Genomic DNA, 57,671 nt, shown 5'->3' with positions numbered 1-57,671 from the left:
GTCTTGCCTCCCAAGGACCGCTATTCCTACAACAGCTATCATGTCTTGGCCGGCAGTGGCACTGCATGTGGCGCATTCTACGGAGTGACGGACTCAGGTCGGCGAGTCTTTGTCGCTATTCCAGAGTTTGGAATGGCCGTGCCTGACTGGGTTTGAGTTTAGCCACCATGGGGCTTCGTCGGGAAACGCCTACTCGCTCTCTAACAAAGGCTCTGCCAGCTTGGTTACCGATGCGAGATCAAGGATGAAGAACTGGCTGTCTCCTTCGACTTGGCCGTAATAGAATGGACTGCTTCCCGATTGCCCCGCACCAGCGAGTCGGAGACGTTTTCTTTCGACCGGGGCATTCGACTCGTCTGGTCTTTGGAAGAATGCGGTGAGAGTGAAAACCGGATTCTGCAGTGCTCGAGCGGCGGGCTCATGATCTGGACCCAGCCAGCGAGTAACCTTGAGTCCTTCGAGAGTTTCCAGGTAACGGTTAGCCCGGTTTTCGTTCAACAGAGCGGTCGCTTCTTCGTTCCCAAGGCGGGCCGACCACGTTTGTGTGAGGTCACTGTAATTAAGGACAAGCGGTTGCAGACCCTCGCGCTCGATCTGAAGAATTTTTAAGTCTACCAAGTTGAAATTCCAAATCGTTGCATCTCTCCACAGGTAGGGACGGGATGCAATTTTGTAGAAGCTGCTAGACTCCACCTCCATGACGGTATGGGACTCATTGCGCCGAAAGTAATAGTGTGGGACGCCATCCGCGGCAATTTTCTCGCCGAAGAAAATGGTTTCTGCGGTGCCATCAAAGAGCTCCATCGAAAGACTCAAGATTGGTGTGTCGAGTCCGTAGAGAGAGAGGTCGTCGACAGAATCGGAGACGGATGCGAGCGCCTTCTCTTCCGTTAGAGCCTTTTTCACCGTAAAAAAGGTGAGCTCATTGGCCGGGCTCACCTTCCCGGCATATCGTCGTTGGGCCCGCCATTCGCCGGTGATGGGACTTTTACCAATTTCAATTTCCAGAGGTCCCGTCAGCTCAGGGGTCTCGATCTTCAGCTTTCTCAACTGGCGGAGGTCCAAGCCCGACAAGCTGGCCCCGCGTAGACGTTCAATCGTCAATGGTAGTTCGTCGACTCCGATGAGCTGTTCGGTGGTGGAGCGGGGAATCTGGAACTCGATGCTCTTGCGCCAGTCGTCCAGCCGTCCGAGGTAGTAGGAATATTCTTCCTTGCTAGGTTCTGTTAGAGAAAGGGTGACAGGGACCTCGTGCACACTGCCGTCGAGGGAGAAGAAGCGCAGTCCGAGCTGCAAGGAGGGCTCTCCGCTGGGAGGGGCGGGTTTGTTGCTGGCGGTCTTGGCGGTGAGCTTGTAGAGGCCTCCTACCAACTCGGCGACGGCTTCGGAGTCCGCATCCAGCTTGAAAGGCTTCACGATCTTCCAAGCGGCCGCCGGATTGCTGCGAGCGAGGACCAAGTTGCCGTTGGGGCGGGCGATGGTGACTTCGGCGAGCAGTTCGGGGGGGAAGAAGAAAGGGCGCAAGTCACGGTGGGGTCCGAAACCGTTCACCAGGATGTCGTCGAGATAGGGAGAGGAGCACAAGTAGATGGACTCGCTGCCACGTGGGAGGAGATAGACCGAAGGCCAGTTCTGCGGCGCGGTGTATTGGTCCGGGGCGGGAATGTGTCGCTGCCAGGCCCCTTTCTTTCCAAAGGAGAAATCGGCGATCGATTTGCCGCTGTCATCCTTCAGCTGGATATGGGCGCGCGCTGGGGACAGTCCCATCGCTTTCTTATTGTCCTCATTGGCGGGGAAGCTGTCGAGAATGGTCAAGTCGGCAGAAAAGGCGAGGAGGGCCTCCAAGACTCGATAGTCGGCGCGGTCCGGGGAAGCACCACCCTTGAGTAGCCATTGCCCCTGTCGCTCTTCATAGCCTTGGGGCTTGCCACCCGCTTCGATGATGATTCCGCGAATTTCATTCGGCTGGAATTCGAAAAGGCGACTGCCTTTTTCAGCCGGAGGATCGCCAAAAAGCGAAGAGAGATCCTTCTGGGTAAGATGCAAAAAAGCCATCGCTCCACTGGCGAGAGCCAGCAAGGCGAGGGCTGTGGTGAAAATCTTGGATCGCATCAGCGGAAAGGTTGCTCCGAAGCGGTCTAGGGAGCAACCGCATTTTGCGATGGTTTTGGCTTACTCCGCGAGTTTGATGACCAACTGGCCATTGCTGACCGAGATGTCTTCCACGCCGGCAAGCGAACCGCCGTCAGAGGAAATGACGTTGCCCAAGAGGTTCTGTCCTTTCAATTCGCCCAGCCAGGCATTCGGGAGGGAGATTCCCCAGATGGTCAGGTCATCGAGGATGAGGGCCGGAGCACCGGTTTCGCTCTTCACGACGAAGCGCGCTTTGCCCTTCAGCTTTTTACCCGCCATGATGGGAAAGTCCTCGGGAATATCCGCGCTGAGGCGGGCGTGCACGGCATCACGGGCCAGCTCCAGCTTCAGCTGGTCACCCATGTTGGTGTTTTCGTGGAGCAGTCCGTTGAGCTCGCGCTCGGTGAGGATAATCTCCTTTCCTCCGGGGACATATTCCGGATCGGACGGCTCTTGTTCGACCGCTGCCAGCTTCTGTTCGACGGCCGCCTTTTCTGGGGCGGTCAGGATCGTGGCTTGGATGGGACGGTTGGCCCACCAGATGGCCGCGCCAGCAACTGCAACGCCCAAGCCGAGCACGGCCAGAATGATGATGGGCGCGCGCCAGCGACGGGTGCGGGGGAGTTTGTTCGGGGAATCACTCATAATGGTTTCTAATCTTGTTACCTACTATAGCGGCACAAGGAGAGAGTTTATTCGCCCGAAGGGTGAGAAAGAAAGCCTGGATTTGTAATCGCAGGCATCCCAAGGGCCGCCTGAGCAGCCCTTGGGGAATGCGAAAAGGGAATTACTTTTTCAGCGCTTCCAAGATTTGCTCGGGAGTCGCGCGATTGCGGTATTCCGCATCGAGGAAGGCGTAGCTGATCTTTCCGTCGGGTTGAATGATGTAGGTTGCACTCAACGGAAGGGTGGTGTCGTCATACTCGTCACCGTTGTATTTCTTCAGGTCGGCAAAGTCACGCATGGCATCCTCAACCCACTTGGTCATGGTGAAGACGAGGCCGAACTTCTTGGCGACTTCGCTGTTGAGGTCGGTCAAGACTTCGAACTGCAGTTCATACTTCTCGGAGGTCGGCAAGGACTTGTCGGGCAGCTCGGGAGTGAGCGCGACAAACTGGGCTCCGGCCGCCTTGAACTTGTCGAGGTTCTCTTGATAGCTTCGCAGGGCGATATTGCAGTAGGGGCACCAGGATCCGCGATACCAGGTGAGAATGACGGGACCATCTTTCAGAAGGGTGGAAAGAGTGACCTCTTCGCCCGTCGCATTCTTCAATGTGAAGTCGGGGGCGGTGTCTCCGACGTTCAGGGCTTTTTCCAGCACTCCGGATTCTTGCACCGCTTTGATGCCTTTGTCGTATTCCGAGATCTTTTCAGCGGGAGCTTTTTCCTCGAAAGCAGCTTTCTGTTTATCCAATTCAACTTGGAGGTTTTCCGCGAAGACGCTCAAGGAGGTGAGGGCGAGGGCCGCAAGGAGTGGAGTGGTTTTGCTAGGGGAGTATTTCATCTTTGTGGGATCTGTGTGGGTTCAACGACAATGTTGAGTTGGTGAGAAGAACGACCGTGAATTCTATTCCCTCAACCCGCCAAGTTTCTGGAGTTTTTTGGGAAGAAAACTACTTCGCCGCTTTCCATTCACCACCCAGCGCCTGAATCAGATTCACAGCAGCCAATTGGCGAGTCAGCTCGGTCTGGGTGAGGAGGCGTTCTTGTTCGAGAGTCTGGCGTTCGGTTTCGGTGACTTCGAAGAGGGAGTCGAGTCCGCCTTCATATCGCACCCGAACCAAACGGGCGGTGCGCTCGGATGCTTCCGTCGCTTTGCGTTGGGAAGCCAAAGCTTGGTCCTGGGAACGGACTCCCAGCAAAGCGTTTTCAGTATCGCGAATCGCGCTCAGCATTGTCTGGCGATAGGTCGCGAGGGCTTCGCGAAAGAGGGCTTCGGCTTGTTCCCTGTCCGCCTTGACCCGGCCACCCTGGATGATGGGGGTGAAGAGTCCCGCCCCAGCCGAGTAGAAGACTGATTTGGGATTGAAAATATCGGCCGCCTGCAAGGAGCGCGCTCCGCCTACCCCTGTTAGAGTTAGGCTGGGGAGGTAGGTCGCAATGGCGACCCCGACTCCTTCATTGCTCGCGGCGAGGCGACGTTCAGCCGCGACGATGTCAGGACGACGGCGCAAAAGATCGGAGGGAACTCCGCTGGGGACCTGCGGGATGTGAGGAGTGCTGACCTTGGGCGCGATGGCGAAGGTGGAAGCAGCTTCGCCGGTGAGCGCGGCAAGTGAGTTCTCTAACTCGCCACGACGCTGGGCCAAGCGAGCAACCTCGGCCCGAGTGCTCTGGTATTCGGTTTCTGCCCGGGCAAAATCCAACCCGCTGGCGGTGCCGGCCTTTCTCCGTGAACCAGTGAGGTCGAGTCGCTGCTTCCGCAAATCTGAGGTTTGATCGAGGAGGGCGATCTCGCGGTCGAGGGAGCGAAGGGTCAAATAGTTGCGCGCCACCTCGCCCTTGAGCGATAGAAGGGCGGCGGCGTAGTCGGCTTCGGTCGCGGACAAGTTCGCTTCGGCCTGTGCCACTCCACGACGCACTCGACCCCAGAGGTCCACCTCGTAGGCTAGGGTCAACTGGGCGTCGTAATCGCGGTAGGCTCCGCCGGAGCTCGGAAGTCTTGTATTGCGACTATCCAGGTTTTGGTTGCCCGCGAGATCCGCTACCAAAGTCGGAGTTTGATCGGCACGGGAAAGACCTAACAGTGCCCGTGACTGGTCGATGCGCGCCAAGGCTGCCGACAAGTCCTGGTTGTTCTTTTCGGCAGCTCGCAGGAGTCGGTTGAGCTCGCCATCGCGAAAGGCGGTATAAGGATCGCCGGTGGAGGGGGCTGCAGGCCAATTGGCGTTTTTGAAAGCATCCGGCAGGTTGTCGCTGGGCTTTTGATAATTGGGGCCAACATTGGTGCAGGCCGAGAAGGTGAGGCCCGCGCAAGTGATCAGAAGGGTCGGAAGAGTGCGTTGGTTCATAGGTTGTTAGGCGTTGGCGGTGTGGGAAGTGACTTTCTTGGTCAGGTTCAAGACGATACTCAGAACGGCTGGAACGAGAAACATAGTAAAGATCGTCGAGACCGCAAGGCCTCCGACCACCACGGCACCAAGTCCGCGATAGAGCTCCGAACCGCTACCGGGAAGCACCACCAGGGGCAGCATTCCGCCCACGGAAGTGAGGGTCGCCATCAGGATGGGCCGCACGCGGGAGCGAACGGACTCCCGAATCGCTTCGTCTGGAATCATGTTCGGATCTTCCTTCATGAAGTTCAAAGTCTGGTGAACGATGAGGATGGCATTGTTCACCACGATTCCGGCCAAGATGATGAAGCCGAGCATGGTCAAGACGTCGAGTTGCTGAACCGGCATGTAGGGGTCGGAGAGTGACCACTTGTGGACCAGGAAGAGGCCAAGGAAGCCCCCGAAGGTTGCCAAGGGAACCGAAAGCAAAATCACCAGCGGGTAGGACCAGCTTTGGAAAAGAATCACCAGCAAAAGATAAATCACGAAGAGGGCTAACACGACGCTGGAGGTAAGGGTCTTGAAGAAAGTTCCGTCTCCGACCAGAGCAGTAGTGATTTCCGCCAAAGGTCCGGCTGAGCCGGCAATCTCGACCGTGACGCCGGGAGCGACTTGGCCTGATTTTTTCAGCTCTTGAACCAGTTCATCCACTTGGGCGATGGCTGTTTCCAAGGCCAATCCTGCGGGGGGAGTGACCTCCAGGGTAACCGCCCGCAAACGGTCCACGTGACGAATCTGATCGGGACCCTGCACCCGCTTAATCGCGGAAAGGGAGCGGAGATCGGTCACCGCACCAGTGGCGGTGGCGACTGGAGTGTCGAGCAAACTCTCGAAAGGACGCTCGGAGAAGGTGCCCTGGTTGATGAGCTTGATGTCCTTGAGTTCGCCGTTTTGTTCGTAGTCGCGGAAAAGGAGGATGCCTTCCCCGGCAGCCTGGGTCGCGAGACCCAAGTCGGTGCGCGTCAGGCCGTTTTCGCGCAAGCGCTCATCATCTGGCACGATGCGAACTTCTTCGACTGGGAGGGCGAAATTGGGTGGTGAGGATTGGATACTATAGGGGCCAAACTTACCAACCAACGCACCCAAGAAGGTCCCCGCCGTGCTGCTGATGGATTCGAGGTCATTGCCTTGAATGTCGATCTTGATGGCAGAACCGGTGGTTCCGGCAATACGGAAGAGAGGAGCTTGGAAGGCGAAGCCACGGGTGTCGGGGATGCCGCTGATGGCTTCTTGCAGGAGGTATTTGGAGTCTACCGCGCGCTTCTTATCCCCGGAGCGAACGACCTGGAACATCCGTCCTTCGAAGGAGACGAGGAAGTAGTGTTCAATCTTGGGCGGCAAGACGGTCGGCGGGCGAACAGGGTCCGGGGGGAAGACCGGGACCTCGGTGCGATTGTCGACACCGTCGGAGAACTCTCCGCGCCGGACGGACTCGATTTGGAACTTGTCGGGGGTCGCTTCCCAATAGGGTCGGACCTTGTCCTCGATGCGGGTTCCGATATCGGAAAGCTGCTCCAAGTTGTAGGTCGGCGGCGGGAAAAGAAGACTCAGCACCAACTCCCGGTTACCTGTGGGCAGGTAGTCGCGGGGTGGCAGGAGCTTGACCGTCCCAAAGAGAGTCAGGGCAGTGAAGCCCACCACTACGAAAACGCGGGTGAGCCAGTTGGCGTTAATCTTCCCGATGATATTGGCCACCATGTTGGGCATGTGGTTGAAGAGCCACATCAGGGGCGCGAAGGGGAGTCCCAGGATTTTGAAGAACGGATTGTCGAAGGCTTTGTCAAAGGCGCTCTTTTCCTCGTTGTTCGACTTCTCCCGCAGGAAGCGGGCCGCTGCTGTCGGAATCACGGTCAGAGAGACGATGAGCGAAAGTCCCACTGCGGCCATGATGGCGAGCGCGATGTCGCGGAAGAGTTGCCCTGCGGTTTCCTGAATCATCAGGATGGGGGCGAAGACGATCAAGGTCGTCATGGTGGAGGCCAGCACCGCGCCGGCCACTTCCTGCGTGCCTTCCAAGGCTGCTTGGCGCACCTTCTTGCCCATCTCCAGGTGGCGATAGATGTTCTCAATCACCACAATGGCGTTGTCCACGACCATCCCAATGGCAAAGGCCAGACCGGCGAGGGAAATGATGTTGATGGAGCGTCCTAACAACACAAGAACGACCAGGGAAGAAACGATGGAAACCGGAATTGCAATCGCAATGATTCCCACCGTCCGAATGGAGCGCAGGAAGAAGAGAAGGGTGATGGTGGCAAGAATTCCTCCCACCAGAATGTTGGATTTCACCAAGGCAATGGCGTCCTCAACGTAGGTGGTGGAGTCGTAGGTCTGCACGATCTCCAAGGTGCCGTTGAGACCCAGTTCGCGGGCTTCTTGTTCCAACAGGCCGCCGGGTTCGTTGAGCAAATCAAACTCTGCTTTCAACAAGCCCATGGTCTCCAAAAGGTTGGCGCCGCGTTGCAACTGGAAGTTGAAGAACGGCATCCGCTGGCCCCGTGCCCGCACCCAGGAGGTGGGCTCCTTGTAGGCCATTTCGACCGTAGCAATGTCGGCCACGGTGACTTGACCTTCCGGAGTGCGCAGGATGACGGTCTCTTTGATGGAATCGAGATCTTCGAAGCGTCCCGTGGACCGTAGTCGCAGGTCGCGCTTGCCATCCACGATGCGCCCTCCCGAGAAGTTGGCGTTGGCGCTCTGAATCGCGGACCGCAATTGGGAGTAGGTGATGCCGCGTTGGGCGAGGGCTTCGGGATCGACCCGGATGTGAAGCTCCGACTGCACCGCTCCACGCATCCCGACTTGGGAGATGCCTTCGATGCGCTCCAAGCGAGGCTTGATGCGTCTTTCCATCAGGTCGTAAAGAGTTTCGGCCGGAAAGGCGGGGTCGGAGGATGAGATGCCGGCCCATGCGATCCAGTCCACGGACTCGATGTCGATGGGTTCGACGACCGGTTGCAGCACGCCGTCGGGATAGCCGGGAACTTCGTCGAGCTTTTGCAGCACTTCCGCATTGGCTTTCTCAATGTCGGTGCCGGTCTCGAACTCCAAACGGATGGAGCCTTGCCCCGCCGCGGAGGTCGAAATCATGGAGGTCAATCCAGTGACTTCGCCGAGCACTTTTTCCTGCTCTTCGATGATATCGGATTCGATTTCTTCGGCGGAAGCGGACTCCCAGTTGGTGGTGACCGAGACCACCACGGAAGAGACCTCGGGCGTCATTCGCACGGGGACCAGGGCGATGGCCAGAATGCCGGAAAAGACGGCGAGGAAGACCGCGACCGTGACGCTGATCGGTTGCCGCAATGCGGCTGAGATAAGGGAATTCAAGGAAACGGAAAATTAGAGGTTCGCGGCGTCCGGGCTTTCGTTGGAGGCTTGCGCCGGGGGCGGTAACATCAGGGAGGCTCCGCTGCGGAGACGCTCGTTGCCGTCGGTGACAACCAAGTCACCGGGTTCCAGTCCTTCGCATTCGATAAAGGCGAGACCATCCTGTTGGAAAAGGAAAGTGACGGGCAATTGCTCGGCGATCGGAAGGTTATTCTCACGGGTGTTGGCCCGGTAGATGGCGCGACCGGCGTAGGTCGTGACGAGCGCGTCACTGGGCACCGCGAGACGTTGGGAATCGTCAGTGACGGGGAGGTTGGCGGTGACCGAGAGACCGGGCAAAAGCACGTTCTCAGGATCGGCGATATCCGCAATGACGGTCATCACCCGGGTTGAGTTGTTGGCCTCGGGCACCGTCCGGAGATTGGTGGCGGTGAAGGTTTGGCCAGCGGCCTCGACTTCAATATCACCCTGCTCAATCATCCCGGCAAAGCGCTCGGGAACCTGGAGCCAAGCTTCGACCTTGTTAGAAGTGATGATGGTGAAGGCCGGGTCGCCAGCGCGTAGCCATTCGCCCAACTCCGCGTGACGGGATACCACTCGGGCATCGAAGGGGGAACGGATGACGAGGTCCTGCTTGCGCACGTCGAGGAGCTTCAGAGCCGCCGCAGCAGCAGTGAGGGAATCCCGTGCTGCTTTTTCCTGCGAGTCAGCAACTTTGAAGGAGCGTTCGGCGTCGAGCAATTCGGCTTGGGAGATAGCGCTTTGTTCGAAAAGGCTGCGCTTCATCTTCAGGTCGGTAGTGCTGCGTGCTTGCTCGGCCTCGCGCTGGGCGATGAGGGAGCGGGCTGCGGTGAGAGTCGCTTGAGCCTGTGCCATCTGGGCTTCGAGACGGCGGGGATCGAGGCGGGCGAGGATTTGGTGTTTCTCAATGGTGTCACCTTCGTCGACGAAGATTTCGGTGAGGGCTCCTTCCTCGCGGGCAGCGACATCAGCGCGGCTAACCGCCCGAATGGAACCCACAACCCGGTGGGTATTCTGGGATGAAACCAGTTGGACCGGTATCACGTCTACTGCGGAGGGTGGGGGGCCTTGCGGCGCACCGCCCCCGCCTTGCTCTTCGCCGACGGTTTTGGTTTTTTGGAGAGTTCGTAGTCCGATCCAGACTCCCACTGCCAACAGGACAGCGAGAAAGAGGAACAGGAGAATACGGCCTCCCAGGCCGTTTTTCGATTGAGGTTGTGCGGATGGTTCCGGGGTCATGGTGTGTTGAACGGGTGAATTGAGAGTCTGCCTTGGTTAGGCGGTGAGAATTTCTTTTGGATGAGACGCAATTTCTAGACCTGATAGTCGAGAAACGGCTTCGGGCAAATCCGCGAGGGGAGCCGGAGAATTGAGAATGCGCGCTTGCGTCAGGCTCCCTTGGGCCAAGCTGAAAATGGTTCGGGCCAAAGCTTCGGGGTCTTTGATTTCAGGCTGGGACGATTCTTTGGCATCGCGCAAGGTGGCGGCGATGTAATTGACGAAGTGGGAGAGGAAGTCACCGATCTTGGCGCTCACTTCGGGTTCGATTTTGCTGGTCTCTTGACCGATGTTGAAGAAAGGGCAGCCTTTGATTTGCCCTTGTTCTTTTTTTTGGGTGAGCACCTTTTGATACCCGAAGGAAAGCCAATCCTGCAGTCTCTGCTGGGGAGGTTTGGAGACGGAAAAAATTCTATCGAGGTTGGGACGGCTCACTGTTTCCCAATGATGATCAAAGGCGTCGAGAGCGAGTGCTCCCTTCGATTTGTAAAAGTAATAGAAAGAGCCCTTCTTCACCTTGGCCTTCTCACAGATGGCATCGATGGTGACGTGGGCGTAGCTCTGCTCCCAGATAAGCTCGATGAGAGCTTCCTGAAGCTGAAGGGGGGCTGTAGAGGTTCGTCCCATGCGCGGGCAAGCTATTTGACTTTTTGGTCAAGTAAAGCGGCTTTTGGTGAATTTTTTGTTCGGGCGAAGTTCGAAATAACAGAGGAAAACAGGAGCGGAACGGGTGAGTTCGAGATATGAACACCTGAGGAGAAACTATCGTTGCCATGCAGGATGCGTCGGGAGCTGATTTATTCCCGGATTTCTTCGTGATACGTTCCTCTCTTTGCAAGGGACCGGAAATCACGCAGGCTGAGGCATGATATTCCCCCTCAGCGATGATGATCGTCATTTGATAGGACCCGGTAAAGTGACCATTGCTTTGATTGTTCTCAATGTCCTTCTCTTTGGATGGCAGTCCTTGAATCCTGAGTTCACTCTGGGCTGGAGCGTGATCCCGAAGGAGATCGTCACTGGCCAGGATTTAGTCGAGCCACAGATTGTGCAGGGGCCACAGGGGGCGATTGAGGTTCCGCAAGCACCCGGACCGGCTCTCATCTACTTCACAATTTTCTCGGCTATGTTTATGCATGGAGGCTTGGGGCATATCGGCGGGAACATGCTCTATCTCTGGATTTTCGGGGACAATGTGGAGCACCGTTTTGGTCCCATGAAGTTCTTGCTCTTCTATCTCTTCAGTGGAATCGCGGCCACAGTCGCGCAGGTGGCCCTGGGGCCGGATAGTGTGATTCCGAATTTAGGTGCGTCGGGTGCCATCTCGGGAGTGATGGGCGCTTATTTGGTCCTTTTTCCCAAGAATCGGGTCAACTCAATCTTTCTCTTTCACATGGTCTCAGTACCTGCAGTGGTGGTGCTCGGAATGTGGATTGCGATGCAACTGTTCAGTGGATGGGGAACGGTCGGGCAGAATTCGCAAACCGGTGGAGTCGCCTACGCGGCGCACATCGGGGGATTCGTGGCAGGGGTGGTTGCAGGTTTGGGTGCTCGCCTGATGATGAAAAAAGAGCCGGAAAACCGGAGCTATGAGTTCTATACAATCAAGGGATAGGACTTAGGCTGTCCTCAACCGCCCTCTTGGAGGGGCCCAGAACCTAACGGGAGAGATGAAGTTCAAGATTCGCCGAAGTATGGAAAAAGAATATATGCGCCTGGTCACGCTGGTGAGTGTATTGATCGCCGTTGGCTACTCTGGCCTTGATGGGGAGGATGCGTGGGGCTTCGGGCAAGTCTTTGGAGGCATCGCAATGGGCACGGCTGCGTGGTTGGGCCTAAAGGCGAGTGAGTCACCCATTACCAAGGGATTACTCTATTGTTTCGTGCTGCCAGCACTAGTGGTTCTGGGTGTCATTGCTTCAAGGAATCACGGCGGATTCTTAGCGCTTCTGACTTGGCTGGGGTTGGTGATATTTTTCCTGGCAATCCGTAGAATTGCGAAGATACAGATGATGAAATCGTCATTTGGCGCGTCTTGAACAATTGACTTGTCGGCCGAGAAGCTTCCATCACCACTGAGAATGAATGGCTGTCTCCAACGTGATAGAAAATCGGCTTTTCTCTGAAGTGAGGCATCGTGAAACTCTCGAGAGATTTAAACTTGCACTCCCACATCGGTGAATACAATGTAGATTCATGAAAAGGCTTTTGCTTGCTTGCGGTTTGCTCTTTCCTGCAGGATTTTCAAACGGCGCTATCACGGTCGATGACTTTAGCGTGGGGGGGCTCGCTCTTAATCACTCGGATTCAATTTCACAGGAAGGCTTGGATCCTGCTTTGGTCTTCGGGGGACGACGATCGATTAGCGCTAGTTCATTGAGGTCTGCACCTCTGAACCTGACAGTTGACACCGAGGCAACGGCATTTTCCTTCTTGAGCAGCGACTTTGGGTATTTGTCCCTGAGCTACTCTATCGAGCCTGAAGACCAGATTGACCTGTTGGCTTGTGGAGACACCGCTTTCCTACTGAGTTTTTCCTATGTGGATTCCGGTTTTTGGCGAGGTTCATATCACCTCACTGTCGATGGGGTGGAATCTAGTATTTCAAGTGAGTTATTTGCTCTGGAGGGGCCTGGAACAATCGAGATCCCGTTTTCAGCGTTCACGAGTGAGTCCACTTTTAGCCCGGCGGAGATTGTATTTTCGGCTAGTCGGGTTGAGCCGAACTTGCGTCTGGAACTTGCTTCCATTGCTACGATCCCAGAACCGCAGCTTCCTCTCTTTTTCGCGATTGGGGTGTCCTTTGTGATCATAAACACCAGGGTCCGAACGTGGACTAGGCTATAAAGGTGGCTTCGTTCCCTCTCTATCGGATGAAATCTGCATCACCCTCGAGCCGGGCCTGAATCATTGGGGCAGAGCAGGCAGAAGGGTGAGAAGGAGCTTGTAGCGCTCCAGATCGAACGGACGCTCCTCACGGTCCATCTTTTCAATTTCATCAGCGAGGCAAAAGGCGATCATGTATTTGGCTTCCTCTTCCTCGATGTCGTCTTCAGCCGACAGACCCGTCAGGGTGCTGGCGACGAAAGGGGTTTCCGATGAGGTCAGTTGTTCTTCGATAGCAGGCAGCAGAGCGAGAATTTCGGGATCGTCCATGTGGTGGCCTTTTATTAATAGCGGGAAGGATTCAGGAAAGCCTATTTTCTGAATCGGAAGAGGGTTCTACATCGGCATGGCAGCCCCTCGGGGCACCTGCGTCTGGAAGGATGATGAAGTATTTCGTTCTGCCAAACTTTTCAGTTCGGGGTTGTGGGGTGGGCTGCTAGGTTTCCGCCGTGATCGTAGCTTGGAGCAGTCCGTTTTGGTGGTTTGTTGTCTTATTCGTGGGCGCCTGCGTGGGGTCGTTCCTCAACGTGGTGATCTATCGGGTGCCGCTCAATATGTCGGTCAATGAGCCCAAGCGTTCGTTTTGCCCCGGCTGCCGGAAAGACATTCCGTGGTATCGGAATATCCCAATTTTCACCTGGGTCTGGCAGCGGGGCAAGTGCGCCGAATGCAAGATGAAGATTCCGGTGCGCTACGTATTGGTGGAAGCCTTGACTATGATTCTGTGGGGCGCGGCTTGGTATTTCTTTGGGATGAACGGGCAGCCGGGCGAGGCCTTTCTCCTGATGGTGCTCCTAACCTTGTTGGTCAGCATTTCCTTCATTGATGCCGAGCACTACATTATTCCGGTCAAGATGACTTGGTGGGGGGCCGCATTTGCGATTGTGGGCGCTTATTTTTTTCCCGAGCTCGTGACTTTGGTAAAGTCGGACCTGGGCTGGCCGGGCTGGCGGGAGGCTCTCGTTGGGTTTGCAGCGGGTTACGCGGTTTTGCAGCTCGTGGTCTGGGGGGGGAAGCTGGCGTTCGGAAAGCAGAAGTTTTCTTTTGAAAAGCCGGTTGATTGGGAACTGCGCGAGCCGGAGGAGGACGATCCGATGGGTCAGCTCTGCCTCGTGCTCGACGGGGAAGCCTTCGAATGGGGTGATATGTTCTATCGGCCCACCGACAAGCTTATGATGGATGGTTGCGACTTCCTTGTGGATGGCAAGAAAGTGGCAGGCGAGAGTCTCGTGATGAGAGGGGAGCAGGTCGCCATCGGGGAACAAATTTTCAAGATTGAAGAAATCAGTTCGCTTTCTGGGAAGGCAACAGAAGTGGTTCGCCCCCGCGAGGCGATGGGTGGAGGCGACCCTCCCTTGTTGGCCATGATCGGGGCCTTTCTGGGCTGGCCTGCGGTGATTTTCACGCTTTTTGGCTCGTCTCTCTATGCTCTGTTGGGTGCCCTGCTGTTGCGGGTTGGCTTGGGCAAACCCTTGCCATTCGGCCCATTTTTGGCCTTGGCGGGGGTGACCTGGGCTTTTGGAGGATGGAAAATCTGGGAGTGGTATCTCGGCCTGATGACCGTCGGGGGCTGAATGAATGGGCGAGAGATTCAGGCCGGGAAAGTGACTCGGCAGATACGCCAGTCCGGCATCACATCGGCCTGGCGGGACTGATAGAATTCGATGGCGCTTGTGTTCCAATCGAGGACCGACCACTCCGCGCGGCCGCACCCCCGGTCTTTTGCTAGCGAAAGGAAGTGGTCCAAGAGCTCGCGGCCGAAGCCATGTCCACGATATTCTGGCCGCACATAGAGGTCCTCCAACCAGAGTCCGGTCTTGCCTGTGAAGCTTGAGAAATTGCGATAAAAAATGGCAAATCCAGCCAGACCTTGACCATCCGGCGCATCGACTACGAGTCCTTCGAGAACTTTTTCTTCAAACATCGCTCTTTCCAGATCAGCTGGGGTGGACTTGACCAAGTGGGTGATTTTCTCGAATTCAGCCAACTCCAGGGCCATGGCATGGAGTTCAGCGAGTTCGTGGCGAAGAGGGGTGCGTGGTTTCATGACAAAGCTGGAGAGTGGACGGGTCTGATGTCCTCAGATTTCCTCCAATAGAGTTTATGGAACGTTTCTTGAAAGAGAATAAACCATAAGTTTGGCGGAAATCATCACAGGCTTGGGATGATGGCTCAGATTCGGCAAAAAAAATGTGCAATCACCCGTGCTTCGGGGCAGTAACTAAACAGACGATGAGAAAATTGATTTTAGCGGTAGTCGCTACCGGACTTTGGTCCACGGCAGAGGGACAGCTTCATTTCGAAGGAAAAGAGGGTGTCGGCAAAGGGAAGAAGATCGTCTTCTTAACCGGAGACGAAGAATATCGAGGAGAAGAAAGCGGACCCATGTTCGCCAAGATTCTCAGTCAGCGCTTTGGTTATGACTGCACCGTTTTGTTCTCCATGGACAGTGAGGGCAAGTATATCGACCCCAACAATCAGCGCAGCATGCCGGGGATTGAGGAGCTGAAGGATGCCGACCTGATGATCATTGGCACTCGTTTTCGACGTCTGGACGATGGTTCTTATCAGATTCTGGCTGATTATTTGAATGAGGGGAAACCGGTGATCGGATTCCGCACCTCAACCCATGCCTTTACGGGCGACGGGGAGACTGAGGGCTTCAAGTGGAAGACCTTTGGTCCCCGGATTATCGGAGATGGATGGGTGAGCCACCATGGTAAGCACAAGGTCGAAGGAGCCCGCGGAGTGATTGAGAAGGCGAACGAAGGCCACGCGATCCTGAACGGGGTATCCGATGTCTTCGGACCCTCTGATGTTTACGGAATCAGGGCCGTGAAGCCCGACAACTCGACCATTCTTCTACGAGGAGAGGTGACTGATGGACTGACTCCCGATTCCAAAGCGGTGGAAGGAGAGAAGAACAAGCCCATGCAGCCACTCGCTTGGTTGCGTGAATACACCGCACCCAATGGCTCGACGAAGGGGCTGACATTTGCGACCACAATGGGAGCATCCGTTGACTTCTTAAGCGAAGACCTTCGCCGTTTGATGGTGAATGCGGCCCTCTTTCTGACTGACGAGAAAGTTCCCGCTGAAGCTGATGTGACCCCTGTCGATGCCTTCAATCCAACCTTCTATGGCTTCATCAAGCAGAAGGGCTTCTTTGCTAAGCGCAATCTTCAAGTGGACGACTTCAAGCTCGGCTCTTCGGCTTCCACGGGTCTCCCCGACGGAATGATTCCCGCTGGTTGGACCGTGTCGAAGGGAGATGAGCAGGCTTCCGCTCAGGAAACTACTTTGCCTTTCGGAGAGGTGAAAGACGGTGAGCGTTTGGTCTTTGTCGGTGGCGGTTTGGGTGATGGCATGCAGCGCCACCCTCACTTTGAGGCTTACTTGCAGACTGCCTTTCCTGGCAAAAAGCTGGTAGTGCGCAACCTTTGCCACCCTGGTTTTACGGCAGGCTTCCGTCCCCATCCTTCCCGCAAATCCCAGTGGGCATTCCCCGGTGCGGACAAGATTCGACCCGAGTTCAGCATCCACAAGGGCACTGGCCATTATCCCACTGAAGATGAGTGGTTGACCACGCTGAAAGCCGACACCGTCCTGGGCTTCTTCGGATGGAGTGAATCCTTCGATGGTAAGAGTGGTCTCGATGCGTTTCAGGCTGAACTGAATGCTTGGATCGACCATTCCCGCTCGCAAAAATACAACGGTCAGGCCGCACCCAAGTTGGTGCTGATCTCTCCAATCGCGCCCGAGACTTGGGTGGAAGACTACGAGACCCGTGTCGCCGATTTGACGGACTACGTGGCTGTCATGGCTCAGGTCGCGGCGGAGAAAAAAGTTGGCTTCGTCAACTTGTTCGAAATGACTCAACAGAGCGCCGAACTGGGTGGCTCTACTGTGAAGACTCCCTACGGGGTCGTCCCCGGTGACGAGGGTTATCGCTGGTTGGGTCGTGAGCTGGTAAAGGCTCTCTTCAACGCCAAGGGCTTTGAGGCTCCTCAGTTGGAGAAGGTTTACGCAGCGGTTGAGGCCAAGAACTGGCACTGGATGAATGATTACCGCATGCCCAACGGCGTTCACGTCTACGGTCGTCGATACAAGCCGTTTGGCCCCGACAACTATCCCGACGAGATTAAGAAGAATCGCGAGATGACTGAAAACCGCGACCAAGCGATCTGGGCCGCTGCCGAAGGAAGGGCCTTCGACCTCGCTGCGGCCGATGCCAAGACTACCGAACTGAAGCCGGTGGACACCAACTACAAGCCGAGTGTGAAAAACGGCAGCACTGAGTATAAGTATGGTCAGGATGCTATCGATAGCCTCGAGGTTGCCGATGGTTTTCAGATTGAGCTCTTCGCCTCCGAGCGTGAGTTCGACAACTTGGCCAATCCCGTGCAAATGGCCTTCGACAATAAGGGCCGCCTCTGGGTTGCCACAATGCCGAGTTACCCGCATTACCGTCCCGGCGATGCCTATCCCGACGACAAAATTCTGATTTACGAAGACACCGACGGCGACGGCAAAGCTGACAAGGAGACTGTCTTTGTCGACAAAATCAGCCTCCCCATGGGCTTCGAACTCTCCGAGTATGGCGTCTTTGTTTCCCAAGCGCCTCACCTCGTGCTGATGCGCGACACCGATGGCGATGACAAGTGCGACACCCAGGAGATCGTAATGACTGGTTTCGACCATCACGATACCCACCACGCGGTGAGTGCCTTCTGCGCGGATCCTTCCGGAGCTTTCATGCTTTCCGAAGGGGTCTTCCTTCACTCCAACACCGAGACCATGCGCGGTGCGGTTCGCGGGGTTGATGGTGGCTTCTATCGCTACTCTCCACGACTCAAGCGTCTTGAGCGCACGGTTCAGGTTTCGATTCCCAATCCTTGGGGAGTTGCATTCGACGAGTGGGGTCAGGACTTCTTCCTGCACACTTCAGGAACGAAGGTGAACTGGATGTTGCCAGTTTCCATGAAAACCCCTTATGGAGTGAAAAACCCCGGTACCCACGACCTCATTCCAGAGAGTCATCGCGTGCGCCCGACTTCTGGATTGGAGTTTGTTTCGTCCCGTCATTTCCCAGAGGAGATGCATGGCGACATGCTGCTCTGTAACAACATTGGTTTCCTTGGAATCAAGCAGCACAGCGTCAAAGAAGACGGCACCGGCTATAAGTTGGAGCACCGCCAGGACCTGGTCGTTTCCAAAGATGGCAACTTCCGCCCCGTTGACCTCGAGTTCGCCCCTGATGGCTCCCTCTATCTGGTCGACTGGCACAACGTCCTGATTGGGCACATGCAGCACAACGCTCGCGACCCCTATCGTGACCATGCGCATGGTCGGATCTATCGCATCACCGCCAAGGACCGTCCTTTGGTCAAGTCCGCCCCGGTTGCGGGAGCTTCGGTATCCCAGTTGTTGGAAAACCTTAAGGAGCCCGAGTATCGCGCTCGCTACCGCACCCGTCGCGAACTGCGCGGCCACGATGCGGACGAAGTCGCTGCAGCGACCAAGGCTTGGGTTGCCAAGCAGACTGACGAGCATGCTCGTTTGGAAGCACTCTGGGTGGGTTGGGGTATCGGACGTTTGGACGAGGACTTGCTGAAGTCTTTGCTTCAGTCTGAAGACCATCGCGTCCGTGCCGCTGCCGTTAGGGTCCTGCGCTACAACTACGAGTTCGTGTCTGGTTCCGAAGACTTGCTTCTCACCGCCGCCTCCGATTCTCATGGACGGGTTCGGATGGAAGCTGCTGTCACTGCTTCATGGATGGATAATGCTGCAGGTCTTGAAATTGCGACTGCAGCGGCAGAAGGAGCCAAGGACATGTGGAATGAGAAGCCGATTGAAACTTCACTCGACCGCTTGAAAGGAATCGAGCATGGCGGCGACGAGGAAGCAAAGGCTGTCATTCCCAAGCACCTCGCGAAGAAATTCCGCAACGCTTACCGGACCGGTCACGAGATTTATCATCGTGAAGGTTTCTGCATCACTTGTCACCAGGAGGACGGCAACGGACTTCCCTCCGCTGGATTCCCGCCATTGGCAGGCACCAAGTGGGTGAACGACGATAAGGAGGCTTTGATCAAGCTGACCCTCAATGGTCTTATGGGACCAATCGAGGTGAAGGGTGTGAAGTATCCCGGCCAAGTTCCCATGACTCCCTTCGGTGGCATGCTGAAGGACGAGGAAGTGGCAGCGGTCTTGACCTATGTGCGGAACTCGTTCGGCAACAAGTCCGAACCTGTTACTCCTGCGGAAGTGAAAGAAGTTCGCGAGAAGACTAAAGACAAAGTGGGCTTCTATTCACCGGAGGAGCTTCTCAAAAAATAGACTACTAACGAATGGCTTGGAAATTACACAATGCAATGTGGCCCGGTCTGGTCGGGAAAGAGGAGGGCTCTGCGGAGCCGCCCATCAGTCTCGACCGGATGCTGGAACTCACGACTCGGAGTGAAGTGGAGGGAAAGACCTTTGATGGAGTGGACCTCTTTCTCTATCAACCGCATCTCGATATTGATGCGAGTGATGCCGAGATTCGAAAACTGGCTGACAAGATCGCAAACGCGGGCTTGAAAGTCGGCTCGGTGGTGGCGCCAATCTGGCCCGACACCGAGGGAGGCAGCGCCATGGGGTCGGCCGATGAACGCACCGCGTTCGTGAATGCCGTGCGTAAAGGTTGCCAATACGCCAAGGTCCTGCGCGAACATGGTGTTCGCGAGTATGGCTCGATCCGCATCGACTCTGCTTGCGGGGTCGAGGACTGGGCCAAAGATCCTGTAGCCAACACGAAACTCATCGCGCAAACCTTCACCGAAGCAGCAAAAGTCGCGGAGGAGTTCGACGAGGTACTAGTAGCGGAAGGGGAGATTTGTTGGGGCGGGATGCACTCTTGGAAAGACATGCTCGACCTGCTGGAGGCTGTCGGCCTCCCCGGGCGCTTGGGCTTCCAAGCTGACCTCGCCCACACTTATCTCTTTTTGCTAGGGTATAACGCGGAGGAACACCGCTTGCTCTCTGAGGGACACAGTGAGGAAGAATTCGAGTCCGCTTATGCGGAGATGACTTCCAAGCTTGCTCCCTGGACTTACGATTTCCACGTAGCCCAGAATGACGGGACGGTCCACGGGACCGGAGCACACGACAAGACTGGACGTCACTGTCCTGCCAAGGATCCAAACGGGAAGTTGGATATTGTGAAGTGTGCCAAGTCTTGGCTTCTCGATGAGAAGGGGAATCAGCGACCGGAGATTCAGCACATCTGTTGGGATGGCTGCATGTTCCCCAACAGCACTTTGGAACAGCAGCAAACTTGGAATGATATTTTGGCCGTGATGATCGATATCAATCAAGTGCACGGCTAGTTTTAGATTCTAACAAGAAAGGCGAGGCTGGCTATTTCGATAGCTGCCTCGCCTTTTTTTATCGCAGTTGAGGCCCCCGACTTAATCGAGTGGAGTGTTCCTATGCCCTCCGCCGGCGCAGGAGCCCCAAGAAGCCAAAACCTCCGAGTAGGGCGACCGAAGGCTCAGGGATGGCGACCACCCGGAAATTGTCCACGCTGCCGATTGTCCCCAGGTTCCGGGCGTCGGAATAAATGCCGACATAGTCCGCGCTGTTAGGAGTGCCGGGAGTGCGGGTTTGCCCAACGGTGCGGACGCCTCCAGCGTAATACCCCGTTTCGAAAGTATTGGTGTCGGTGCGGGCAATGAAGAGGGTCTCGTAAGTTGGATTTCCTATGCTTGAACCAGAGCTGGGGAATTCGCTAGGCCCGTCAAAGCCGCGGGTAAAGAGTCCGCCGGAATTCTTGTTGTAGACGGTGACGTAGTCTTGTCGGACACCAACCGTCGGTGCGGTGCCCCCCACGTAGAGACCTAGAGCGTCGTTGCCGTCATTTCCGCTGAAGGAAATCACATCGAGTTGGACCTCTTCGCCGATCGCGAGAGAAAGTCCATTGTAGATGAAGGCTGATTGCTCGATGCCGTCGAAAACTGTCGTATTCAGTTCGAGTTGCCCACTGTTCACTTGGAATGCCGCGGTATTGCTGCCGCCTCCGTTGGCATCCAGAATCACGGTGGAAGTCCAGTTCCCCAGTCCACTACTGAAGTCGTCTGCGACCAATGCCGCTTGGAGAGCTGTGACGCCACCGATTCCACTGAGCAGGAGTGCAAGAGTTGTTGATTTTTTCATTTGAGTTTTGGTTCTTTTATCTGAGCCGGAAGGACAGTTTTCCTTTCGAGCGCAACGTCCAGTAGGATACGGATGGGCGCACTGGGTCAAGATAGGTCGAGGCATGTAAACATTATTATGGATGATGCTTGAGATACCTTGTCCATAATAGTGTTTAGGGAAAGGAAGGTCCCTTGACTCCAAAGGGGGATTCTATCTTCTTCTACTCTGGCTTTGTCTTCTGGAGGCATCCCGAGGCGCAGGGTCAACAAGCAAAGCAACTCATGAAACTCACAACACTCAAACCGATCTTACTAACTGCTTTTCTAAGCAGTAACTTTCTTCAAGCGGAAGAAGTTATCATTGATGACTTTAGTAATGACCTCTCAAATTGGACTAGTACCGTAATCCTTGATGCGGGAGGGACCGGGAGTAATGCCTTCGCTTGGGAAATTGTCGATGAAGTCTTAAAGCTGACAACCTCAGTTTACGATGGTATTGAGCAATCAGCCTTCACCTACGACGGATTAGCCCTTGCGGTGGGGGAGGAGGTTCAAGTTGAACTCTCCAACTTTGAGCCACCCGGAGGAAACGACAGCTTGGGACTCTACGTCGGGGGCACGGCACCTACGACTGGAGTGCGTGAGGACTACATAACGGTCTACGCCAAGAACAATGGCATCTTCTGCCGTGGGTTTGACGGAACGGTGGAGTATGACAACCCCCGCCGCATCACTACCGATTACGACAAACTCTTTATCGCACGGATCGAAGAGAACACTTATCAAGCGGGTTTCTACAATGGGGAAGATCGGGAGGTGGTGACCACGAGGAGTCCGGTTGTTCCGAATTCCGGAAACTATGTTGGAATCTACTCGGATGTCCGGGCGCTCTCTACTTTGGGTGATCTGGATAACTTCTGCATCGCTGCAGCCCCAAATGGCTATGAGTTCAGTATCAGCGAAGCCACTTTCGCGACTGGCGAAGCGACCGGATTCTTGGTAGGGATTCTCACTGCCACTGTTTTTGAGGCCTTTGAAGATTCGACGTTTTCTTTGGTTTCGGGAGAAGGCGACACAGACAACAGCTTGTTTCAGATCGGAGGGACTCATTCCGATGAGTTGCTGACCAACGCCGACTTCACCGCTGCGGGGGAAGATCCCGTTGATGGGCAGACTTACTCGATTCGAGTCGAGGCGACTGATGTTGCGACTGGAAACCTGACCACGGAGATGATTCTTACCATTACAGTCTCCAAGGATGACGACCTCGACGGTCTCAATGATGAGTGGGAATTGCGTTGGAAAGGGGTCCTCACTTCTCTTTCCGTCGGCAATGATGCTGACGGCGATGGCATTTTCGATGATGAGGAATACGCGATTTTCCAGGGTAGTTTCTTGGATCTTCCGGCCTATGATATCAATCCCGGATCCTCTGATACCGATAATGATGGCCTGACCGATGAGGAGGAGTTGTTCGAATTTGTGGGTGACCGGAATCAGACTGATCCGACGAATCCTGACTCGGACTTCGATGGCTTGACTGATTTTAATGAAACAGGATCGGGAGCGGTGGAGACCTTGCCTCTTGTGGGGACCTCCGGGAACAATTTGGATTCGGATGGAGACGGGGCCAAGGATGGCTATGAGCTCGCACAGGGAAGTGACCCTCTCCTGGACAGCAGTGTTCCTCCTTCTGTTTCTGCCAGCGTCAGTGTGACCCAGATCACCGATGATGCGAGTTCGGGCATCAGTGACAGCAAGGTCTACACCCACGCAATTAGCGGGGGATATGCAACCACAGTCAATGGGGTGGACTTTGATGTTTTGAATACCACGGAAGCGCCAGCGAATTTCGAGTGGACGGCTCCGAGTGGAAAGAACCAGATTGCCGCTGCGAATCTAGGGAGTTGGCTGCCTTCCAGCGGGGGAGTCACCGGCAGTGAGGTCATCGACTTGCTGAGTGGATTCACCTACTCGAATGGCATCGCGCCTCCCGGGGGAGCTCAGACTTTTACCCTCTCGGGGCTTGCCCCAGGGTCGACCTATGAACTTCGCATTTACACACGGGCCTGGTCTCCTCTGGATGATAGCGGACGCTTGATTGACCTCACTTTCATCAATGGCAGCGAGGAGGTGCAACCCTGGAACTCCTTGGCCTTTGACCGCCCGAGCAAGGTGCTGGGTTTTGGAAATGACGATGAAGCTTACTTCATTTCCTATAGCTACACCGCCGAAGGTTCCGACTTGGTCGTTGAGGCACCGATGCCTCTGGGAGCCAATGCGGGCACGGGAGGATTCGATACCCTGCATCTCTATGGACTAACCAATGAGCTAGTCGAAGCCGGACCAGTCGGACCGGAGATTGTCGACATCTTTTTCGAAGGCGCGGACCTCAAGATCAAGTTCTCTCCCGGTGGTCCTGGTTTCATTCTCACTTCTTCGGATGATTTGACTTCATCGGCTGACTTCACTGAAGAGGTGAACGCGACCTATGACAATGTCGATACTTTCACCGTGCCTGCTTCCGCGCTGGATACGGATGGGAACGACTTCTTCCGTATCGAGTCCCTCTAAATAACTCTAACAAACCTATCCCTACTTTTGCCGGCCTCTTGGTCAACTTACGAGTCGACCAAGAGGTTGTAGGGTGGTTTTTGCCTTGGGCATTCGAGTCCAGTAGCTGGCAGAAGCCCTCTCCGAAAGAGGACAGTTTGGAGATTAAAAAATCTCAATCACGGGCTGGCTCTCTAGTCGAACGTTCATTGCCGCATCCCCCATTTCCTTTTTTTATTTATGTCTTTTTCAAACTCTCGCCCTGAATCCCCGCTCACTCTGGGGCTTTCTCTCATTTTTATTTTTAGTGCCTCGCCTGCGACGGCGCAAGGGGTTGCGCCTTATCAGCAGACCGATAGCGACACCTTGATTCTTTATCATTTGGATGAAGGAAGCGGGAGCGCTCTCGTGAATGCGGCTTCACCAGGAATCTATGATGGGGTGTTTTCAGCGGGCAGCAGTGTGCCTGCGAGTGCCCAGGCGATTTCTTCGACCTCCGGCTTTTCAGGTTTTGGAAATGCGCTGAATGTGGGGGTGAACGAGGGCGTCGGGGTGGACGTCGATGAGAGTGGTTCTTGGAATTTTGAAAGTGTGGAACCCGCGGACCGGTTCGACATGTCCTTGCTGGGAGACGAGTTTACGCTGGAGGCCTTGGTGAAGCTACCCTCCCTCACTCAAGCCAATCACATGCACATCTGGGGTGGGGACGGCCAGTTGACGCGAGCGTTTCAATTTCGAATCAACAACGGAGGAGTGCTCAATTTCGATCCGGTTCCCGGGGGGAGCGCGGTGACTTTCGATCTTACGTCTATCACCGGCGATCATGCCTTCGTTGCTGACGAGTGGTTCCATGTCGCGGTGACCTATGACGGCAGTGGATCGGCCGGAAGCGAGGTGGTCCGGTTCTACTGGACGAGGCTCGATAGCGGCGCGCCGATAGCCAACGAAGTCTTCGTCAGTGCGGAGGGGGCCGTTTCTTTCGATGGGACCATCGACTCTCCCTTGGTCTTCGGCAACGAGGGACGGGGCAGTGGGAACCTGGGGTTGGATGAAGGGGTGCAGGGACAGTTGGACGAAGGACGGGTAAGCACGGTGGCGCGGGCCGTTGATGAATTTATCTTCTCAGAGAGTCTACCCGTTCCTTACTCCGATGGAACTCCTCTTCACCTTTGGCATTTGAACGAGTCCGCAGCTCCGTTTGCGGATACGGGAAACGGAAATTCTCTTGCCTTGAGTTCGGTCGGCAATCCCGGTGCTGGAGTCACCGGGGTCTTCAACTTCGGGGACGCGGTCGAACTGAGTGACAGCGATGACGGGTTGCTCGGGGGGAGTGACGTGAATGTCTCGCAAGTTTTGGGTGCCAACCACACTTTGGTGGGGTGGACGATAGAGGCTTTGGTGAAGTTCGATTCTGTCGCGGGCTCGCCACGGGAAATTATCAGTATGGATGATGAGAATTCCGACGGGGATCGTCCCTTCCAGTTCGTTCTCTTCAATAATGGTGCCGACCTGCGCTTTCACTCAATATCAGCGCTGATAGGCAACCCGTTCGACGCGGAGATTCCGACCAGCGGCCCCCATGCCTTTGTCGCTGATGAGTGGTTTCATGTCGCGGTGACTTACACCGGGGATGAGGCCGAATCAGATAACCTCACTTTCTATTGGACGAGGGTCGATAGCGGCGTGGTGGCAGCCAATCCGATTGGCAGCTTCGATATGACTGCTGACGTCTCTGACGGAAATGGCGACTTCGGGATTGGCAATGAATTCCGTGATGCATCGAGTGAAAGTCTGCAAGGATGCATCGATGAGGTGGCCATCTGGGAAGGAGACAAGAGTGCCAATGAGTTTCTCTTTGGCCTTTCCAATGACGTGGATGGTGACGGGCTCCCTGATTCCTGGGAGCTCCAGATTGTAGCGGCTGACGAAGGGGATGCCGTCGTCAGCATTGAGGATGTGATCGCGAGTGATGATTTCGACTCGGATGATCTCACCAATGAGCAGGAGTTCACGATTGGGACCAATCCGGTGGTCGCGAATGATCCTGATGATCTCGATGAGGACGGCTTGCTCGACAATTGGGAGTTGGCTTATTTTCCCGATATTTTCGCCTATAATGGAACCGACAATCCGGATGGAGATATTTATTCCAATGAAGAGGAGGAAAACAATGCGACGAACCCAACTGTGTTCGATGATCCCAATGACCTGGATGGGGACGGCCTGCTGGACTCCTGGGAGCAATCGATTGTGGATGCAACTACGGGCGACGGGTTGAATTCCATCATCGATGTCTTTCCTCAGGATGATTTCGATGGGGATGGGTTTTCCAACAGCGCTGAGTTTATCGCGCTTTCAGACCCTGCGGCTGCAAGTTCGGTTCCCGGAGACGGGGATTCTGATGGCCTTTCGGATGATTGGGAAGAGCAGTCGTTTGGTGGGCTGAACGAGACGGGGAGCGGTGACCCTGATGGAGATAGCTTCTCGAATTCGGCCGAGCAGGCGGCAAATACCGATCCCAACGACCCAGCTGACTTTCCAGGCGCTGCGGTAGACTCGACCAGGCCAAGCGGGTTGATGGTGGATCTTTTGGCTTATCCTCATCTCACCACCATTCCTGATACTCAGCCAGAGTTCGCGTGGATTTTTCATCCCGGCAAACGCGGTGAGGTCCAGAGTGCCTACGAAATCATTGTCTCATCCACCGCCGGTTTGGTTGGCGCTGGCACGGGTGATGTTCTCGCCACCGGCAAAGTTCTCTCGAATGCCTCGGTCAATGTCGCCCCCTTCACCACCGATTTGGCTCGTGGGCGGACCTACTTCTGGCGGGTGAGAACTTGGGGCGAAGGTGAAGAACCGTCAGGGTGGTCCAAGATTCAGTTGTTCAAAACGGAGGCGACTTCTACCCCGAACGGTGGACGGAGTGTGAGCAATTCCTCCGAGAACCGATGGTCGGGTCGTTACCAACCCGACTTCGACACTCAGGTTGCCCCCGTTACCGTTGTGGACAAGGGGAGTGGAAATTACTACATTGATTTCGGTCGCGACGCCTTTGGGTATTTAACTCTTCACTTGGACGGAAACTATACCGGTCAATCATTGGAAGTTAGAATGGGGGAAAAGGCCTTTGGCACGTCAGTGAATATGAGTCCCGGTGGCACGATTCGCTCGGGATCGACTTCGGTATCTCTGCGCAATGGGGCGCAAAGCTATGATGTTCATTATTCGACCACTTCGGTTGGGATCGACCTTTCCTGGACCGGTGGGGTGATGCCCTTTCGCTATGTGGAAATCCTGGGTTCACCCGAGCCCATCACCTTGGGGAATGTGCGGCAGGTGGTGCTTCACACTCCGTTTGATGAAGACGCTGCTTCCTTTGTTTCCTCGGATAGCACCTTGAACGCGGTGTGGGACCTTTGCCAATACTCCATGAAAGCCACTTCCTTTGCCGGGGTCTATGTCGATGGCGATCGGGAGAGATTGCCCTATGAGGCGGATGCCTACATCAATCAGCTGAGCCACTATGGGGTCGAAAGGGAATTCACCATTGCGCGCCAGAGCTACGAGCACTTGCTCGATAACCCGACCTGGCCGACTGAGTGGCGACTGCACTTTCACCTCATGGCTTGGGCCGATTATATGCAGACCGGGAACAAGGAGGCCTTGGCTGCCAACTATGATTCCTTGAAGACTCAGCTGCTGCTCGACTGGAGCCGCTCGGATGGTTTGCTGCAAAGTCAGACCAGCGGGGTTCCGCGTGACATTGTGGATTGGCCGGCGGGGGAGCGGGATAACTATAGCTTCAGCAACTTGAACACAGTGGTGAACGCTTTCCACTACAAAGCGCTGCGCCTGATGGCCCTCATTGCCACCGAGCTGGATAACGGAAGCGATGCGGCAGACTTCACCGCCCGAGCTGACCTGTTAGAGTCCGCCTTCAATACGAGCTTCTGGAACGGGAGTCTCTATCAGGATGGGGCGTCGCGTTCTCATGTCTCGGCCCACGCCAACTTCTTTGCCATGGCCCATGGCTTGGTTCCGGAGGACCGGGTGACTGCGGTGATGGATTTTCTCAAGACCAAACATATGGCGTGTAGCGTCTACGGCGCCCAATACCTCATGGAGGCGCTCTTTGAAGGCGGTGAGGAAGACTATGCCATTGGTCTGATGACGGACACCGACCCGCAATACAAACGTCATTGGTGGAACATGATTGAAGAGGGGGCGACCATCAGTATGGAAGCCTGGGGGCAAGAGTTTAAGCCCAATCAGGATTGGAATCACGCTTGGGGCGCTGTGCCGGGGAACATCATCCCGCGCTATGTTCTCGGTCTCAAGCCGTTGACTGCGGGCTATGGGGAAGTCGAAATCAAGCCGCAGATGGGAACTGGCGACGGAGTCAACGGGCTCACCTCGGCATCGGGAAAGATCCCTACTATTCGTGGTCCAGTGATGGTGGCAGTGGATGAGAATTCGCCGTCGACCTTCAGGCTTCGGGTCGAGATTCCTGGCAACATGTCCGCCCGAATTCTCGTTCCTTCCAAAGGGCTCGCCGAGGCCTCCGTGATTTGTGACGGTGTGGTGGTTCCTGCGGTAGAGGAGAATGGTTATTTGGTAATCGAGAACGTGCCGTCGGGTGAACACGTGATCTGGCTCAGTGATTCTGCTACTCCAGACGTCGAGGTTCTGAAGGAGAACTGGAAAGCGTTTATGTTCGGGAGCGAGGCTTCCAATCCGGTTGTCTCAGGTGACTCCCTTGATCTCGATGGAGACGGGAAGACCACATTGGAAGAGTTCCTTGCCAACACGGATCCTCTCGATGCAGGTGAGAACTTCGAGGTCCAAGAGATGGAGGTCGATCTGGATGTGGAATTCTTTCAACTCTCCGTCCCTGGAAAGAGAGGTCGATTCTACCTTCTCGAACGTTCGACCCTGTTAGAGCCGCTCCAGTGGGAGACCGTAGATACCACTTCAGTTCTGCTCGAAGATGAGGAAGTGACCCTCATTGACGACACGTTGCCTGATTCGCCCCGGGCATTCTATCGCGCGCGAGTGAATCTCCCGTGAGCCCTTTTTCCTTGGAAAAGGATTCGGTCCGGCGAGGCTGATGGAAGTCGGCTCCTAGGGCGAGTTCTCGCCGTGGCCGATATATTTCATCACGGCTTCGGTGCGGGTGCGGACGTGGAGCTTGTCATAGACTCTCTGGAGGTGAGTGTGAACGGTGGCAAAGCCGATTCCGAGTTCGGCTGCGATCTCTTTGTAGAGGCGCCCCTTTGCCAAGAGATCGAGAATCTGAGTTTCGCGGGGAGTGAGCTTGAGGTTCTCGTCCGCAGGAGTAGGGGGATCGTGTTGGAAGTGCTGCACCACCTTTCGCGCGATCGCGCTGGACATAGGGGAGCCTCCCGACATCAGATCCTGAATTGACTCCAGGAGTTTGTTAGGAACATCGCACTTCAGCAAGTAGCCCGATGCTCCCGCGGCCAAGGCTTCGAAGATGCGGTCGTTCTTATCGTCGATGGTGACCATCAGCACCAGAATCTGTGGGCAGATTCTTTTCAGTTGGGCGACACATTCGATGCCGGACATTCCCGGCAGCTGGATGTCCATCAGGACGATCTCCGCGCCGCTTTTCGGGATCCCTTTGATGGCGTCCTCGGCAGTCGAGTAGGAAGCGCAAAGTTCCAGCCCCTCGGATGATTCGATCAATTCTTCCAAGAGCTCCCGGAGGGGCCTTTCATCTTCGACGACAGCGAGGGTGTTCTTTTTCATAGTATGGGGCAGGAACTTTCATCCTGGGTGGGAAGGGGTGCGCTCAAGCAGACCTGTGTTCCTTTCCCGAGAGAAGATATAATTTTACAGCTGCCGCCCAAGTCTTTCATTCGTCCGACGAGGTTTTTCAAGCCGTTGCAGATCGGATCTGTCTGTTTGGGATCGAACCCGCAGCCGTTGTCTCGCACCTCGATATTCAATTGGTCGTCACTGCAATCGAGAGAGAGATGGACTTCGCACGGGCCGGCGTGTTTGACCACATTGTAGAGTGCCTCTTTCACCGCGAGAGAGATGTGATGGCGATAGTCGGACCCCAGCACGTAGTCGGGAACCCGGGAAGGGATGTCAAAGCGGCAGAGGATGGTGCTGTCGCCAAAGACGTCTTCCGCGACACGCGTCAGGTGGGAGGCCAAGTGATCCAAGGTGTCGTATTTGGGGTCCACGGCCCAGACCAGCTCGTTCATGGCGTTGACCAGTTCACGTGCGGAGGCACCCAACTTGCCGAGATGTTGCTTCAACTTGGCTGGGTCGCGTTCAGCCTCCTCTTTGGCACGGGCGGCGGTCATGCGGAGAAAGCAAATCCGGTTGCCGAGGTCGTCATGCATGTCGCGGGCGATGCGGATGCGGTCTTGCTCGATGGCATTTTCAAACCACATCTGACGGAGGCGTCGTCGGTTGAGCCGACGGGCGTGCCGGAACAGTGCGAGGGCGAAAAGAGCGACGGTGGCCGACGTCAGTGCGGGCCAGAACCAAGCTCGTTCGGACAGCGCAGGGCGAACCCGAAAGGCCTGCACGAGGTCAGGACCGTCGATGAGCTCGCCATTGATGAGGCCCACCGCCCGAAAGACATAGTCGCCGCTAGAGACATTGAGAAAGCTGGATTGATGGACTCCCTTGGCAAAGACATTGTAGGATTCCTTCCAAGTGCACGAGATGGTTTTCCCAAGATGAATTTCGGGATCGAGGTCGATCTCCGAGATCCAGCTGCCGGACTTGCTTTGCTCTCCATCAACTAACACGAGAAACCGGCTCGTCGAAGAACGATCGACTTGGGCGATGGCCGGGTCGCCGCCGCTTCGGGTCCAACCGCGGGGAACTCCGGCAGGGGAGTCGAGGTTTTCTCCGTCGGCCAAGTTGGAGTTGGGCCAAAAGGAGTTCGCGGAATCACTGGCCAGCGAAAGGTTCAATTGGCTGATGGCAAAGTTGCCAGTGGTATCGGGAGGCCCTGAGTCGAGGCTGATTCTGAGTTTCCTGCCAGTGAGAGGAATGAACAAAGGTTCGGCCCGTGGGCCAAAGGTGGACTCGGAAATCGGGGTCTTCCAGCCGTCACTGCTGCCGTTTACCAGATGGCGATTCTGCGAGACGATACGGTCTTGAGCATCTAATACTTGGAAGGTCAGACTCATCCCGGCATCGGCATTGCGCCAGCTTTCGTCGAAGCCTTCCATCTGACAGCGAATGTCGGACAAGCCGCTGAGGGACTGGAGTTGGCTGTTGAATTGGAGGTCGAAGTCAATGCGGTGAATGCCCGGGGGTAAGGTCAGGGGGGATGAACCGGGTCGGTCTGGCAAAGCGACTGGCTTTCCGTCGACCCGCATCTCGGTAATGGTAAGAATCTTTCCATCCGAGCGAGCTTTGTTAGATGGGGAGGGATCGAACTTTTCCGAAGGGACGCGCATTTCTCCGGGGACAAATAGATAGTCGGTCTCGTGGCGAGCGAGGGAACTAATTCGCACCTCGTCGATGTTGCCGCAAAAGGGCTCCGCCTCCGCGTTAAAGTGATTGCGCGCCTCATTACCAATGGCCAAGTCACCCAGCCTACCGTTGAGGTCATTGGAAAGGGTGCCACCTCCGATGAGGTTGGCCTCGGTGGCTCCGCTGTCTAGCCGCGTCCAATAAAGGCGGAGGTTGGCCGAGGTTTCCTCGCGCCCGTTGTAGGTGACAGCGACATGGAACCAGTCTTTGGTATTGAGAGCATGGGGGCCGACTGTGGGAATCGTGGCCATTGCTCCGCCGGTGCTGCCGCTATCGGGTAGAGGATTGAAGGTGAGAAATCCCTGCCTCTCGATTCGGAAGTTGAAGATGCGTTCATTGTCCTCCCCATCCATGGAAAGAATGGAAAGGGCGATCACCTCGGCCTCGGAGGGGTGCTGGTCGAGTTTGACAACTGCTTCAAAGGTGAAAGCGCCATCCTCACCAAAATACTGAAAAGAGGAGTCCACGCGGTCAGCCGCACCCTCGGCGAGTTCCTCCTTGGCGATGAGGACCGCTCCCATCAAGTCCGAATTCCCAGGCGTTCCTCCCACATTGTGATTGAAGGATATGGCTTTGCCCAAGCCCGGGTAGGAGTTCTGGGACGGCCTGGCCCCGTTGAACAATCCCAGCATGTCGGTCTGGGTTGGTCCTTCGTCGCGAAAGGGCGCTTTTGCCTCATCGAGATGCCAGAGGTGGAGGGTGTGCGGATCAGCTTGATAGGGAGCAATCGCAGTTTCCGCAGCAGCCACGAAAAGTTGTCCGCAGAGAGCGACGGAAAAAAGGGCAAGGCGAAGAAACAACGAAAACGGCATTCAATAAGGATTCGCCAGATTGAAGGCAATTTGCCGTCAAAGGAGAACCTTAAAATCTTTCGACCGAGATTCGCGGAAAGGGGGGCCTCACCCCAGTTTGAAAATGCTTACTTCAAATGAAGAACGCCTGCGTCTGCGCTTCCATCACTTCGGAGTTCTTCGTCAGGCTTTGCTATTTTCCGCTGCGGTAGCGAAGAAAAAGACGCTCGGAATTTTGCCGAAGAAAGTTGTCGTCGGGCAGGGCCCAAAAGCCAAAGACCTCTCCTTGGGAACCACTCGATTGGGCCACCCGAAGGCCGGGAGGGTGGTCATACCAGGTCTCGAGATTAAAGCTATATTGCGGGACCACCGTCTCACCGACCGAGAGCGGCAGTTGGTAGCTTCCGAAGAGGCTTCCTCCTTGCTGCTTCAAGTCGATGGCAGCTCCCGCAAAGCTTCCCAATTTCCATCGGGGACGGCTGGTCTCCATCGTGGTGTTTTCGACTTCGTATCCCCAGAATTGGAGAGGGTTGAAGCTTGTGCCGGCACTGAAGGACAAAGAGAAATCCCCCAACTGAACTTCGCCAACTCCGGTTGTAGGAGCAAAGGCGAGAGTGAGCTCGGCCCGATTGCCCGCAAAGTCGGCGGCTTGAAACTGCCCGCTCGCAATCGCGTTTCCTTGTGAGAGGACTTCGAGGAGCTGGTTGTCGGAATCGATGCGAAGGGCCAGGGCTTCCGCTCGGGTATCACTGGCTCCTAACAGAAAGGAACCAGCTCCACCGGAGGGGAATTGCATCACGAGGTCGAAGGTGACGGCTTGGCTCAAACCCGTCTCGAAAGGGAGGTAGTTGAAGCCGTAGCCAACATTTGTCGAGGTGAGGGAGTAGCCGTTGGAGGCTCCCGAACCATCGAGTTCTCGAATTTTGAAGCCAGAGTTGTCGGAGAATCCGGACTGCACAAAGAACTCTTCAAAGTCGCGGTAATACCTGTCGACGGGCACTTCGTGGGTGCCCTCGATGAGTGGAATCAGGCGATTGAGAATCTCGCTTTCGCTGCCGGAGAGGTCATTGCTTTCCAGAGGATCACTCGCGAGATTGAAGAGCTCGTAGTTGGGTGGGTTGATGTCGTTGCGGGTTCGCACCAGCTTCCAGTCGCCCTTTCGCACTGAACGAAAACCGGGGAACTCCCAGTAATGATACTCCCTCGGCTCCAAGGTAGACTCGTCGCCACCGAGGAGGGCGGGCAGAATCGAGCGGCCTGTTAGGTGCGGAGGAGTGGCGAGTCCCGCGACCTCGGCAAAGGTCGGAAGCATGTCCGCGAAGGTGCCGATGACATCCGAGGTCGACCCTGCGGGGACTTTTCCCGGCCACCAGGCGATGAAGGGAGAGCGAATTCCACCTTCGTAGGTGTCCCGCTTCATGCCGCGCAGATCGTTGAACCCCAGCTTGAGGTGTTGAGCGGTTAGAAAGGTGGGTTCATCTTCTCCATTGTCTGAACAGAAGATGACGAGAGTATTGTCCGCGATGCTGTCGGAGGAGTCCCCGTCTTCGTTGGGATCGAAGAGTTTGTCGATGATGCGGCCGGTGTCGCGGTCAGCAGCGGAAACCATCGTCGCATAAGTGTGGGGGACGAAACGTGGCCGCCCCTGACCGTCGGTGCCGAAAGGAGCCCCAGGATAGAGTTCTTCTAACAGAGTTTGTTCGGGGTCGGTGTGATCGTAGATCAGTCCGTCCGCATCGGTGAGCGCTTCCACCCGCGCCGCGTTGTAGAAGTAGGCGTGCGGAGGGGTCCATGCGCAGTAGAGGAAGAAAGGCTGATCCGCATTGTCCTCAATGAATTGCAGGCCTTCCGAGACGACTACGTCGTGAGAGCAAACATTGCCCACCGCATCATTCCAGTCATCGGTCTGGGTATTGAAGTTCTGCGCCCCGGGAATATAGAGCTCACTTCCGTTCGCGGTCGCAAGCGCTTGGTCGAAGTAGATCTGCTCTTGATTCCTCCAGAGAAACTTGGGGAAAAAGCGATGGGCGTTGACCTGATCGAGATAGCCACAGAAGAAGTCGAATCCTTGGTTCCATGGCGCGCCCGTGCCCTCGGCGGTTCCCAGTCCCCACTTGCCTACGCATCCGGTGGTGTATCCGGCTTGCTTAAGGGTTTCCGCGATCGTGACGCGCTCGGCCTCTAGGTTGAGAACCGAGTTGGTCCGATCCTGTCCTCGACGGGAGTCCTGACCTGTCATCAGTTGCGAGCGGCAGGAATGGCAGACGGGGCTGGCGGTGTAGTAGTCGGTGAACATCATGCCCTCCGCAGCCATCTGGTCCACTCGCGGAGTTTTGAGGGTGGCCTGCCCGTAGACCCCAATCTCGCGCGTATCGAGGTCGTCGATCATGATGAAAATGATGTTAGGGCGTTCGGCAGGCTGTTTCGTGTTGTCAAAAGGATCGGATCCCAGGGTGATCTCGATGCCGTCGTTGATGCCATCGCTATCGGTATCTGCCAGCAGAGGGTTTGTCCCCGTATCGCCTGACGAGAGATAACTTCCCGAATTGGATTCCACCCCGTCGAGGAGGCTGTCCCCATCACTATCGGGGTTCGTGGGATCGGTCACTCCCGCGACTTCCACATCATCATCCAAGCCATCACTATCAGTGTCCGCCAAGTTAGGATTGGTTCCTTCGCTTTGTTCGGACAAATTATCAAGCCAGTCCCCGTCGGGATTGTCGGAGGCGGTTTGTTCCAAGTTCCCGAAGTGCACGGTTTCCCAAATATCAAAGAGACCATCCTCGTCCTCATCTGTGGTAGGAAATCCGTCTTCAAAGGCATTTCCATGAACGAAATAACGCAGGTGACGGGTGTCTGCTGTTTCGTGCGCGGTGGCAGTCACTTGAATCCGGCCCTGGGTCTCTCCTTCGTTGTATTGAAAGTAGTCGGGACTGGACGCGCTGGACTCGTCATAGGTTAGGAGAAAGCCGAAGCTGGACTCGTCCGGGACGAAAACAGGTTCCGCAAACTCCAAGGTCACGAAACGGTCTCCGGCGATGGGGCCATTGAGAAGAAAAGGCTCGGAATAGAGCTCGTTGACCTGAGTGCCGGCGAAATAATTGGATCGGTCGGAGGAGGTGCTATGCCCAGTTCCACTATCCCAATCTGTGCGAGAGCCGCTAAAGAGGCGAACGGAGAGAGTGTCGTTAGAAAAGGTCTGGCTGCTGTTTTTGTGGATAGTGATCCCCGTGATTTGGTAGCCGCCGCTCGGGGATTTACCTAAATCAAACAACTGGCCCCGGGCGTGGTTCGTGTTCCGGTCTTCGTCGAAAATCCGAGAAAAGGTGGTGCCCAAATTATTGGCCGAGAGGATTTCTGCCGTGGGCGCAACTGAGGAAATTTCAACATTGGAAGACGGGGGCGGCGGGACGTTGGAGGAGAGGGTAATCACCCCGTTGGTGTTGAGAAAAAAGGTTTCGAATTCGCCAGGTGCGATACTCACTCCGTCGACCGTGACCCGACCCCATTCGGCTTCAAAAACGTCGTCCCAAGCAGTCGCGGAATCGAGGGTCATTGAGCCCGTCCAGTCGGAAGAGAAATGGATGCCAGAAGAGCCGCCGCTGCTGTTGAAAAGCGCAGTGACAGAGGGCGCGTTGAAGCTGAAGTCGCCTCCAATGCTCAATGTCACGTTGGCATTGGTAAGAAGCGAGGTTGCCGAGCCGTTGACGAAAGATCCCCCTTGCAGATTGGCGGTTTTTTCACCCGCATTGGATTGATTGATCGCGATGTTGGAGGTGGTGGTGATGGTTCCGCCGGTAAGAGTGAGAACGGTGTTTTCTTCCAGATCGAGATTGGGGGTGGAGAAGCTCCCGCTGGAGATGGTGAAATCACCTCGCAGACGAGCTTGGTTTGTCGTGGTGAGCGCTCCTCCGTCGATGCGGAAGCGATGGCCATTCACGAAGAAAGTCCCGCTGGTGCTAGACAGACTTCCTCCGTTCAAATGGAAGGTGAAATCAGGATTGCCGACCAAGTTGAACTGTCCGCCGGTGCCATTGCCCGCAGTCTGGGTCACGCTGAAGGCCCCACTTGGAAGGGGATTCATGTTGCCATTATCGCCTGCGCCCAAGGCCGAGAAATCGTAGTCGATAGCGATGAAGCCATCGTTGCCTGCTCCCGGGGTGCCGTTGTCCCAGCTGCCGGTACCATCGAGGTCGAAAGCGGATCCGCTGAGATTGGTTTGAGAAAAGCCTTCAGAAGTCAGAGAGACGAAGGCGGCCAAGAGGGTTGAACAGTGAAGTCGGGACATGGAAAGGGGACGCATCGGGTGCGAGAAATCGATTTTTATAGAAAACAGGCCACTTGGGTAAGCTGATTACCCAAGTAGCCTGCTTGAAAGGGGGTGATTACTAGATTTTTAGTATTTCAGATTTTTACTGCGCTTCGACTCGGAAGAAGTCTTTGCCATCACTGTCACTATCCAAGGAACTGGCAGCGATGGTGAAGCGATTGACTCCGTCATTGCTGACTCCCGAGGCGGCGGCGAAAGCAGTATCGAGATCCGGCGAAGTGGTGACCGTCAATCCGGCAACGCCTTCTGCAACCTCAATGAAGTAGTTCCCGCTTTCATCGAAACCGGAATCAGTGATGGTAATTGTTCCGGCATTCGAATTGGCGAGAGAGAGCACTCCTGTTGCTTCTGAGAAGGTCCAGGTGTTGTCACCGTCGACTAGAGTCCAAATTCCAGCAGATTCAGTAAATGACAGAAAGCCAATCTCATCGAACAGCCCGACGGAGAAGCTTGCCCCATAGTTGACCGTCAAATGAGTATCGTCGATCAAGCGCCAGCTACTACCATTGAACTGTGCGGTGTCTTCGCTGATCTCGACCACCAAGGTCCCGTCGAGATTGAAGGTTCCTGTTCCTCCAGAGATGCCTTGGACGACATTGCTTACTCCATTCGCTGCTGGGGATGCGGTCAACTCTCCACTTGGAGAGAGGGTGAGAACTCCTTCTTCAATGGTGGTATTTCCAGTGTAGAAATTTTGACCTGAGAGAGTTTGTGTTCCTGTCCCAACCTTTGTGTAATTGCCAGAAATTGCCCCATCTCGCAAGAAACCGCCAAAGTCACCACTTCCATTGTCTACTCCAAACGTGAACGCGGTATAGCCCGTATTCTCTGGATTGAATCCGGAAGTGATCGTTCCTTCGCCCGTCAGGCTGTCGACTCGGATATTTCCCTCAACCCCCGCGAAAGTTGCTCCAAATTCGACGTGGAGATCAGAAAGGTTATCAGTCCAAATTTCTCTTCGGGAGACTTCGTTTCCGGCGGCAGCTCCGGTGAAGGAGCCAGCCTGAACGTCTATCAGAGCGCCCGATTCGAATGCGAAGGTAGCCGCCGCGGCTCCCCAGCCAATCGTGCCGCTGCCGGTTTTGCGGAGTGTCCCCCCACCAGTGAAGGTTGTGCTCGCCCCGCCCACGTTAAAACCGCTCCCAGAATTAATCTCGAGCACGGTTGAAGGAGCAATACTGTAAGAAGTTGCGCCCATCGTTCCCGAGAAGACAAGTTCACCATTGGAAACAGTTACACTTCCAACATTGGAATAATTCCCAGCCAAAGTCAGGATTCCCGCCCCTAACTTTTGAAAAGAACCATCACCGCTAATGAGGCCATTGTGGGTGATGTCCGCCATGTTCGTGATAACCAACACGGAATCATTGGCTATCGCACTGTCCACAATCGAACCATCCGTCGTGCCATCTCCCAGGTTCAGGGTGCCCCCTTCGATAGTGGTTGCTCCTGTATAGGCGTGGGTTCCCAAGAGGGTTACTGTTGAGCTACCCTCGATCGAGACGCTAGTGGAACCTGCTATTCCATTGGCATCCGAGCTAGTGACTACGTATGGAGTGGAGTCGCTGGTGAATGACACCAAGCTGTCGAAGATTCCTCCCGTTTCGACGTTGACATCTGAAGTAGCGACTGGGGAGCTTCCACCATCGAACTCGTAATTATCTGCAAAAATAGCAACATCAAGGGGAGTGGTCGCAAAGGTGCTGAAGGTGACATTGTTCAAGGGTTCAGCCGCATCGTTGAAGGCGAAATTTGCGGTTGTCGAAAAATCCCAAGTGGACCCACCGAGCCCGGTCCATTGGGCCATGCGAGAAGTGAGTGGGAGCAAGGTGATGACGCCACTGTCATTTTGGAAAAAGAACTCGAAGTTGTCGGCCGTCACAGCAGTTCCATTGACGCTGACCCGACCCTCTTCCTCAAAAACTTCGTCCCACAAGGTAGCTGCATCCAGGGTCAGGGAACCCGTCCAATCCGAGTTGAAATCAATCGTCGAAGTGCCACCGGGACTACTGAAGAGGCTGGTTACGGATGGGCCATCGAAGGTCCAGTCTCCCCCGATAGTGACAGTCAAGTTGGAGCTCGCCAGCAAGGCTGTTGCCGAGTTGTTCAGAAAGGAACCTCCTGATAGCTCCACAATTTTCGAACCTGCGGCAGACTGAGCCAAGGCTTTGGCTGAGGTGGTTGTGACCGTTCCGCCCGATTGAGTGAATGTCCCTCCTTCCAGGTCGAGGGTCCCACTGGAGAAGGTTCCACCTTCCACAGTGATCGACGACCCTCCAATCAGTCTGGTGTTCGTCCCAGTGTAGCTACCGGTATAAAGATTCAAGGCTCCACCACTTGCGACGCGGGTTTCACCCCCAGTCTTGCTCAGCGAGCCCCCATCAATATTGAGAGTATGACCATTAACGAAGACAGTGCCACCGGTGCTGGTCAGGCTTCCACCATTCAAATTGTAGGTGAAATCAGGGTTCTGAGCTAAGTTCCACTGCCCACCAGTTCCGTCACCCGCGGTCTGGGTCACACTATAAGCGCCACTCGGAAGGGGGTTCACATTTCCGTTATCGGCTGCGCCTAAAGTCGTGAAATCGTAGTCGATGGCAATCGTGCCATCATTGCCTTCACCCGGAGTTGCGTTGCTCCAGTCGCCCTCGCCCGCAAAGAGGTCGAAGACTGGTCCGGTATAGTTTGTTTGGGCACCGGCAATCTGGACGCCCAGTGCGAGTGCGATAAATGGAGGGAGTTTTTTGAGTTTCATAATTTGCCGCTATGTGAAAATTCCGTCTTAGGTTTAGGAATGGCGACGGCGACGCACGAAGAGACCGCCGCAAGCGATAAGGCTCAACAGCGCGGTAGAAGGCTCGGGAACCAAGGTGATGACCCCGGCGTTGTTGAGGAAATAGGTTTCGAATTCGCCAGAACCAATGTTGACTCCTTCAACCGTGACTCGGCCCACCTCCGCCTCGAACACATCATCCCATGCGGTCACGGAATCCAGTGTCAGAGAGCCAGTCCAATCAGAGGCGAAATTAATCGTCGAGGTGCCTCCGGTATTGTTGAAAAGGCCAGTGGCGGAACCAGCATCCAAGACAAAGTCGCCACCAATTCCAATGGCCATGTTTGCATTCGCAAACAAGAAGGAAGCGGAGCTATTGCTGTAGGAGCCTCCTACTAAGTTTGCGACTTTCGAACCTGAGTTGGACTGAGTAAGAACGATAGCCGAGGTCGTGGTAATTGTGCCTCCCGTTTGGGTGAGAACTGAGTTGGTTTCCATATCCAGGGCCGGCACAGCGATTGACCCGCTGGAGATATTGAGATTACCCAAAACGCGCATCGTGTTCGCGGTCAGATCTCCTCCAGCAACATTAAAGGTGTTGCCATTGATGAAGAATGTTCCCGCAGTACTGGTGATACTCCCGCCGTTGAGATTGTATGTGAAATCGGAATTACCGGCTAAGTTCCACTGTCCGCCTGTTCCTGCCCCAGCAGTTTGCGTTACGCTGAAGGTGCCGCTCGGCAGGGGATTGACGTTACCGTTGTTGCTTGCCCCAAAGGTTGAGAAATCGAAGTTGCTGGCAACGCTGCCATCGTTACCCGCACCGGGGGTTCCATTGGTCCAATTGTCGGCATTGGTGTTCGTGGTGGCAGTGTCGTCGAAGAGGTCGAAGACGGGACCGATATACCTTGTTGCGGCCGAGACCGATCCGACTAAGAGAGAGCTAGCTAGAGTATGATGAAGGAGGTTTTTCATGGTTTTAGGTGTTTTGGCATATTTTTTGCTGCTAACCTGCCGCGATAGCTATGCCCGCGAAGGTTCTTGTGCCAACTTCATCAACTTGGACACAAGTTGACTGCCTTGCCTACCCACTCGAATAAGTAGGAGGGACGTCTCGCTTTGGATTCAAGCGGCTCTTTAACTCAGCAAGCCGGCCCGAAACGCCTTTGCAACTGCCGCTGGTTGAGACTGAACCTGCAGTTTCTTGTAGAGATTCCGGAAGTGAAAATTCACCGTGAAGGGACTAATATTCAGCCTCTCCGCAATCTGTTTATTCGCCAATCCTTCGGCCAACAATTGCAGCACTTCCAATTCTCTTTCCGAAAGGTCGAAGTCTTCAGGCGAGGGGGAAGAGTTCATTTCCTCCAGCACTGTTTTCGCGATGGCCGGACTCAGTGGGACTCCTCCTTCGGAAGCGCCTTTTAATCCGCGAATGATTTCCCGCGGAGTGGCCGACTTGAGCAAGTAGCCCGCAGCCCCGGCATCCAAGGCATCCATGACTTTTTCTTTAGCAGAAAACACCGTGAGCACCACGACCACGATGTTCGGGGCCAGCTCGGCCAGCTTCTGAATCCCTTCGACTCCGCTCATCCCGGGCAAACCGAGGTCCATCAGAATGAGGTCGGGATGCGATTCGGCAGAGAGGGTGTCAAACAGCGGTTGGCAAGAGGCAAAGACCTGGGGGCAGGAGATATCCTGATCGCGATTCAGCAAGCGTTGCAGCGTGCGACGATAGCCCGAATCGTCCTCGACTACCCAGATGTTCATTGCGGTCATGAGATTCTAGTTTGAAGTCTTGTAGGAGTGATCAGACTGGTTCAGCAAGGCCTTCAGAGGAACTTCTAATACGACCTGAGTCCCTTCTCCAAGACTGGAATTCAGCGTCAGCTGGCCAGCCATCTCTTGCGCCCGATTGCGGATATTCTCCAAGCCCAGTCCGCCTGAAGCCATCTCGGGGTTGAAGCCACAACCATTGTCGCGAACCGAGACCTGCAGGGCTTCATCGATGATGCGGAACTTGAGGTGAACCTCGGTGGCGTGGGAATGACGGGCGCAGTTGTGCAGGACTTCCTTGAAGAACATGATGAAGTGCCTCTTGAAAGGAAGGGAAACCTTGGAGTTCGGGCAAGCTTCGGGTGTTTCCACGGAAACCGTGGTGCCGGCCAGCACCCGTTTGGCCCGCTCGCTCAATTGATCGATGAGGGCCGGGAGACGAATGGAGTCCTCATCGATCACCCACACAATGTCGCGCAAGGAGGCCCAGGCCTCGCGGGCAATCAGGGCCAAGTCACCCAGGTCCTCGCGGACTTCTTCGTCCAACTTGGCTTGCTGCAGCTGCTCCGCAATCAAGGAAATACTCCCGAGGCTACTGCCCACATCATCGTGCAAGTCGGAGTGAATCTGTTTCCGCAGACTCAGTCGCGCTTGCGTTCGGCTCCGGCGGATGATGACCACTACTGCCGCTGCAGCTAACAAGAGAAAGAAGCCAAAAGTGAGTAGAGCCCGCTCTTGCAGGGTCTTCCATCTGGCAGTGGCTACTGCGAGTTCGGCATTGAGGCTGACCAGTCTCGCCTCGTGCGCTTTTCCCTTGGCCAGTTGCTGGAACCATTCTGGCAAAGGCAAGATGGAATGACCTCCCACCTTGCCGTCCACCAGGAGGTCGAGGTCAGTCTCATCCGGCAGACTGAAGTTGCGAGTGGTGATTTTTCGGCCTCTGGAATAATTCTGGCCCGAACGCACAATCTCGATTTCTCCAAGCGAAAAGACCGCTTGCCCCTGGTAGCTTGGGAAGTCGTTGCAAGAAATCTCCAAGGCTTTAATCGGGGAGCCCCCTCCGGGAATCCGGATCATTTGGTCGCTGGGCTGCTCCCAGTTGACCGGTTCCCCCAAGGGAAAACGACGCGCACGTTCATTAGGTTTATCGTCTTGTTCGACACGGTAAAGTCGCAGGTGCTTGGGGAAGCCGTAGCCGGGGAGATTGACTCCCTCCGGGTTTTTTCCCGGATAGAGATTCACCCACCCGAGGATTTGCGGTTCGTCGAGCTCGATTCGAAAAACCAAAGTTCCCTCCAAGGTTTCGGCGGGGAGCTTGAGAACGAGGTCCTTCGATTCGGATTTCTCTGCGGAGAGAGGCATCCCCAGGCTCTGGCGCGAGGAAACCAAGGCCTCAGAGCTCCAGAAGGGTGGGGAGTCAAAGCTCGAGGAGACGTCCTCGACTCCCGCTTTTTGCTGTTCACCCTGCCGAATGGGATGAATACGCCCGAGGGCGAAGAACTCCTCTCCATTTTGTTCGTGACCGGCAAAGACTTCGAGACGGAGACGATCCTCGGGAGCCTCGTCTTGGGGAAAGGAAAAATACACCGGACGATTTCCGGGATCGGGAAAATCGCGGCTGGTCCAATCGACCAGAATTTTTCCAGGATCGTCCTCACTGTCGACGGAACGGATGCGGAAACGTTTCGGAAAGGCGTAGCCGCGAAGGTTGGGGAGCCGTTGGTCGAAGGCCGGAACGAGCACCAAGGCCAAGGTCGGAAAGGAACCGGGAATCAGGTCCAGTGTCCACAGGGGCTCGTCGGGAACCTCTTCCACAGCAGGGATAAAATCACTGTGGTAGCCGAAATCATCAAACTGAACCCCCAGCTGCAAGGGTGCCAGGGCTTCCAGCTCCCGTTCTTCTTTTTCTATGCTCTTTCTCAGTCTCTGGAGATGCGAACTCAGTTGGTAGAAGGGAATCTTCGAGTGCGAGCAGGTTTCAGGAGGGGGAGGCCGCAAGGGGTCGGAATAGAACGGACTGGAGGGACTTCCGGACGTCGACCCCAGAAAGAGCAACCATCCAAAGCCGAAAGTCGTGAACACTGAGACGAGACTCCGCGTTTGGGGAAGGGCTCTGGTGCACATTTTTTCCGCCACGATTCTTTTTCTAGCAGAGAAGCAATGTGCAGAAAGAGGAATTCTCGAAATCCTCTTTCCCCAAGGAAGGCCCCGAAGAGCTTTGTGGTCAAAGGAGACCCTCACAATCTTTCGACGTGATCGGAAGAAAGGGGAGAGGGGTGTTCATCGTAGTGACGAGGCGTAGAAGGTTGCCTTCAAAGGCGTTTTGCGGCTGGGGGCTCGTTCGAGTGCAGGGAAAAACCAATTTATTTTTTCCAAACTGGCTAGCCTGCGGACGTGTCCCTAATAAGGGGTGCGCAAGCAAGTTGCTCGTCGGCGTAAACCTGACAAATTTATGAAAATCGGATTAAACATGCACCTGTGGTCGACTCACATTACGAGCGAACACTTTGGTGCCATTGAGGAGTTGAAGGCCATTGGATACGATGGTGTGGAAGTATTTTTGGCCAGTCCAGAGCGTGCAAGCTATGACGAATTGGGCGCTTTTGCCAAATCCATCGACATGGAGGTGAATGGATGTCTGGGCGTGGGACCTGATCAAGACCCCATCTCGGAAGACCCCAAGGTCCGGCAGGCGGCTCTTGATAAGCTGAAGGAAGCCATCGACAACATCCACGCTGCGGGCGGGAAAAACATTTGTGGCCCGTTCCACTCGGCCTTCGCCAATTTCTCCCGCAATGCACCCCAACAGTTCGAGTATGAGCGTTCGGCAGAAGTGTTGCGCGCGGCGGGTGAGCATGCGGCGCTAGCTGGCATCACCTTGACTCCGGAGTCTCTCAATCGCTTCGAGTGCTATCTCTGCAACACCATGGCCCAGCTTCGTCATCTCGTGGACTTGGTGGACCACCCCAATGTGCGGGGAATGTTCGATAGTCACCACGCCAATGTGGAGGAGAAGTCTTTCACCCAAGCCATTGAAACCATCGCCCCAGTGATGGCTCACGTGCACATCAGCGAAAACGATCGCGGCACCCCGGGTGAAGGGCATATTCCTTTTGATGAGATCTTCTCCGCAGTCGCGAAAACAGGCTACGATGGCTACTACACCATCGAGGCTTTCTCGCGTGATGATGTCGATTTCGCCAACGCCATCAACGTGTGGCGCGACTACAATCCCCGCATGGATATTTGCCGCAACGGCTACCAGTTCGTCAAAGAAATGCACGCCAAACACAAGGTATGAAAATGAAATTTGGAAACGAATGTTACACCTGGTTCATGAAGGAATCGGGAGCTTATTGGGCCAACAAGCTCGATCACATGATCGAGGTCACCGCCAAGGCGGGGATGACTGGTATCGAGCCGATTTTCCCTTGGATGGGAGACCTTGCGGACCCGGGTCTCTTGGCCGAGAGCTTGCAAAAGCATGGCGTCGAACTGGCCGCCATCGCCTTTGTGGAAGACTGGAATCATCCCGAGGAAACAGAAGCGGAAAAAGAAAGTGCCGCCCGGGCCATCGAGTTGCTCAAGCGCTTTCCGGGCGCGGTTCTGTGCACCGTGCAGATGCCGACGGGGCGCCATGATCTAGAACAACGCCGCAAGAACCTGGTGGCGAACGTGAACGCGGTTTCGCGTCGGGCGGCCGATGCGGGCATCAAGTGCAGCTTTCACCCCAACTCACCGGAGACCTCGACCAATCGCACCGAGGAGGATTACAAGGTCATCCTCGAGGGCCTCGATACTTCGGTCACGGGCTGGACTCCCGATGTGGGGCACATCATCAATGGCGGCATGGATCCGCTTGGCAAAATGAAAGAATATGCCGACCTCATCAACCACGTTCACTACAAGGACTGGGACGGCAACCCCGAGTTCGCGCTCATGGGGCAGGGCAAGGTCGACCTCGTCGGGGTGACCCAATGGCTCAAGGACCGCGACTATGACGGGTGGGTCATCTGCGAAGACGAGGCTCCCCGCGCGGTGGATGATCCGGATGGCGTGACCCTCCACGACGGCCAGTGGATTCGCGAAACCCTCATTCCTTCTTTGACCTAAATTTCTTCAGCAAAAACCTATGCCAACAGTATCTACCAACGGAATCGAGATGAACTACGAGGTGCATGGCGAGGGCGAGCCCCTCATCTGCATCATGGGCATCACCGCGCCCGGCGAAGTCTGGGAAGAACACGTGAAGGTCTGGAGCCAGCACTACCAGTGCATCACTCCTGACAACCGCGGAGTCGGTCTCACAGACAAGCCGGAAGGCGACTACACCAGTGCGATGATGGCCGATGATTACGCCGGCCTGATGGACGCGCTGGGAATCGAAAGCGCCAACATTGTGGGCTGCTCCATGGGCAGCATCATCGCCCAGCAACTGGCCCTGCGTCATCCTGACAAGGTCAAGAACGTGGTCTTGATGTGCTCTTGGGCGCGCTGCGATGCCTACGCCAAGTCGGTTTTCGAACACATCAAAACACTCAAGGCCAAGGTCTCTCCTGCAGAGTTTATGGAATACATTCAGCTGCTCATCTTTGCCAAAAAGAGCTGGGATGATTCCGAAGTCTACCAGTCGATGTTAGAGGGGCGACAGGCGGCGATGGAGAATGAAAATCCACAACCTCTCCACGGTCTCTGTGGACAAGCGGCCGCCTGCATCAATCACGATGTCTACGACCAGCTGAAGGATATCAAAGCTCCTTGCCTCGTCATCGGTGGGGAAGACGATCAGTTCACCCCCCGATGGATGGCGGACGAGATTCATGCCGCGCTGCCGAACAGCACGCTGCACCTTTATCCCGCCTCAGGGCACGCGTTCCATTGGGAGAATTTGGAAGACTTCAATCAGCGCGTTCTCGACTTCGTGGGGAGTTAGAAATTCGATTTGAAATGAAGGAGCCAAGAACAATGCGTTGGAGTCTATGCTCCATGGTCTTGGCCCCTTTTTTCTTGGTCTCTTGCGCTCAGACTCCCGCGCTGCCGCCGAGTCTTCGTCCAGCCAAGTGGGCTCAGCCGGTCCGCTTGGCGGGAGTGCCCAATCTCTATCAGGTCTCGCCGGAGCTTTATCGCAGCGCCCAACCGACCGCGGAGGGTATGGCAGCTTTGGAAGAAAAAGGCGTTCGCACCGTGATCAATTTGCGGGCCTTTTCCGACGATGAAGAGGAGGTGTCCGGCACTACTCTGAAAACGGAACGCATCCCGATTCTGACTTGGAGTCCCGATGGTGAGGATGATGATCGGTTTCTCCACTTGTTAGAGAATTCGCCCAAGCCGATTCTCGTTCATTGCAAGCACGGCTCCGATCGAACAGGAGCGATGTGTGCCGTCTATCGAATCGAAAAGCAGGGCTGGTCCGCTGACGAGGCCGTCGGCGAAATGACTTCCGGCGGCTATGGCTTTCATCGCATCTGGCGCCACCTTCCTGGCTGGGTGAGGGAAGGGAGAAAAGGCGAAGAGTAATGGCCGACTAGGCTAGGGCGAGTAAGATGGGGGGATTCTACCCCGCTGTTCTCCAACTCTTCGCCTCTATTCCGACCCTACTCCTTCATGCTTCGCAGCTCGACCTCTTCTTCCGCTGTTTCGATGTCTTTGATGAGTTGGTGCAAGTATTCTCTCTGTGGAGTCAGGCCGGTAGCTTCGGGATGGACCTGCAGGTCGTTTTCCAACTGACGAAGGCGAGGAAGCAAAGGCTTAGCCGCCCCTCCGTAGGTGGCCAGGACGGAGAGACACTGGTCCAATCGCTTGCGCTTGCCCCACTTGTCAATTTCCAGAATATCAAGGCAGAGTGCCATTCCTTCTTCGATGCGATATTTTGCCAAGAGTTCGATGCCATTGATGCGGATTCCGCTGGCGAACATCACGCCGCTGGGACTGGGCTCTTTGATCGCTTTGAGAATCGCTGGCAGCAGTGGCTTCAGCTCCTCGTAGCTGAGATTGCGATAGACGGAGGCCACCGTTTCCCGCGTTCTGCCATCGGGATTGGTGAGAATCTTTTGAACCGCTTGAAAAAGAAGATCCCGATCCACGTTTTCAACCGAGTTGGCTAACAAGCCGACGTTGCCAAGAATCTTTTTGGAATCAAAGAGGCCGAGAGCCAGGTAGCGTTGGGTGATTTCCAGAGGGTCGGATTCGTCTTCCACAATCGCCAGGCGAAGGAGGGCGGGGATTGCCGACTTGGAAGCTTCTCCGATATTGGAAAGCGCGGACACGGCTTGAATCCGGAGCCAGGTGTCTTCGGACCAGAGGAGGGCTTGCAAAGGCTCGACCGCGGATTGGGCTCGTTCCTCGAAAGCGGCCAGACCCTGACAGGCTCCATAGCGGGCGGTGAGGTTCTCGGCATTGAGCATCGCGATGAGGTCGGGAAGATGGGCTTCACTGCCTTCCTTTTCAGCCAAGGCTTGGGCCGCCCGGAAGCGCACCGCAGGGGACCAGCTTTGCAGGTCTTGCAAAAGCACCTCTGCAGTCTTTTTACGATAAGGAGCGAGACCTTCGTCCCAGACGGTGAAGTCCGCGCCATCGGTAATCACGGAGTCCAGTTCCGAGCCCGCCAACTGATTGGCAGGAGAGGTTCCCCGACCGGTGATATAGAGTCTTTTGAGAGAGAGCGCGTAGGTCAGCATGAAGGCTCCGGTGCTGTCCCATCCCGCGTAGGAGTGCTCGCCTTTCCCCGAGTTGGCCCCGCCCTGATAGGGGAAGCTGCCGTCCCAAGAACGGTTCAAGTCATAGAACCAGCGCTGGGGTTTCATGAATGCGGTGGTGGCTTCGCTGCCTGCCCGTCGGGCTCCCAACGGTCCCCAGAGGAGGCTGAAGTAGTTGCCGGTGTGACCTCGTTCGCGCTCGCCGTAGGACGCTACCGTCATCTTTGAAAAAAAGCGGACGCGCTCGCTCTGGTCCTGCAGATCAAAGAGGACTGCGGCCATCGAGTTTTTGCCGTTGTCATCATGTCGGTCCCAGTTGGGCAGGTGATCTCCGTAGGGAATCGAGCCTTTGTTGGCATAGAAGCCAATGAACTTGTTCGCCTTGGCGATGGCATCATCGACCTCATCGTTTTTAACTCCGCATTCCTTTCCTAACACCAGCGAGAGATGGCAAATCAGGCCGGCGCTATTGAGCGCTCCGTAGCCGGACAGCACGCCGTGGAGCTTGCCCGCATTCTTGTCCGGCCACGCCATGGCATGTCCCCAGGAGCCGATGAAGCTTTGTCCTTTGGCGATGTTGGTGGTGTAGAGTTCGATGGCAGGAAGGACGGCTTCGTCGCCTGTTGCCAGAAAGTATTCGCAGAGAAAAAGGTTGATGTAGCCCCAGCCCCAGGAGGCCATCCGACTGTGGGAATGCAGCGCAATCTCCAGATTGACTGGTGCGAAGGCATGGGCGTAGCGGGTGACCAGGGTGGCATACTCCGGCTTGCCACTGGCGAGCAGCGCCATGGCATCCACCGCGTTCATGATGTCGTCACTGGAGTAGGTTCGGAAGCGGTCCGGACCTTTGCTGAGAGGCGAGCGAAATTCGGCAAAGTCCGCTTCGAGTCGTTTCGCGATGTGAGCACATCCTTCGGCGAGAATCTGCTGGGACTTTCCGCAGTCAAAGGGAGAGTTCTCGCTGTAGGCGCCTTTCTTTCCAATCGGCAGAACCACGGTGCTCGTTTCTCCTTCGCGCCAACGGATAAGGCTCAGTTCGCCCGAGCCAGCTTCCGCTTCGCCAATGGCAGTTCCCAATTCCATACGGGGATCGTGTGCAAAGGATTCTTCGCTGACCCCCAGAATGACATCGCCCACCTGCAGTTTTCCATCCGCCGGTGAGCCTGCGGCGACTTCGGTGACTAGAATTTGACGCGCTTTGCTGGTCTGGAGTTTGTAGCCCCACATCCATCCTCTGGCGCCAGTCGGTCCGAGGTTCCAATCATGTTTGTCGTCCTTCTCGCCTCCTGCAGTAAAGTCCGGGACAGGGGATTCTCCTCGACGGAGAGCCGCCTGGGCGGGGGTGGAAACGGAAAGGGCACACAGGCAGACCATGCTGAGAAGGCCGCGGGAGGAGGGAGTGAGTCTCATGATTTTCAAGTTAGTCAGAAAGTGGATTTTACGAGCGGAATTAGCAATACTGTTTTCCGAAATCAATCTTGCGAGAAATTTTCTCGCCGTCGGTGTCGGCTTAAAAAGAGGGCTGGTGCATCCCAAGTTTCTTCTCAGACCAGCTGGGAAAGGTTAGACTCCTTTTTATGCGAAACATTCTGACGTTTCTGGTCATCGCCTCCCTTGGTATTCCATCGATAAAAGCCCAGTCCCTTGAAGAGGTGGAAGTCGACCCCAAGTTAGCCCAGGCGCTCGACGTTTTTTCTGAAGAAAAAGGAGCAGAGCCAGTGAAGGTTCCCAAGGCCATTCGTCAGTATTTCAATCAGCTTTCCAAAGCAACCCGCAAGAAGAAGGAGCTCGACGCCACCCGATTTCTATCCGCAACAGGACTGTTTAATGCCACCAAAGAGGCAGGTGCCTTTGAGGGAGTTGCAGAAGATAAGGTGAGGGCAATCGAAATGGCCTTGCCGACGGCGATCAACGCAATGAGCGCTCCCTTGAAGATGCTTGCCTACGATAAGTTCAAGGTCCTTCGAATAGAAAAATTGGAGGCAGGTCAGCGCATCGTCTATGTTCGCCTCTATGATAACGAACTGAATGTGACCACTCCCATGCGGTGGTGGCTGGTGAAGGAAGAGGATATCTATCGGGCCTATGACTTCGAGGATCTTTCGGTTGGACTACGCACCACCAGCATCATGACCGCAGCCTTGATCGCGAATATGGGGGATAAAGTTCCCGAGTGGTTCCCGGCCGTGATGGCGGTGGTAGTGCCGATGCAGACTCTGGATATGGGTGATCCGGATTCTTGGGTCAAGTTGGAGAAGCCCATCTTCGCTTTGGCGGAAACCGAGTTGCCTGACGATTTCCGCAACTTTGCGAGTGTGATGAAGGTGGCGGTCTTTCAGGTTAAGGGAGAAGTGCAAGGGGCATTGGAAGAACTCGCCGCGGCCAGACAAGAAGGCTTCGATTGTCCGATGTGGCACTACCTCAAAGGTTCGGTTCTGAGTGCGGATGAGAATTATGATGAGGCGATTGAAGAGTTCGCCAGTCACGCCAAACTCTTTGGCTGGGATAGTGATGTCTTGGAGATGGTTTCAGATTGCTACTATGAACTGGGAGATATGGAGCATGCGCGAGAAGCTGCTTTGCGAGGACTGAAAGACAATCCGTTGTCCTGGGCCTGCGCTGCTAGTCTGGCGGCCAGCAGCAATTTGATGCAGATCCGCGAGGAGATTCCCGGAATCTTTAAGCAGGGACGCGATGAGGAAGTGTTCTACGAATCAGCGTTGGATTATCTCTTGGACCTTGAGGAGAATGAAAAGGCCAAGGTTCTCTACTCGGTTTTTCAAAAGGCAGTCGGCGAGAGCGACCTCTTTGAATACTACGATGAAGTGTTCGCCGACCTCGAGGAGTAGGGGCACGAGAGCGCCAGGGGCTGACCCTGTTCTTTTGGGAACGACAGGCTTTCGATGAGAGATTTGATTTCCCGAGGCGAAGAGCAGCCCGACGAGATGACGCTGTTTTTCGGGCGCGAAGCTTTCCCGCAAGGGCTTAATCCGCTTGGCTACAGGCGTGAGGCACTTTCACTTTATAGGTATTTGCGGGACCGCGATGGGGTCGGTGGCAGCGGCGATGAAGCGCGCGGGTTTTGAGGTCACGGGCTCGGATACCAACGTCTACCCTCCCATGTCCACCTTCCTGGAGGGCGAGGGGATTCAATTGTTCGAAGGCTACAAGCGCTCGAACATTCCGGAAGAGGCCGAGGTCATCATCGTGGGCAATGCCGTCAGCCGGGGCAACGAGGAGGCCGAAGAGGTTCTCGACCGCAAGCTGCTCTACCAATCTCTCCCCGAAGTCCTCAAGGAACACTTTTTGCGTGGAAAGCGGAATCTCGTGATCGCCGGCACCCACGGAAAAACCACCACCAGTTCGATGGTGGCGTGGCTCCTGAAATCCGCGGGCCGCAATCCCAGCCACATGATCGGTGGCGTGCCGAAAAACTTCGAGCGTGGGGCGGAGTTCACCGACTCCGAGTTCGTGGTCTTGGAGGGGGACGAATACGACACCGCCTTTTTCGACAAGCGTTCCAAGTTCCTCCATTATCTGCCCGAGGTGGCGGTGATCAACAACATCGAGTTCGACCACGCCGACATCTATGAGGACCTCGACGCGGTGCTTCTGACCTTCTCCCGCCTCCTTCGCATCGTGCCGAGCAATGGAGTGGCCTTCTTGAACGGAGATTGCCAAAACTCCCTCACCCTGGTGGACGCGGCTCCGTGCCCGATTCAGCTCGTGGGCTTGGGTGAAAACTGCGCCGTCCGCATCAGCGAAATGGTGCCCAAGGATGGCAAGACGACTTTCAAACTGAATGGCGAGGAATTCCTTCTTCCCATGACGGGCGAGTTCAATGTGCGCAACGCGGCGATGGCAATTTGCGTCGCGCGCCAGGCTGGTCTGAGTGATGACGAGATTCGCGAGGGGCTTGCTTCCTTCGCGGGCATCAAACGTCGCCAGGAAGTCCGGGGCGTGGAGCGGGGGGTGACGGTCATTGATGACTTTGCCCACCATCCCACTGCCGTCGAGCTGGTCATCGAAGGTCTGCGCGAAGGGTATCCCGGTCGCCGCCTGATTGTGGTCCTCGAGCCTCGCTCCAACACCATGCGACAGGAAGCACACAAAGGAAATCTCGCGGGAGCCTTGGCCAATGCGGACCTCGCCGTCGTTCCTCCGGTTCTGGAGGCGGGCAAAATCGCGGAGGACGACCTGCTCAATGTCCCGCAACTCGTCATCGATGCCAATGCGGCGGGTGGCAATGTGCGGAGCATTGACTCGGTGGAAGACATCGTGGCCTGGGTCGCAGACGAAGCCCAGGAAGGGGACCTGGTCGCTGTTCTGAGCAATGGCGGATTCGGAGGCATCCACGGCAAGTTGCTGGATGCTTTGAAGGGATAGACTTTTCCCAAAAAAGGCCGGGAAAGTTACTTTGCGACCTTCATCTCTGCTTTCCGCATCGGCATGCCGTCGATGCGGGTGAACAGTTCCTGTAAGTTCAGGGTGTCTGATTGCCGGGCCTTTTCACCGCCGTCCTTTCCGATGAGGATGAAGGTGCTGCCTTCTGGAGAAAGGGCAAACTTCTCGCGGAGTTCCTCCCGCTTTTCACCCGGCATGGAAATGACCTGAGGCCAGTCCAGAGCCGTTTTCGAGAGATTGATGATGACCAGATCTCGGTTCGCGAGGGACTCTTTTTCTTTCTTTAGCAGCTGTCGGAGGGCTTCTTTTTGGGCTTGGTCCGCGCTGGGATGAATCAGGAGAATGCGGTTCTTCCATTGGTAGTTCTTCAATGGATTGGCTGGTAAGGTAAGAGTCATGGCAAGGAGACTGGCAAAAAGGGCTTTCACTCCCGAAATTAGACTCTTTGGCCGACTTGTCCAATTTGTGTCTCAATTGAGAGAAGGGCTTGTGTCTGAGATTCACTCCTGACAGCTTCCCGCCCATGAGCAACTTCGAGGTCGAGCGGTCTACCCTGATCGGGATTCCAGTAGAACAAGTTTACGCCACCGTGCGTGACTTCAAGACATGGCCCACGTGGTCCCCTTGGCTTTGTGCCGAGCCGGATTGCGCCCTCGATTTCGCCCCCGATGGCAGCCAGTATTCGTGGAAAGGTGACATCGTGGGGTCGGGGGAAATGAAGGTCACAGCCGAGCGCGAAAACGAGTTCATCGAGTATGACCTCACCTTTCACTCGCCTTGGAAATCGACGGCCAAGGTCCGCTTTGTTTTCGGTCGGGAAGGGGATCGCACCCGCACCACTTGGTTGATGGATGGCAAACTGCCATTCTATATGTTCCTCTTCAAAGGGATGATGGCTGCGGCGATCGGCTTGGATTACAAGCGTGGTCTCGCGATGTTGAAGGACCTGATGCAGAAGGGTGAGGTTCCTTCCAAGTTGGAGTTCCTGGGGCAGAGCAAGTTTCCGGGACTGTCCTATGTTGGGGTCAAGACCACCTGCCGTATTGCGGACGTGGCCGAGAAGATGGAGGCCGATATGCACCGCATCATCAAGTGGGCCCAGGACCAGCACATCACGCCAAGTGGGAAAGCGCTTTCCATCTATCACAAGTGGTCTGTGACGCAGGGCACGACGACCTACACGCTGGGCTTTCCGGTGGAAAAGATTCCGGGCTGGTTGCCGGAGGACTTGGTTTCGGGAAAGATTCCCTCCTGTGACGTCGAACGCATTCGCCACACCGGAGCTTACCTGCATCTCGGCAATGCCTGGTCTGCGGGGATGGCACGCATTCGCGCCAAGGTGTGGAAGTGTAGCCGGGGAATCCATCCCTTCGAGATCTACGAAAACGATCCCGCCGAGGTGTCCGAGAAAGAGTTGGTCACCATGGTCCACTTCCCCTCCAAAAGCTAAGTCACCCAAGGACCGCGAGTGCCCTCACTCGCCCCAACGAACTCGTCGGCATCTCGGGAAATGGATAGGGGTATATGAGCCGCGGATGTTTGGTAAGTATCGCAGTCCTCTTACTGCTAGTGGTTGGAGGAGTAGTGGTTGATTTGGTTGTCCCATCTCAAGCGATAGCAAGGCTTCCGAAGTCAGCGACGAACAAGCAGGAATATTACCAAGGGGTCATTGACTATGTTCGGCTGGTGAAGGCGTCTCTTCCTCCAGAAGACTACGAGGAATACGCCAAGAGCATGGGCTTCAAGACTCGATTTAGCGAGAAAGACCCGAATCGAACGTATGCCAATTTAGGGCATGGTGATGCTCCTGAATGGTGGGATCCTCCGAGGGCAGACGAGACGACGTATTTCGAATATGAAGAAGGCTGGACTCGCTTCCTGAAATATAAAGAGGGGGTGGTCTACTATAGGGACTGTTCTTGGTAGAGAGATAGGACCACCTGAAGGAGGTGGAAATTCCATAGAGGTTGCTTTGATTTCTATGAGAGTGTGCTGGTGGGGTTATGGCTGACGGAACGCTGGGGCGAGTGGGGGCACTCGCGGTCCTTCTTTAGTAATCGTAGTCCCACTTGTCGTTCTTGTAGGTCAGGGTCACGGACTTGTTGAATTCGGTGCAGAGCGGGCAGACGCCCACTTTGCCGAACACGCGCCCCTTGCCCGAGAAGTTGAAGTCATTGCCAACCTTCGCTCCAATGAGCGTCAGTTCGCCTCCCACTTCTACGGCACAAAGAGCGCGCCCTGATGCTCCCACAAGCATCTTGCCGCCCACTGTCGGCCCTTCGGCAAAAACGAACACGCCCACGCCAGCCTTGGCGCTCAGGCTAAAGAGGCAACCCACACTCACGATGGGAATCTGCGCCTCGCCATAGGCATAGATTCCGGTGAAGGGGGGATCGCCGAGCACGTTTTCCACATCGGGGTCGACCAATCGGAGAGGTTCTAAACTACAGGTGCGGCCGAAAAACACGCCGCCCGCCAGCTGATAGGAATCGAATTCCAGTCCCACTTTCGCCGCCATGTAGTTCTCGTCGATGCCGAACATAGCCGCTGCACCCAAAGAGGTGACCTCCATCGCTTCAAATTCCAAGCTCCCTCCCGTCATTTCAAAGGAGCCCCCCATTCCGCGGAGTGAAAAACCGCTGCCCGTGTCGAAAGTGAATTTGCCTTCGATGTCGAAGCGGGGTTCGCCTCCCAGGAAGCGGGCGGGAATGTCGACGGCCCCCATCTTGACCTCGGCAGCATATTCTCCATCACTTTCATAGCTGCAGACATCGCTTCCGAGCGAGTCGAGTTGATTGATTTCGAAGTAGCCGGCGATGTTGAATTCGTCGGGGAGCTGAAGCTCGATCTCCGCATCCAGCCGCAGGGTGCGCAAGGCATCTCCGTTGATGTGCGCATACCCGTCGATCTTGCCTGCGGTACCCACACTTGCCAAATCGTCGAGAAGGTTCTGGAGGCCGGAATCAACTGGCATCACATCTTCGACCAACTCGGTAAGCATTCGATTGAGCTGGGCAAAGCCGGAAGAAATGCCCTCGTTGAGGGAGGCATTGAGGTCATACAAATAGGAGGCCAAAATGACGCGAACCTCGCCAATGAGAGCAGAACCGTCGAACTGGTCACGCAGGGCAATGTGAAGAAGTTCCTTCACCTCTTCCTCGGTGTATTCGGTGAGGTCCACAGTTTCGATAAACTCCTCTGCAACTGATTCCACGCTGTCTAAGAGAATGAAGATTTCCGCGCTACTGGCAGCAAAGGCGTCTTCCAACGCCTCGAAGAGAGTGAGCTCTTCCCGAATATCCCCAATCGTGTTGTGAATCTCCATCAAGGTCTCCTTGACCGCCTCGATGGAGGGAGCGACTTCCTCCAGAGCCGAGATCAGCTCGTCTTCGACTTCCGCCAGCAGGGCTCCGGCAGCGGCATTGAGAACGGCGGAAAGGTTGTCCGCTATCTCGGGCGCGAGTTCTTCCAACAGGGCAATAACGAGAACCTTTGCGATCTCATAACCCAGCTCATCGGGCGTTCCGTTTCCGTCGGCATCGGTGCGGGCAAAGAGTCCTTCCACTGCGGTGCTTCCGGCCGCAATCACCGTGTCCTCCGGCACGGTTAGGGTGGGGTTCCCGAGAATGACTTCCGAGCTGTTATCGAACTGGACCTGTCCAATCACCGCCCGAATCGCCGCTTGCACCTGGGCCAAGGAATGGTCTACCGAGTCGGCCAAAGACCCCGAGTCTCCGGGGGATCCTGTGAGGTTTCTCAAGGCATAATAGAGAGTGCCGGGTCCGTTGGTATTGGTGAAGGTGTCGATCGCGTTCTGCATCGCCACAGGGTCACCATTGGCGGCAGCGAGGACGTGGTAGAAATCTTCAATTACGGGATCAATGGCCGACTCGAAGAGCTCGTCGAAGAGTTCGTCCAGCCTGTCATTGAGAAGGCTTTCACCCGCATCCAGCCCCTCGAGCAGCACATCGGTGGCTTCTTGCGCGAGGCTTTGGGTCAGGGCTTCCAATACGCCGGTAGACTCGTCGATTGCATTGATGGCGAGGGAGGAGAGATTGATTTCCGGAATGCCGAGATCAAGGGATGCTCCGAAATCGAGTTCGGCATTTTCGGCCGAGAGATAGGTGAGCTCATTCTCGGTCGTTAGCACCATGAGGTCGTTCGTTTTGGGTGCAATGGATTTGAAAGAGCGGGAAGCGGTGGACCATTGCAGGGCGTAGTCGAAGTCAACGACATTGAGCCAGTCGTGCACGGCATGGATCTGGTGGTCGGCCGAGGTCGCGCTCCGATAGTTCGCCAGAGTTCCACTAGCCGGCCTCCCCCGATTGTTGGGGTCAAAGTCCGCGCTGTCTTCGGTACGAATCCCAGCCTCGGTCCAGCCGCCCAGCATGTAGATGAGGTCGGTGGTATTGTCGGGCTTGGCGCCGGTTTGCACGTGCACGATCGGGCTTTCAAAGAAGGAGACATCCAGTTGCCCGTGGAGATTGAGAAGGCCGACGTCGGCGCTCTGGTTCTCGGCGAGTGAGAAGTTGTCAAAGTAGGCGTCGGCAATGGGGGTGAAGTGATAGCGTTCATCACCCGGGCCATCGATATAGGCGTTGCTGGTCAGGCTGAGCCGCGAGTCCACGCCCTCGGGACCAGTGCCGTTGTCGGAGTCCTGCAGGGTCGTGAGATTGCCGTCCGCCTTGAAGCCAAGCTTGCCAGCGAGGGCAGTCGAGAAATTGGAGGCGTAGGCGGTGACTCCAAGGGTGAGATAGGCCTCCGAGGGATCGCACTCGCCCCCGGCGGGAGGCTCGAATTGGGCCGCGCTGGCGACGAAGGGAGCTTGCCAGAAATCGAGGTCATCCTCCAGCGTTCCGCCATCGATTTCTGCCGTGGTTAGTGCTCCCAAGCAGTTGAGGTAAAGCGGATCGAACGCTAAGGTGAACTCCGAGGGATAGGGGACGTCCATGCTGCCCGCAGTGATGGACTCGTGCACTTCGCTGGATAGGAAAGAGAAACCGAAGGCGGTGAAGTCAAAGTCGTAGCCATAGATTTGCACCGGACCGGTGAAGGGATTTGCGGAGGGTTCGTGGATGCCGCTGACCCCCGACAATCGGGTGTAATATTTTGCCCGGTTGGAAAGGGTGTAGCTGGGGGTGGTCACGCCACCGATGGTGCTGACTGCACTTACCGAGGCTTCGTCTGCCACGCGGTAGTTCATTCCAGGATAGTCAGCAAGCCCCGCCAAATACTCGGGCGTCCCCGGGCGCTCATCAACGCTCGTGTCATTTGCGGAGAAACCGGAACTGAGGATTCGGCCGGGTCCGTTCTTTAGGTCCAGACCTTGTTCTTTTCCCGAGATGAAGTGACCTGCCATGAGGAAGCGTCCGTTGGCAAAGATGGTGCTGTCATGGGCATAGGTGACCGTTGAAGAAGAGAGCGCATCAATGTAGCCCATCACCACATCGCGTCGCGAGCTAAGCTGAACAAGGTCTCCGCCCGTGGACAGACCTCCATCCAGAGTGAAGGCGAGGTCGGCGGTGGGAGTGATTTTCGCGGTAGCGAGACCGATGGCCCCGCAGCCCATTGCCGCCGCATCCGCACAATCACGGGCAAAGCTGACGGATAGGTTCCCGGGGTTGTCTAGCGAGCTGTCAGTGGGGACCGGAAGATCATTTTCGATCGCGAGCACGCTCGGGTCGGCCCAAGAGAGTTCGGCGTCGTAGGGGAAGTGGCTGTGAAAATCGCCCGCTTCGATTTCGAGTTCGATGCTGAGCTCTGCCGTGCCCAGCGTGGAAGGCTCGATCTTCGGGGTGGGAAGCTGAGCCGTCACCCCCGTGACATGCTTGTAGTAGTTTTCGTTGGAGCGATAGAATTTGTCGCCTGCGGGGAGGGGCGAACTGGCCAGCACTTGCTCCTCGTGGTCGCGGATGTATTGCACCGTGATCGCGCCCCCGGGTTGAATCGC

36 protein-coding genes (2 of these 36 running past the window's edge) are annotated in these 57,671 nt (G+C 55.7%); 16 read left to right on the top strand and 20 right to left on the bottom strand.

The genetic code is table 11. The features are described from left to right. On the top strand, window positions 1-156 hold the 3' end of the coding sequence (locus IE099_RS06790) for an ApaG domain-containing protein (RefSeq protein WP_189568672.1). The gene continues 231 nt to the left of window position 1, outside the view; only the last 156 of its 387 coding nucleotides appear in the window; its start codon lies off the left edge, out of view; the stop codon is at window positions 154-156. 33 nt (window positions 157-189) lie between these two features. Here the strand turns inward: IE099_RS06790 and IE099_RS06785 are convergent, their stop codons facing one another. The 7 genes from IE099_RS06785 to IE099_RS06755 all read right to left on the bottom strand — a co-directional run bounded on the left by IE099_RS06785 (window position 190) and on the right by IE099_RS06755 (window position 10,442). Further along, complete coding sequence (locus tag IE099_RS06785; RefSeq protein WP_189568669.1) at window positions 190-2,112, bottom strand: DUF4340 domain-containing protein; 1,923 nt, start codon at window positions 2,110-2,112, stop codon at window positions 190-192. Window positions 2,113-2,172: 60 nt separating this feature from the next. Further along, a complete protein-coding gene (locus tag IE099_RS06780) occupies window positions 2,173-2,778 on the bottom strand; it encodes a hypothetical protein (protein WP_189568666.1) in 606 nt (201 codons plus the stop codon). Between the two features lie 142 nt (window positions 2,779-2,920). After that, the gene (locus IE099_RS06775) at window positions 2,921-3,637 is read right to left on the bottom strand and encodes a peroxiredoxin-like family protein (protein WP_189568663.1); all 717 of its coding nucleotides are present in this window, start codon (window positions 3,635-3,637) and stop codon (window positions 2,921-2,923) included. 109 nt (window positions 3,638-3,746) lie between these two features. Next, window positions 3,747-5,144, bottom strand: a complete 1,398-nt coding sequence (locus IE099_RS06770) for an efflux transporter outer membrane subunit (RefSeq protein WP_189568660.1) — start codon at window positions 5,142-5,144, stop codon at window positions 3,747-3,749. Between the two features lie 6 nt (window positions 5,145-5,150). Next, a complete protein-coding gene (locus IE099_RS06765) occupies window positions 5,151-8,516 on the bottom strand; it encodes an efflux RND transporter permease subunit (RefSeq protein ID WP_189568657.1) in 3,366 nt (1,121 codons plus the stop codon). A gap of 12 nt (window positions 8,517-8,528) precedes the next feature. Further along, complete coding sequence (locus IE099_RS06760; protein ID WP_189568654.1) at window positions 8,529-9,776, bottom strand: efflux RND transporter periplasmic adaptor subunit; 1,248 nt, start codon at window positions 9,774-9,776, stop codon at window positions 8,529-8,531. A 36-nt stretch (window positions 9,777-9,812) separates the two neighbouring features. Then, the gene (locus IE099_RS06755) at window positions 9,813-10,442 is read right to left on the bottom strand and encodes a TetR/AcrR family transcriptional regulator (protein ID WP_189568651.1); all 630 of its coding nucleotides are present in this window, start codon (window positions 10,440-10,442) and stop codon (window positions 9,813-9,815) included. Between the two features lie 238 nt (window positions 10,443-10,680). Here IE099_RS06755 and IE099_RS06750 point away from each other — a divergent pair, with 238 nt between their 5' ends. Together IE099_RS06750 and IE099_RS06745 are read left to right on the top strand one after the other, a co-directional pair. Further along, window positions 10,681-11,430 carry a rhomboid family intramembrane serine protease gene (locus tag IE099_RS06750; protein WP_189568648.1) on the top strand — a complete coding sequence of 250 codons (750 nt, stop codon included), beginning with the start codon at window positions 10,681-10,683 and terminating at the stop codon, window positions 11,428-11,430. Between the two features lie 55 nt (window positions 11,431-11,485). Continuing rightward, complete coding sequence (locus tag IE099_RS06745; protein ID WP_189568645.1) at window positions 11,486-11,854, top strand: hypothetical protein; 369 nt, start codon at window positions 11,486-11,488, stop codon at window positions 11,852-11,854. Window positions 11,855-12,722: 868 nt separating this feature from the next. Here IE099_RS06745 and IE099_RS06740 read toward each other — a convergent pair. Then, window positions 12,723-12,971, bottom strand: a complete 249-nt coding sequence (locus IE099_RS06740; RefSeq protein WP_189568642.1) for a hypothetical protein — start codon at window positions 12,969-12,971, stop codon at window positions 12,723-12,725. 179 nt (window positions 12,972-13,150) lie between these two features. On the opposite strand from IE099_RS06740, the gene IE099_RS06735 reads away from it, so the two are divergent. Then, window positions 13,151-14,275: a prepilin peptidase gene (locus IE099_RS06735; RefSeq protein WP_189568640.1), complete on the top strand. Its 1,125-nt coding sequence runs from the start codon at window positions 13,151-13,153 to the stop codon at window positions 14,273-14,275. 17 nt (window positions 14,276-14,292) lie between these two features. On the opposite strand, the gene IE099_RS06730 is transcribed toward IE099_RS06735, so the two are convergent. Continuing rightward, window positions 14,293-14,748, bottom strand: coding sequence for a GNAT family N-acetyltransferase (locus IE099_RS06730; protein WP_189568636.1), 456 nt, complete (start codon window positions 14,746-14,748; stop codon window positions 14,293-14,295). 185 nt (window positions 14,749-14,933) lie between these two features. Here IE099_RS06730 and IE099_RS06725 point away from each other — a divergent pair, with 185 nt between their 5' ends. Then, window positions 14,934-19,040, top strand: coding sequence for a PVC-type heme-binding CxxCH protein (locus tag IE099_RS06725; RefSeq protein ID WP_189568633.1), 4,107 nt, complete (start codon window positions 14,934-14,936; stop codon window positions 19,038-19,040). 11 nt (window positions 19,041-19,051) lie between these two features. Beyond that, on the top strand, window positions 19,052-20,071 hold the full coding sequence (locus tag IE099_RS06720) for a TIM barrel protein (protein ID WP_229809423.1): 1,020 nt from the start codon (window positions 19,052-19,054) through the stop codon (window positions 20,069-20,071). Window positions 20,072-20,171: 100 nt separating this feature from the next. On the opposite strand, the gene IE099_RS06715 is transcribed toward IE099_RS06720, so the two are convergent. After that, window positions 20,172-20,897 (bottom strand): hypothetical protein, encoded by a 726-nt coding sequence (locus tag IE099_RS06715; protein ID WP_189568630.1) that lies wholly within the window; start codon window positions 20,895-20,897, stop codon window positions 20,172-20,174. A gap of 263 nt (window positions 20,898-21,160) precedes the next feature. Here IE099_RS06715 and IE099_RS06710 point away from each other — a divergent pair, with 263 nt between their 5' ends. Together IE099_RS06710 and IE099_RS06705 are read left to right on the top strand one after the other, a co-directional pair. Then, the gene (locus IE099_RS06710; RefSeq protein WP_189568627.1) at window positions 21,161-23,452 is read left to right on the top strand and encodes a cadherin repeat domain-containing protein; all 2,292 of its coding nucleotides are present in this window, start codon (window positions 21,161-21,163) and stop codon (window positions 23,450-23,452) included. A 219-nt stretch (window positions 23,453-23,671) separates the two neighbouring features. After that, complete coding sequence (locus IE099_RS06705; protein ID WP_189568625.1) at window positions 23,672-28,498, top strand: alpha-L-rhamnosidase-related protein; 4,827 nt, start codon at window positions 23,672-23,674, stop codon at window positions 28,496-28,498. A 54-nt stretch (window positions 28,499-28,552) separates the two neighbouring features. Here IE099_RS06705 and IE099_RS06700 read toward each other — a convergent pair whose 3' ends face one another. The 7 genes from IE099_RS06700 to IE099_RS06670 form a co-directional block, all read right to left on the bottom strand. After that, window positions 28,553-29,200, bottom strand: a complete 648-nt coding sequence (locus IE099_RS06700; RefSeq protein WP_189568622.1) for a response regulator transcription factor — start codon at window positions 29,198-29,200, stop codon at window positions 28,553-28,555. Beyond that, the gene (locus tag IE099_RS06695; protein ID WP_189568619.1) at window positions 29,197-31,704 is read right to left on the bottom strand and encodes a histidine kinase; all 2,508 of its coding nucleotides are present in this window, start codon (window positions 31,702-31,704) and stop codon (window positions 29,197-29,199) included. Before IE099_RS06695 ends, IE099_RS06700 begins: the two co-directional genes overlap by 4 nt. A 235-nt stretch (window positions 31,705-31,939) precedes the next feature. Next, window positions 31,940-36,034, bottom strand: a complete 4,095-nt coding sequence (locus tag IE099_RS06690) for a sulfatase-like hydrolase/transferase (RefSeq protein WP_189568616.1) — start codon at window positions 36,032-36,034, stop codon at window positions 31,940-31,942. A 124-nt stretch (window positions 36,035-36,158) separates the two neighbouring features. Next, window positions 36,159-38,831 (bottom strand): beta strand repeat-containing protein, encoded by a 2,673-nt coding sequence (locus IE099_RS06685; RefSeq protein WP_189568613.1) that lies wholly within the window; start codon window positions 38,829-38,831, stop codon window positions 36,159-36,161. A gap of 33 nt (window positions 38,832-38,864) precedes the next feature. Next, window positions 38,865-39,824, bottom strand: a complete 960-nt coding sequence (locus IE099_RS06680; protein WP_189568610.1) for a PEP-CTERM sorting domain-containing protein — start codon at window positions 39,822-39,824, stop codon at window positions 38,865-38,867. A 162-nt stretch (window positions 39,825-39,986) separates the two neighbouring features. Beyond that, window positions 39,987-40,625, bottom strand: coding sequence for a LuxR C-terminal-related transcriptional regulator (locus tag IE099_RS06675; protein ID WP_189568607.1), 639 nt, complete (start codon window positions 40,623-40,625; stop codon window positions 39,987-39,989). A gap of 6 nt (window positions 40,626-40,631) precedes the next feature. After that, window positions 40,632-42,704, bottom strand: a complete 2,073-nt coding sequence (locus IE099_RS06670) for a sensor histidine kinase (protein WP_189568604.1) — start codon at window positions 42,702-42,704, stop codon at window positions 40,632-40,634. A gap of 370 nt (window positions 42,705-43,074) precedes the next feature. Between IE099_RS06670 and IE099_RS06665 the strand changes: the two genes are divergently transcribed. The 4 genes from IE099_RS06665 to IE099_RS06650 are packed head-to-tail and all read left to right on the top strand — an operon-like array spanning window position 43,075 to window position 46,139. Then, on the top strand, window positions 43,075-43,923 hold the full coding sequence (locus IE099_RS06665; protein WP_189568601.1) for a sugar phosphate isomerase/epimerase family protein: 849 nt from the start codon (window positions 43,075-43,077) through the stop codon (window positions 43,921-43,923). After that, complete coding sequence (locus tag IE099_RS06660; RefSeq protein ID WP_189568598.1) at window positions 43,920-44,735, top strand: sugar phosphate isomerase/epimerase family protein; 816 nt, start codon at window positions 43,920-43,922, stop codon at window positions 44,733-44,735. The genes IE099_RS06665 and IE099_RS06660 overlap by 4 nt, the downstream gene beginning before the upstream one ends. Window positions 44,736-44,754: 19 nt before the next feature. After that, complete coding sequence (locus tag IE099_RS06655; protein WP_189568595.1) at window positions 44,755-45,555, top strand: alpha/beta fold hydrolase; 801 nt, start codon at window positions 44,755-44,757, stop codon at window positions 45,553-45,555. Window positions 45,556-45,587: 32 nt separating this feature from the next. Continuing rightward, complete coding sequence (locus tag IE099_RS06650) at window positions 45,588-46,139, top strand: fused DSP-PTPase phosphatase/NAD kinase-like protein (RefSeq protein ID WP_189568593.1); 552 nt, start codon at window positions 45,588-45,590, stop codon at window positions 46,137-46,139. A gap of 77 nt (window positions 46,140-46,216) precedes the next feature. Here IE099_RS06650 and IE099_RS06645 read toward each other — a convergent pair whose 3' ends face one another. After that, on the bottom strand, window positions 46,217-48,727 hold the full coding sequence (locus tag IE099_RS06645; RefSeq protein WP_189568591.1) for a DUF6288 domain-containing protein: 2,511 nt from the start codon (window positions 48,725-48,727) through the stop codon (window positions 46,217-46,219). A gap of 167 nt (window positions 48,728-48,894) precedes the next feature. On the opposite strand from IE099_RS06645, the gene IE099_RS06640 reads away from it, so the two are divergent. Then, window positions 48,895-50,166, top strand: coding sequence for a hypothetical protein (locus IE099_RS06640; RefSeq protein WP_189568589.1), 1,272 nt, complete (start codon window positions 48,895-48,897; stop codon window positions 50,164-50,166). Between the two features lie 157 nt (window positions 50,167-50,323). Then, window positions 50,324-51,703: a UDP-N-acetylmuramate:L-alanyl-gamma-D-glutamyl-meso-diaminopimelate ligase gene (gene mpl, locus IE099_RS06635; protein ID WP_229809422.1), complete on the top strand. Its 1,380-nt coding sequence runs from the start codon at window positions 50,324-50,326 to the stop codon at window positions 51,701-51,703. Window positions 51,704-51,729: 26 nt separating this feature from the next. On the opposite strand, the gene IE099_RS06630 is transcribed toward mpl, so the two are convergent. After that, complete coding sequence (locus tag IE099_RS06630; protein WP_189568583.1) at window positions 51,730-52,149, bottom strand: DUF4174 domain-containing protein; 420 nt, start codon at window positions 52,147-52,149, stop codon at window positions 51,730-51,732. 95 nt (window positions 52,150-52,244) lie between these two features. Between IE099_RS06630 and IE099_RS06625 the strand changes: the two genes are divergently transcribed. Next, window positions 52,245-53,171 (top strand): SRPBCC family protein, encoded by a 927-nt coding sequence (locus tag IE099_RS06625; RefSeq protein WP_189568580.1) that lies wholly within the window; start codon window positions 52,245-52,247, stop codon window positions 53,169-53,171. 74 nt (window positions 53,172-53,245) lie between these two features. Continuing rightward, complete coding sequence (locus tag IE099_RS06620) at window positions 53,246-53,647, top strand: hypothetical protein (protein WP_189568577.1); 402 nt, start codon at window positions 53,246-53,248, stop codon at window positions 53,645-53,647. Window positions 53,648-53,771: 124 nt separating this feature from the next. On the opposite strand, the gene IE099_RS06615 is transcribed toward IE099_RS06620, so the two are convergent. After that, window positions 53,772-57,671: the 3' portion of an apolipoprotein A1/A4/E family protein gene (locus IE099_RS06615; RefSeq protein WP_189568574.1), read on the bottom strand. It continues 1,521 nt past the right edge of the window; the window shows 3,900 of its 5,421 coding nt (coding positions 1,522-5,421); the start codon falls outside the window, past its right edge — the gene reads right to left on this strand; it ends in the stop codon at window positions 53,772-53,774.

This window comes from Roseibacillus persicicus (assembly GCF_014651675.1).
Taxonomy (GTDB): domain Bacteria; phylum Verrucomicrobiota; class Verrucomicrobiia; order Verrucomicrobiales; family Akkermansiaceae; genus Roseibacillus; species Roseibacillus persicicus.
Note: the sequence above shows the minus strand (reverse complement) of the source record. Positions and strands in the feature narration are given on the sequence as shown.

What these genes read in the sequence shown, in the direction of transcription:
- IE099_RS06775 (WP_189568663.1), bottom strand. Translation starts at nt 3,637, where the DNA reads ATGAAATACTCCCCTAGCAAAACCACTCCACTCCTTGCGGCCCTCGCC.
- IE099_RS06770 (WP_189568660.1), bottom strand. Translation starts at nt 5,144, where the DNA reads ATGAACCAACGCACTCTTCCGACCCTTCTGATCACTTGCGCGGGCCTC.
- IE099_RS06675 (WP_189568607.1), bottom strand. Translation starts at nt 40,625, where the DNA reads ATGACCGCAATGAACATCTGGGTAGTCGAGGACGATTCGGGCTATCGT.
- IE099_RS06740 (WP_189568642.1), bottom strand. Translation starts at nt 12,971, where the DNA reads ATGGACGATCCCGAAATTCTCGCTCTGCTGCCTGCTATCGAAGAACAA.
- IE099_RS06750 (WP_189568648.1), top strand. Translation starts at nt 10,681, where the DNA reads ATGATATTCCCCCTCAGCGATGATGATCGTCATTTGATAGGACCCGGT.
- IE099_RS06680 (WP_189568610.1), bottom strand. Translation starts at nt 39,824, where the DNA reads ATGAAAAACCTCCTTCATCATACTCTAGCTAGCTCTCTCTTAGTCGGA.
- IE099_RS06620 (WP_189568577.1), top strand. Translation starts at nt 53,246, where the DNA reads ATGAGCCGCGGATGTTTGGTAAGTATCGCAGTCCTCTTACTGCTAGTG.
- IE099_RS06760 (WP_189568654.1), bottom strand. Translation starts at nt 9,776, where the DNA reads ATGACCCCGGAACCATCCGCACAACCTCAATCGAAAAACGGCCTGGGA.
- IE099_RS06685 (WP_189568613.1), bottom strand. Translation starts at nt 38,831, where the DNA reads ATGAAACTCAAAAAACTCCCTCCATTTATCGCACTCGCACTGGGCGTC.
- IE099_RS06665 (WP_189568601.1), top strand. Translation starts at nt 43,075, where the DNA reads ATGAAAATCGGATTAAACATGCACCTGTGGTCGACTCACATTACGAGC.
- IE099_RS06655 (WP_189568595.1), top strand. Translation starts at nt 44,755, where the DNA reads ATGCCAACAGTATCTACCAACGGAATCGAGATGAACTACGAGGTGCAT.
- IE099_RS06660 (WP_189568598.1), top strand. Translation starts at nt 43,920, where the DNA reads ATGAAAATGAAATTTGGAAACGAATGTTACACCTGGTTCATGAAGGAA.
- IE099_RS06785 (WP_189568669.1), bottom strand. Translation starts at nt 2,112, where the DNA reads ATGCGATCCAAGATTTTCACCACAGCCCTCGCCTTGCTGGCTCTCGCC.
- IE099_RS06780 (WP_189568666.1), bottom strand. Translation starts at nt 2,778, where the DNA reads ATGAGTGATTCCCCGAACAAACTCCCCCGCACCCGTCGCTGGCGCGCG.
- IE099_RS06625 (WP_189568580.1), top strand. Translation starts at nt 52,245, where the DNA reads ATGAGCAACTTCGAGGTCGAGCGGTCTACCCTGATCGGGATTCCAGTA.
- IE099_RS06730 (WP_189568636.1), bottom strand. Translation starts at nt 14,748, where the DNA reads ATGAAACCACGCACCCCTCTTCGCCACGAACTCGCTGAACTCCATGCC.
- IE099_RS06710 (WP_189568627.1), top strand. Translation starts at nt 21,161, where the DNA reads ATGAAACTCACAACACTCAAACCGATCTTACTAACTGCTTTTCTAAGC.
- IE099_RS06745 (WP_189568645.1), top strand. Translation starts at nt 11,486, where the DNA reads ATGAAGTTCAAGATTCGCCGAAGTATGGAAAAAGAATATATGCGCCTG.
- IE099_RS06645 (WP_189568591.1), bottom strand. Translation starts at nt 48,727, where the DNA reads ATGAGACTCACTCCCTCCTCCCGCGGCCTTCTCAGCATGGTCTGCCTG.
- IE099_RS06715 (WP_189568630.1), bottom strand. Translation starts at nt 20,897, where the DNA reads ATGAAAAAATCAACAACTCTTGCACTCCTGCTCAGTGGAATCGGTGGC.
- IE099_RS06700 (WP_189568622.1), bottom strand. Translation starts at nt 29,200, where the DNA reads ATGAAAAAGAACACCCTCGCTGTCGTCGAAGATGAAAGGCCCCTCCGG.
- IE099_RS06720 (WP_229809423.1), top strand. Translation starts at nt 19,052, where the DNA reads ATGGCTTGGAAATTACACAATGCAATGTGGCCCGGTCTGGTCGGGAAA.
- IE099_RS06690 (WP_189568616.1), bottom strand. Translation starts at nt 36,034, where the DNA reads ATGTCCCGACTTCACTGTTCAACCCTCTTGGCCGCCTTCGTCTCTCTG.
- IE099_RS06705 (WP_189568625.1), top strand. Translation starts at nt 23,672, where the DNA reads ATGTCTTTTTCAAACTCTCGCCCTGAATCCCCGCTCACTCTGGGGCTT.
- IE099_RS06755 (WP_189568651.1), bottom strand. Translation starts at nt 10,442, where the DNA reads ATGGGACGAACCTCTACAGCCCCCCTTCAGCTTCAGGAAGCTCTCATC.
- IE099_RS06640 (WP_189568589.1), top strand. Translation starts at nt 48,895, where the DNA reads ATGCGAAACATTCTGACGTTTCTGGTCATCGCCTCCCTTGGTATTCCA.
- IE099_RS06650 (WP_189568593.1), top strand. Translation starts at nt 45,588, where the DNA reads ATGCGTTGGAGTCTATGCTCCATGGTCTTGGCCCCTTTTTTCTTGGTC.
- IE099_RS06725 (WP_189568633.1), top strand. Translation starts at nt 14,934, where the DNA reads ATGAGAAAATTGATTTTAGCGGTAGTCGCTACCGGACTTTGGTCCACG.